A 44,013-nucleotide genomic window follows, 5' to 3' on the forward strand; every position below is an offset into this window, starting at 1 on the left:
CTTCTCGTCCATCTCACTCGTCTCTTTCCATGGCATCGGCAGATCCCTCTCGCCGACCCACAAAAACTGTCAGGCATCTATCCGGTCTACTCTGTCCGATATCTAACCGGTTCGGACCCGCTGGAAACCCCCACCCCGACCCTCCCCCGCCTACCGGCGGGGGGGGGGAATACACTCGCTAGGAGGCCTGCCCCTATGCCGACCTATCACGCGCCGCTGAAGGATTACCGCTTCGTGCTGAACGAGCTGATCCAGCTCGACAACTACACCAACCTGCCGGGCTTCCAGGACGCCACGCGCGAGACGGTCGACGCGATCCTGGAGGAGGGTGCGAAGTTCGTCGAAGGGGTGATCGCCCCGATCAACCAGATCGGCGACAAGGAAGGCTGCAAGCTGAAGGACGGCGTGGTGACCACGCCGACCGGCTTCAAGGAAGCCTACAAGCAATACGTCGAGGGCGGCTGGGCCGGCCTGACGGCGGAGCCGGATTTCGGCGGCCAGGGCCTGCCGCATATTGTCGGCTTCGTCATGTCGGAGATGATGACGGCGGCCAACATGGCCTTCTCGATGTATCCGGGCCTCAGCCACGGCGCCTATGAGGCGATCCTGAAGCACGGCACCGACGAGCAGCGGAAGACCTATCTGCCGAAGCTGATCGAGGGCAGCTGGACCGGCACCATGAACCTGACCGAGCCGCATTGCGGCACCGATCTCGGCCTGATGCGCACCAAGGCCGAGCCGCAAAAGGACGGTAGCTTCAAGATCACCGGCACCAAGATCTTCATCTCCGCCGGCGAGCACGACATGGCGGAGAACATCATCCACCTGGTACTGGCCAAGATCCCCGGCGGGCCGTCGGGCATCAAGGGCGTCTCGCTTTTCATCGTGCCGAAATTCCTGGTCAACGCCGACGGCAGCCTCGGCGAGCGCAACGGCGTCACCTGCGGCTCGATCGAGCACAAGATGGGCATCCACGGCAACTCGACCTGCGTGTTGAACTATGACGGCGCCAAGGGCTGGCTGATCGGCGAAGCGCACAAGGGCATGCGGGCGATGTTCACCATGATGAACGCGGCCCGGCTCGGCGTCGGCATCCAGGGTCTCGGCGTCGGCGATGTCGCGTTCCAGAACGGCCTCGCCTATGCCAAGGACCGGCTGCAGATGCGCTCGATCTCCGGCGTCAAGGCGCCGGACAAGCCGGCCGATCCGATCATCGTGCATCCTGATGTCCGGCGCATGCTGATGACGATGAAGGCCTTCACCGAGGGTGCGCGCGCCTTTGCCCTCGAGACCGGGCTGAAGATCGACTTCGCGCAGAAGCACCCCGACGAGGCGGCGCGGCGCGAGGCGGAGGACTACGTCGCCCTCGTCACGCCGGTGATCAAGGCCTACCTCACCGATATGGGCTACGAGACCGCCACCATGGCGCAGCAATGCCTGGGCGGGCACGGCTATATCTGGGAGCACGGCATGGAGCAGTTCGTGCGCGATGCCCGGATCGCCATGATCTACGAGGGCGCCAACGGCGTGCAGGCGCTCGACCTGGTCGGCCGCAAGCTGCCGGAGGGGATGGGGCGGCTGCTGCGCACCTTCTTCCACCCCATCGACCGCTTCATCCAAGAGAACATGACTGACGCGAAGATCGCCAAGGACTATGTCATGCCGCTCGCCAAGGCCTTCGCCCGGCTGCAGCAGGCGACCGCCTGGATAGCCGAACAGGGCATGAAGAGCCCGGACGAGGCCGGGGGCGCCTCGTCGGATTACCTGAAGATGTTCGCTCTGGTGGCGCTCGGCCATGTCTGGGCGCGCACCGCCAAGATCGCGCACGAGAAGCTGGCCAATGGTGCCGACGACAAGCCGTTCTACGAGACCAAGCTGGTCACCGCGAAGTTCTTCATGGATCGCATGCTGCCGGATACGTCGGGCCTGCTCGCCAAGATCCAGGCCGGCGCCGACAGCATGATGAAGCTGGACGCCGAGGCGTTCTGATTCCGCTGTGCTTTCGGGCGCCACGTTGCAGCGTGGCGCCCGCTGTGCCATGACCAGAAAAATAAAGTTCGGGATGGAGCCCAAGATATGACCTGGTTGCCGCGAACCGTCTTCACGGCGGAACACGACCTGTTCCGGGCCGAGGTGCGCAAGTTCTATGAGCGCGAGATCGTTCCCCATCACGCCCAGTGGGAGAAGGACGGCGTCGTGCCGCGCTCCGCCTGGAAGAAGGCGGGCGATGCCGGCTTCCTCTGCGCCACCATGCCGGAGGAATATGGCGGCGCCGGCGTCGACCGGCTGTACAGCGCCATCTTGATGGAGGAGCAGGCGCGGGCGAATACATCCGGCCCCGGCTGGTCGCTGCATTCCGACATCGTCGCGCCCTATATCCTCAACTACGGCACGGAAGAGCAGAAGAAGAAGTACCTGCCGGCCATGGCCAAGGGCGACGTCATCGGCGCCATCGCCATGACCGAACCCGGCACCGGCTCCGACCTGCAGGGCGTGCGGACGACCGCCATCCGCGACGGCGATCACTACGTCATCAACGGCCAGAAGACCTTCATTACCAACGGCCAGAACGCCGACCTCGTCATCCTGGTCACCAAGACCGATCCGAAGCAGGGCGCCAAGGGCATCTCGCTGATCCTGGTCGAGGCCGGCATGCCGGGCTTCACCAAGGGCCGCAATCTCGAGAAGCTCGGCATGCATGCGCAGGACACCTCGGAGCTGTTCTTCTCCGACGTCCGCGTGCCGGTCTCGAACCTGCTCGGTGACAAGGAAGGCCAGGGCTTCTATCAGCTGATGAAGGAGCTGGCCTGGGAACGGCTGCAGGTCGCGATCTCCGCCATCGCCAATGCCGAGGCGGCCCTGCAATGGACGGTCGACTACACCAAGGAGCGCAAGGCCTTCGGCCAGCCGATCGCCGATTTCCAGAACACCCGCTTCAAGCTCGCCGATCTCAAGACGCAGATCCAGGCGGCGCGCGCCTTTGTCGACCGTTGCCTGGAGCTGGTGGTGAAGGGCGAGCTCGACGCCGCCTCCGGCGCGATGGCGAAATACTGGTGCTCGGACCTGCAGAACAGCGTGCTGAACGAGTGCCTGCAGCTGCATGGCGGCTACGGCTTCATGTGGGAATACCCGATCACCCGCGCCTATGCCGATGCCCGCGTGCAGAAGATCTACGCCGGCACCAACGAGATCATGAAGGAATTGATCAGCCGCACGCTCTGAACGCCGGCTGACGCAAGGGAACGAGACCATGAACGGCACCATTCCGCGTACCATCTTCAAGGCGGAGCACGACGAGTTCCGCAGCCATGTTCGCCGCTTCTACGAACGCGAGATCACCCCGCATCGGGAGGAGTGGGAGGCGGCCGGCCAGATCAGCCGCGAGGCCTGGGCGAAGGCGGGCGAGGCGGGCTTCCTCTGCGCCACCATGCCGGAGGAATATGGCGGGGCCGGCGTCGACCGGCTGTACAGCGCGGTGCTGATCGAGGAGCAGGCCCGCACCTTCAACTCGGGCCCGGGCTTCTCGCTGCATTCCGACATCGTCGCGCCCTACATCCTCAATTACGGCACCGAGGCGCAGAAGCAGAAGTACCTGCCGCGCATGGCCAAGGGCGAGATCATCGGCTGCATCGCCATGACCGAGCCCGGCGCCGGTTCCGACCTGCAGGGCGTGAAGACGACCGCGATCAAGCAGGGCGACCACTTCCTGATCAACGGCCAGAAGACCTTCATCACCAACGGCTACATGTCCGACTTCGTCGTGCTGGTGGCGAAGACCGATCCGACCGCCGGCGCCAAGGGCATCTCGCTGATCCTGGTGGATACCGGCACCGAGGGCTACCAGAAGGGCAAGAAGCTGAAGAAGATCGGCATGCACGCGCAGGACACCGCCGAGCTCTTCTTCGACAACGTCCGCGTGCCGCGCGAGAACCTGCTGGGTGAGGAGGGCAAGGGCTTCATCCAGCTGATGAAGGAGCTCGCCTGGGAGCGCATGCAGATCGCCATCCGCAATGTCGAGATGGCGGATTCGGTGCTGAGCCACACCGTCGACTACGTGAAGGAACGCAAGGCCTTCAAGCAGTCGATCATGGACTTCCAGAACACCAAGTTCCGCCTGGCCGAGGTGAAGACCGAGATCCAGGTGGCGCGGGTCTTCGTCGACCGCTGCATCGAGGCGGTGGTCAAGCGCGAGCTCGACCCGGCGACCGGGGCGATGGCGAAGCTCTATGCCTCCGAGATGTCGAACCGCGTGGTCGATACCTGCCTGCAATTCTTTGGCGGCTGGGGCTATATGTGGGAATTCCCGATCGCCCGCGCTTACGCCGATGCCCGCGTGCAGCGCATCTTCGGCGGCACCAGCGAGGTGATGAAGGAAATCGTCGCCCGGACGCTCTAGGTCCGGCGATGCGCTAAGGTGGCCGCATGCGGCCCCCGGCACCTCGACCAGATCCACTCGCCGAGCCGGCCCGGCTCTATGCGGCCGGGCGGATCGCCGAAGCGGATCGGCGGCTCGACGCGCTGCAGAAGGCGCGCCCTGGCGATGCCGAGTTCCAGTTCAACCTGGCGGCGCTGGCCGACCAGGCCGGGCGCACCGAACGGGCGCGGGCAGGCTATGAACGCGTCCTGCGCCTGGCGCCGAATGCGCTCGCGGCCTGGATGAATCTCGGCTCGCTGCAGCTCAGGCTCGACAACGCGGCCGAGGCCGAGCGCTGTTTCCGGCGCGCGGCCGAGCTGGCGCCGGGCCTTGCGGATGCGGCGCTAGGGCTTGGCTTCGCGCTGACCCGTGCGGAGAATGCCGAGGCCGCCGCCGCCGCTTTTTCCCGCGCGGTCGAGCTCGACCCGCGACGGCCGGAGGCGCTGGCCAATCTCGGTGCCGCGCGGCTCAAGCTCGGAGACGCGACGGGGGCGGGGGATGCATTGCGCCGCGCCCTTGCGCTGGCGCCTGCCAATTCCGACATCGCCTGCAGCCTTGGCATCGCCGAGCTGCAATCCGGCGATGCGGCCGCCGCCGCGGCGGCGCTCGATCGCCTTCTGGCGCGGACGCCGAGCCATGCGCGGGCGCTCGGCGCCCGGGCCGCGGCAGCCATCCGCCTCGGCGACCGGGCCAGGGCCGCCCTTCTGCTCGACGCCGATCGCCTGGTGCGCCGGCACCCGATCGCATTGCCGCCGGCCTATCCGACGTTGACCGCCTTCCATGTCGCACTGGCGCAGGCGGCGGAGCAGCACCCGACGCTGGTCCGTGGCCGTGCCGGCAAGACGACCCGCAATGGCGGTCAGACCGGCAATCTGGGGGACGATCCGGATCCGGCGATCGCCGCGCTCGTGGGCGAGGTTCGCCGGGCGCTGAACGCCTTTCTCGCGGCAGATGGTCAGGCGCCGAAAGCCTGGCGCCTCAACATCTGGGCGACCGTGCTCGATATCGATGGCCACCAGGCGACGCACAACCATCCCGGCGGCGCGGCGAGCGGCGTCTATTACGTGCGCGTGCCGTCGCCGATCGGGTCAGTAGCGGCGGGCGAGGCGGGCTTCATCGAGTTTGGCCGGCCGCCGCCGGAATTCGGCGCCGGCGATGAAGGGCTGATCCGCACCATCCGACCGGAAGAGGGGGCGATGCTGCTGTTCCCCTCGCATCTCTGGCATCGCACCATTCCGTTCCGCGCCGACCGCGCCCGCATCAGCATCGCCTTCGACGCCGTGCCCACGGCGTGACGGCTTCCGGTTGCCTCCCAAGTAAAGTCAACAGGAAAGCATGTCATAGCTAAGTTGGGCACTGCCGCGTTTTCTGCAGAGCTTGCGGGGATTCGCGCTCGCTATACTTGGCGTCACAAAACAGAAATCGTTTAGGGTTCCTCGCAAATGCGGCGCGTTGCGTGCGCGGTCGACCGGCCGGGTGCGGTTACGATGGCGCAAAGTCCGGCGCGGCCGAAGCCGTTTCCGGGCTCTTCCGACGGCATTTTCCAGGCGCGCGGTGACATTGCGGCGCGGGGTCGGCGATGAGCGCCGGCAAGATCGAAGCGCTGCGCCTCCAGGCACGTCGCGCGGTCGCGGCGGGCAGGCTGCGCGAGGCAGGTGATCTGCTGCGCCGCGCCCTGTCGCAGGCGCCGCGGGATGCGGCAATGATGGCGGAACTCGGTGTGGTGGAGGCGCAGTCGGGCCGGCCGGCGGAGGGCGTCGCCCTGCTTCGGCGCGCCGCCGCCCTGCGCCCGCACGACCTTGCCATTCGCTTCAATCTCGGCTGTCTGCGCCGGATGCTGGGGCAGCCCGAAGCCCTCGCCGATTTCGAGGCGGTCACGGCGGCCGATCCCCGGCATCTCGGCGCCTGGATGAACGGCGCCGACCTGCACCTCGCCGCCGGTCGCGCTCTGGCGGCCAAACTGGCCTATCGGCACGCCGCGACGCTCGCGCCGCTGCTGCCGGAACCTCTGTTCGGCATCGGTCGTGCGGCCTTCGCCGAGGGCAATTTCGCCGAGGCCGAATCCGCCTATCGCGAGGCCCTGGCGCTGGCCCAGGGCTTCGTCCAGGCCTGGATCGAGCTGGGCAGGGTTCGCTTCGCCCTCGGCCGCCAGCGCGATGCCGAGGCCGCTTATCGCGGCGCCATCCGCTTCGCCCCGGACAATCCCGAGGCATTGGCGGCGCTGGCCGCGATGGTCGCGGCGCCCGATACCGGGCGGGGCGCGCCGCAGTGACCACCTGGATCCTGGGCGTCGCCGCCAGCCACAATGGCGGCGCCGCGCTGATCCGGGACGGAAGGGTCGTGGTCGCCGTGCAATCCGAGCGGCTGACCCGGCAGAAGCGGCAGGGCACGGCCTTCGATCAGCCGAACGAGGCCTTGCGCTGCGCCATGCGCTATTGCCTCGACGCCGCGGGGATCGAGGCCGGCGCGCTGGCCGCGGTGGCAACCTCGACGCCGTGGGACGTCTGGCGTTTCGACCCGAAACTGCACCTTGGCGTGCCGGTACCGGTGGTCTCGGTGCCGCATCATCTGGCGCATGCGGAATATGCCGTGCATTGGGCCGAGACGACCGACGCCCTGGTCCTGGTGGTCGACGGCAGCGGCAGCTTCGAATACCACCGACCCGAGCTTGCGGTCGCCGAGGCCGAGGCGGCGGACGCGGTGCGGCTGATTCACGACGAGGGCAAGGAGACGATATCGGCCTATCGGTACGACGGGCGCCGGCTGGAGCTCGTCTACCGCAACGCGGTCGGCCGTGGCCGACCCGCCCCCGGCGGCACGCGGCGTTTCCGGCGCAGCCTCGGGCATCTTTGGGAGTGGTGCTCGGACTATTGCTTCGACGACATGCACGAGGCGGGCAAGGTGATGGGCCTCGCGCCGTTCGGCGATCCGGCCCGCTTTCGCGACTGCGCGCTCGCCGGGTTCGGTAAAAGCGGCGAGGCGGAGCTGCGCTTCGATCTCGCCTTTGAGCAGTTCCGCCGGCCGAATCGCTCGCGCATCGATGTGGTGAGCGACGCGCACTACGCCGACCTCGCGGCGCACGTGCAGGAATGCACCGACCGTTTCCTGCTCGACCTCGCGCGCTTCCTGCACCGCCGGCATCCGGCGCGCGATCTCTGCTATTCCGGTGGCGTCGCCCTGAACATCCTGGCGAACGAGAGGCTGATCCGCGAGGGGCCGTTCGCACACGTGCACCTCAACGGTGCCTGCGAGGACAACGGCACCGCGCTGGGCGCGGCGCTCGCCGCGCACCATCGGCTGACCGGACGGCGCGAGACGGAAAAGGTGCGCGACAGCTGGGGGCGCGCCTACGCCGATGCCGAGATCGCAGGCGCGGCGCGGGCAATAGGGGCGCCGTACGCGACGGTCGGCCTCGCCGCTGCCACCGAACGGGCTGCCGCGGCGATCATCGGCGGAAAGGTGGTGGGCTGGTTCCAGGGCGGCAGCGAGTTCGGCCCGCGCGCGCTCGGGCATCGCAGCATCATCGCCGATGCGCGCTCCGCGGCGACCAAGCCGGTGCTCGACACCAAGGTGAAGCGCCGCGAGCCCTATCGGCCCTATGCGCCCGCGGTGCTGCACGAACAGGCCGCTTCCTGGTTCGACCTCGAAGGCGTCTCGCCGGTGATGATGCGGGTGGCGCGCGTGCGCTCGCCGCAGAAGTTGCCGGCCATCACCCATGTCGACGGCACCGCACGGGTGCAGACGGTTCACCCCGACGACAATGGCGCCTTCCATGGCCTGATCCGGGCGGTCGGCGCGCGGACGGGCGTGCCGGTCGTGCTCAATACGTCGTTCAACATTGCGGGCGAGCCGATCGTGGAAACGCCGGCCGATGCGCTTCAGACCTTCCTTGCCTCGGGGATGGACCTGCTGGTGCTGGAGGGCACCGTCGTCGAGCGTCCTGCATAGAGCTCAGTCCGGGCGCTCAGTCCGGGCGCTCAGGCCGGGCGCTCAGGCCGGGAACACCACGCGCGTTATCGTGCCGCCGTCGCTCGACACGCTGACCTCGCCGCCGAGCTGCTGCGCCAGGCTGCGAATCAGGCGGAGGCCGAGCCCGCCCGCGACGGCCGGATCGAACCCGGCGGGCAGTCCGCTGCCATTGTCGCGCACGCTGAGCTCGACGTGACCGTCGCCGAGCCGGGCCACCTGCACCGCGATGCTGCCCGCGGTGCCGCGTTCGAAGGCATGCTTCAGCGAGTTGATCATCGTCTCGGTAACGATCAGCATCAAGCACAACGTCTTCTCGGCCGACAGCCGCGGCGGCATGCCCTGCACCGTGCACTTCACGCCGACCGTGTCGGTTGCCGTGAGCAGATCCTGGCAGATCGCGCGCATCATCTCCTCGAAGCCCCGGTCGAGCCCGGCCGGGTCATAGAGGTTGCGGTGGATGCGGCTCATGATCTCCAGCCGATGGATGGTGGTGTCGAGTGCGGCCCGGGCGGTGTCGGGGTCGTCGCCGATCTGGCGACGCTGCAGCCGGAGCAGGCTGGCGGCGAACTGCACCGTGTTGGCGATGCGATGCCGCAGATCCTGGAACAGCGTCTGCCGCAGGGCCAAGGCCGCCTGCGCGGCCTGGTTCTCGTTGCGCAGCAACTCGATGGTGCGATGCATCGAGCCCATCGCCGCCGCAATGGCGGCTGCTGCCGCGGCGAACGCCGCAACCACCGGCCAAGGCGCGGGTTCCGGCGATGCGGCGGCGACCAGATAGGCGGCCGCCACGGCGAGCGCGGCAACCAGAGCGGCGGGCCACGCCCCGCCGACAAAGCCCGCAATCACGATGGCGGGGAGGAGCAGCACGGTGATCGCCGGTCCGCCATCCGCCCGCGCCGCGGTCAGGGTGATGATTGCCAGAAGCAGCCAGCCGACGCCGCCGGCTGCGCCGGCCCATGGCCAATGGGCAAGGGGCGGCCGGGAACCGAAAGGCTGGGTCATGCGTTGGCTATAGCCCGCGCGGAAGAGCGCGTTCATGTCAAATGACACGATCCGCAACGGTTATAGGAGCCCCGCATTGACCCGAGGCCGATCGATTCCGCGGCCATCCTGTCGGCAATGCCCGCTCCGGCGCAGCGAAGCCTTCAAGGCGATCTCGGGCCGCGCCCTGGGCTTCCTGAGCCGACTGAAGGTCGATCACATCGCGACGCCGCAGGGGCATGAGCTGATCCGCGCCGGCGACGTGAATCCGCGCCTCTACACGCTCTATCGCGGCTGGGCCTTCCGCTACAAGACGCTGTCCGACGGGCGGCGGCAGATCCTGAATTTTCTGCTGCCGGGCGATCTGATCGGCGTGCAGGCCAACATGTTCGACGCTTCCCCGCATGCCGTCGAGGCGCTCACGGATGCCGAGTTCTGCGTCTTCTCGCGCCGCCGTCTATGGGATCTCTATGCCAACTTTCCCGAGCTCGCCTTCGACATCACCTGGCTGACAGCGCACGAGGAAGGCATGGTCGACGACAATCTGCTGAGCGTCGGCCGGCGCAGTGCGGCCGAGCGGGTGGCCGCGTTGCTGATGCAACTCTACAAGCGCGCTCAAGGCCTGGGATTGGTGGAAAAGGATGGGCTTTTGCTGCCGATCACCCAGCAGCACATTGCCGACGCGCTGGGCATCTCGCTGGTTCACACCAACAAGACGATGCGCCGCCTGGTGCGTATCGGTCTGTTCCAATACCGCCGTTCGCGCCTGCAGCTGACCGATCCGCATGCCCTGGAGCGGCTGGCCGACTATTTCGAGGCGCCGCTGCCGCCGCGACCGCTTATCTAGCTCGCTTCAGCTAGCCAGGCTGCGCGCGTAGCGGACGATGCGCGTCGCCGCTTCCGCAAGGCGGGCATCGCCGGCTGTCAGGGAGATGCGGAGCTGACCCGCTGCGCTCGGCCCGAAGCCGTCGCAGGGCAGGACGGCGACGCTCTCCGCCTTCAAGAGGCCGCGGGCGAATGCGTCGGAGCCGAGCCCCGTCCCGCGCACATCGAGCATCACGAACATGCCGCCCTCCGGCGGCGTCACCTTGCAGTTCGGCGCCTCGGCCAGCAGCTGCGCCATCAGCCCGGCACGGCGCCGGTAGTCCGCGCGCATCGCCGCCACTTCCGGCAGATTGCCCCGAAAGGCGGCGAGGGCCCCGTCCTGCAGGAAGGGCGGTGCCCCGTAGAGCATGCAGAGCAGCAGGTTGAACAGGTGCCGCGCAAGCTCCGGCGGACCGACGATCCAGCCCATGCGGTAGCCCGGCATGGCATGGCTCTTGGAAAGGCTGGACACGACCACGGTGCGCTCGGCCATGCCCTCCAGGCCCCAGGCATGCACATGCGGCCGGGCGAAAGCGAGGTCCTCGTACACTTCGTCGGAGACCAGCCAGAGATCGTGGCGCCGGCAGAGCCGCGCCACTTCCTCGACCTCCTCCCGCGTCATCACGGCGCCGGTCGGGTTGTGCGGGCTGGTGATCCAGATGACGCGCGTGCGCGGGGTGACGGCGGCGGCCAGTGCCGCCATGTCGAGATGAAACCCCGTCTCCGGCCGGAGCGGCACGTTGACCATGGTGGCGCCGGAGGCGCCGACGACGGCCTCGTAGGTGGCGTACATCGGCTCCGGCACGATCACCTCGTCGCCCGGCCCGGCCAGGCATTGCAGGGCGGTGTAGAGGCCGCCCTGGGTGCCGGGCACGATCACGACATTCTCCGCCGTGCAGGGCTTGCCGCTGCGGCTCTGCACACGGGCGGCGATGGCGGCGCGCAGCTCCGGCAGGCCGGCGATCGGCGCATATCCGGTATGGCCGGCCTTCAAGCCCTGGATCGTGGCTTCGATCACCTTCTCGGGCGGCGGCTGGTCGGGATCGCCGACCGTCAGCAGGATCGGATCCTGCCCGGCGGCGCGGAGCTGCAGCGCCTCCATATGCACGGCCCAGGCGCCGGCGCCGCGGCCAGCCACGCGATCGACGAAGGGTGAATAACGCACGGGCGAAAGCTCCTGACGAATCCCGATCCCAATGGTTGCGATCCTAGCTGGTTTGCCGGCCTCTGGCGCCAAGTGCGTCGGCGTTGTAATTCGAACGCCGCGTATCGGTTGGAGGAAGCATGCAAGAAGGGTTGGGCGCCTGGCTCGATGGCCACGCCCGGTCGCGGGGCGACGCGCCGGCCGTGATCGCCGGCGGCGACACGATGAACTTCGCGCGGCTGGCGGCGGAGAGCCGCCGGGTCGCGGGCGGGCTGGCGCGGCTCGGCATCGGCCGCGGCGACCGGGTCGCGTTCTGGCTGCCCAATGTGCCGGCCTATCTGACGCTGTTCTTCGCCTGCGCCCGGCTCGGCGCCATCGCGGCGGCGGTCAATACGCGCTTCAAGGCGCACGAGGTCGGCGACATTGTCGGCCGTTCCGGCGCTAAGGCGCTGGTGCTCTGGCCGGCCTTCCTCGACATTCCCTTCCTCGACATCCTGGCCGAGGTGCCAAGGGGCGCCCTCGACCGCCTGGAGACGCTGATCCTCTACAGCGAACCCGGCGACAAGCCGAAGGTCCTGCCGCCGATCGGTCGCGCGCGGACGGTCGCCTATGCCGATCTGCTGCGGGGTGCCGAACTGGCCGGCGACGGCCGGCGCGGCGACGGCGTCGCCATGTTCACTACCTCCGGCACCACCAAGGCGCCGAAATTCGTGCTGCACGCGCAATCGAGCGTGATCGACCATGCGGCCGACGTGGCGCCGGGCTTCACCCTCGACCGGCCGGGCGCGCAGGTGCTGCAGATGCTGCCGCTCTGCGGTGTGTTCGGCTTCACCGGCACCATGGCGGCGCTGCAGGCCGGCGCGCCGATCCATACCCTGCCGGTGTTCGACGTCGAGCGCGCGGGCCGCATTTTGAAGGAGTTCCGCATCGGCCAGGCCAATGCGACCGACGACATGATCCGCCGCCTGCTCGACTGGTCGAACGAGACGGTGCCGTTCCCCGATCTCCGCTTCATGGGCTTTGCCGCCTTCAACCACACGCCGGCGGAGATGATCGCCATGGCCGACAAGCGGGGGCTGGCACTGGTCGGCCTCTACGGCATGAGCGAGGTGCAGGCACTGTTCTCGCGCCAGTCCGAGACGGCGCCGCCGGCGGAGCGCGCCAAGGGCGGCGGCACCCCGGTCTCGCCCAAGGCCGGCGTGCGGGTGCGCGATCCGGAGAGCGGCAGGCTGCTCCCTGCCGGCGAGGCGGGCGAGCTCGAATTCAAGGCGCCGAGCCTGCTCAAGGAATATTTCGGCAATCCGGAAGCGACCCGCGAGGCCTTCACCGATGACGGCTGGTTTCGCTCCGGCGATCTCGGCCAGCTCGAAGGCGATGGCCGCTTCCAGTATTTGACCCGCATGGGCGACGTCATGCGGCTCGGCGGCTTCCTGGTCGCGCCGGCCGAGGTCGAGGACTTTCTGCAGCGCCATCCCGCGGTGGAGGTGGCGCAGGTGGTCGCGGTCCCGACCGCGGACGGCAATCGCGCCGTCGGGTTCGTCACGCTGAAACCGGGCTGCGCCATCGACGAAGCGACGCTGCTCGCCCATGCCAAGAGCGGCATCGCCGGCTACAAGGTGCCGAAGCGGATCGTCGCGCTTGCCGAAATGCCGACCACCTCGGGCCCGAATGGCGTCAAGATCCAGCGCGCGCGGCTGCGGCAGATGGCGGTGGAGCTCGTCGGATGAGGCTTGCGGCGCTGCTCGCGGCCCTGCTCGTGCTGCCGGTCGGGGCCAGGGCGGCGCAGCCCGATTTCCTGGCGGCGCTGCCGCCGGTCGCGGTGGCGCAGGCCTTTGCCGACAGCTATGGCCGGGCGGTGTTGCGTGAGTTCGGCGCAATCCTTCAGGAGAGCGCGGATCCGGCTTGCCTCCGCGCCAAGGGCCTGGAACCCGCGGCGCTGGCGGCCTTCGGCGAGGAGCTGCTGGTTCGCCGCGGCCAGGCCTGGATCGACATGATGTTCGAATTCATCGACGCGGCGAAGGCCGAGAGAGAGTTCCGACGCCTCGGCGGCGACAACGCCCTGGAGGACCTGCGACAGGCGGCTGCCGACCCGATCGTGCGGGAACTCCGCGAGATCGGCCGACCCGCGCAGCTCGACAATCTGGTCGATCGGGTGATCGAGGAATTCGACCGATTCGTCCTGCTGAACCGGATCGGACTCGCGCGCCCGCTCAGTCCCTATGCCACCGGCTCCGACCTCATGGCCGAGAGCCGGGCCGAGCCGAGCGAGGATGCGGTCGAAGCCTTCGCGGAGGCGAACCAGACGCCGGCGCTGCTGCGGTTCCGCGAGCTTGTCGAGACCATGGGGAAGGCGATGGCAGCTGCCACCGACCAGGAGCGGCTGCTGCGCCACGGGCCCGGCCGATCCTTTCCCGGCGCCGATGCCGAGCTGAAGGCGCATTGCATCGAATAGACCGGCAGCAGCGCCTATTCGGCGGCCTCGGTCTGAACGGTCGCGCGGCCGGCGGATTTGGCGACGCGGGCGCGGCTCGCATCCTCGCCCTGTTTCTTCGCCACCGCGGCGGTGCCGCCCTGGGTCTCGTTGAACATGGCGAGGCTCGCCATCTCGTCGGCGGAAGGCGGCGCGATGGCAAGATCGCTGTAGGCCTTGTGCTTGGGATCGCGGCGGATGCGCTTGTACATCCGATTGCCGTCGAACATCCAGCGGGCGTAGTGGAACCATTTGTAGGCGGTGCCCGCGATGTACTTCGCGTGGAAGGCGATGGGATTCTCGATCGGCAGGCCGGGCCGGCGGTCGCGGCGGTACTTGCGCCGGATGATGCCGCCCTCCAGCGGATGCACGCCTTCGTAGCGGTACATCAGGTAGAACCAGACGAGCAGGCGCATCTTGACCCGCGGCCGGCCATGGCGCACGGCGGCCGCCCGGCGCATCACGGTCTCGATGTGCCCGGGCGTATAGTAGGCGTGCCAGGCGGCGCGATAGGCGTCTTCCCATTCCGCGTCCGACATCTTCGGATGATGGCTGACGCGATGGTTCAGGTCGTACTTGTTGAGATCCGCGTCCATCCACGCGCCCTTGGTCAGCAGGACCTTGTGGTCCTCCGAGCCCGGCAGCGGCGTCAGGAAGAAGAACTCCAGTAGGTCGATCGGCAGCTCGCGCTTGATGATCTCCACATCCCGCAGGATCGACTCCTTGGTGTCGCCGGGGAAGCCGAGGATGTAGCCGGCATAGGTGGTCACCCCGTGCGCCCGCCACGCCTGCAGCATCAGGCGGTACTCGGTGATCTTGTTCTGCCGCTTCTTGGCGGCCATCAGGTTGTCGGGGTTGATGTTCTCCAGCCCGATGAACACCCGGTGCACGCCGGCACGCACGCATTTGTCGACGAAGTTCGGAATCCGGTGGCACAGCGTGTCGACCTGGATCACCAGCTTGATCTTGAAGCCTTCGTTCTCCCGGAGGTGGATCAGCCGCTCGAGCAGCACTTCCCAGTCGCGGTTGCGCGCGAAGTTGTCGTCGGTGATGAAGAACTTCTCGATGCCGAGCGCCGCGTTCTCGCGGATGATCCGCTCCAGGTCGTCCGGCGTGCGGAACCGGCTCTTGCGCCCCTGCACGTTGATGATGGTGCAGAACGAGCATTGGAACGGGCAGCCGCGGCCAAGATCGAAGCTCGCCCGCATGCCCTCGGTACGCTCCACGGCATCGCGCCAGAGTAAGGGCGTCGGCTGGCCTTCCAGCGCCGGCAGGTTCTTCATGTGATTGTAGAGCGGCTTCAAGGTGCCGGCATAGGCATCGCGGAGCACCTCGTCCAGCGTCTGGTCCTCCGCCTCGCCGGCGAAGACGGTGACGCCCTGAGCCTGGATCGCCTTGATCTCGGCCGGCAGCTCCGGAAGCATCGACAGGCAGCCCGACACGTGGAAACCGCCGATCGCGACCTGGAAGCCGCCCGCGATGAAAGGCTGCGCCAGATCGACCGCGCGCGGAAACTGGTTCGACTGTACGCCGACGAAGCCGATCAGCGCCCGCCCGCCGGCGCGGCGGATCTCGCGCATGATCCGCTTCGGCCGGATCCGCGTGTTGGTTTCGTCATAGGTGTAGAACCGCATCTCGACATCGGGGCCGAGCACCTGGCGACGCTGGCAGTCCAGCGCGATGCCGTTCAGCACGGCCAGCGTGTTGGCCGGAATGGCAGAGCGGAACCATTGGATCGGATAGCCGTCGTCGTCGTAATGCGACGGCTTGATCATCACGAAGTGGAACAGCTGTCGGCCGGCTTCCTCCACGTGCTCCCCCGCATCCGTCGTCCCCGCCACGGCGGGCACGTTACCCGACAATGTTAAGATCGCGAACCCAGAAATGGCGATTCACGTCAACATCGATTCGGCTAGGGTTGCGGCACTGCGGGCGTGGCGGAACCGGTAGACGCATCGGACTTAAAATCCGTTGGGCGCAAGCCCGTGGGGGTTCGACTCCCCCCGCCCGCACCAGTTGCTTTGCGAGGGGCACTCCGAGGATGACGGCAAGCCTGGATGAAGAGAGCGCAGCGCCGGCCCTCGCAACGGATGGCCCGGTTCTCGTCTTCGGTGGCTGCTACAGCAATCTCGAAGCGACGCAAGAAGTGCTCCAACGTGCGACCGGGCTCGGCATTCCGCCGGCGCGGACCATATGCACGGGCGATGTCGTCGCCTACGGGGCCGACGCCGCCGCGGCGGTGGATCTGATCCGCCGATCCGGCGTCCATGTCGTGATGGGCAATTGCGAAGAAGCCCTGGGCTTCGACGCCGAGGATTGCGGTTGTGGCTTCGCCGCGGGATCGGCTTGCGACGTGCTCTCGGTGGCCTGGTACGCCCACGCTCGGAGGCAGATCAGCGCGGCCGACAAGGCATGGATGCGGGAGTTGCCGCGCCGTATCGATATCGTAGTGGACGGCCGCCGCCTCGCGGTCGTGCACGGTGGCGTGCAGTCGATCAACGCATTCCTGTTTGCCTCGACCGATGCCACGACGCTCGGTCGGGAGATCTCGCTGAGCGGCTGCGATGGCGTCATCGCGGGGCATTGCGGTTTGCCGTTCAGCCGCATCGTCGCCGGCCGCTTGTGGCACAATTCCGGCGCCATCGGCATGCCGGCAAACGACGGCACGCCGCATGTCTGGTACAGCCTGCTGACGCCGGGGCCGGACGGTCTCGCCATCGAGCACCAAGCGATTTCCTATGACCACGCCACAGCAGCATCCAAGATGCGGCGAGCGGGTCTGCCCGAAGGCTACGCGGGCGCCCTCGAGACCGGTCTGTGGCCGAGTTGCGACATCCTGCCCGCCCGCGAGCTCGCACAGCGCGGACGGCCGATCGCTCCGCATCGGCTGTTGTGGGCGCAAGCCGGAAACTGATGAGCGGGCGTCAGCTGCTCCCCTCGACCAGTTTCGACAGCACGAAGACAATGGCGAAGCCGATCGCCAGCATCACGGCGGCCAATTGCTGATATTGCCGCTCCTCCGCTTCCGGAAGCAGGTTCGTGACCGTCAGATAGAGCATGCCGCCGGCGCCGGTGCCGAACAGGAAGCCGAGGGCCGGCTTCGGCAGCTCACGCAGGAAGAACCATCCGGCCAGTGCGGCGGTGAAGATCGCGAGACCGATCCCGCCCGTCCACAGGAGGATGCGCCGCCGGTGCGACGAGCCGTTCTCCGCCTCGGTCCCGCGGATCACCTCGCCGATCGCCAGGCCTTCGCTGAAATTGTCGATGGCGATGGCCAGCGCCACCAGCAGTCCGAGGTTGGGATTGATCGCGCTGCCGACGCCGATGCTGAGCCCTTCGATCAGCTCCTCGACGCCGGTGCCGCCGGCCAGCACGGTGACCATGCTGCCGCGCGGCGGATGCGCGCGGTGAAAGCGCTTTACGCGGCGGCGCTGCTCGGCCTTTTCCCCTGCCACGGCGCCGCGATGGATGAACAGGTCGAAGGCGTAGATGACGGCGAAGCCGACGGCAAAGCCGCCGACGGTCATCGGCAGCGAGCCGAGCTTGACGGCTTCGGGCAGCATGCTGAAGCAGGTGGTGGCCAACAGGACGCCGCTGGCGAAGCCCAACGCGATCGACATGAAAAGCGTGGTGGGCTTGCGCCACAGCGCCACCAACCCCCCGCCGACGGAGGCAATGGCGGCGGCGGCGCCGATCGCCGCCACGACGAATACTTCGCTCGACATGGCGAAACTCGCGAGAAGCCCGGACTTTCCCCGGCACCGGCAGCACAGGCGCAAACGCTTATCGCGCTCCTGGCAGCGAGAGTTCCGGCCGCCGCATATCCGCCGTAAAGGCGCCCCGGTCAGTCCGCCGCGGCGTCGTGCACGGCGGCGTCCTTCGCAGGCGTCGCCGGCTTGGCGTATTTGGCGCGGCTCTCGTCGTCGCGGTGCTTTTTGGCGACCGCCGCGGTGCCGCCGGCCGTCTCGTTGTACATCGCGAGGTTCTCGAGCTCGTCTTCGCGCGGCGGCGTGATCGCCAGGTCGGTATAGCTGCGGCGGTTCGGGTCCTTCAGCACCTTGCGGACGATGGCCGTGCCCCTGTGCAGGCCGCGCAGGTACTTGAAGATCTTCGTTCCCACTTCGAGTGTCAGCCGGGGGTAGAACACGAACGGGCTCTCAATCGGCATCGTCGGCCGCCGGTCGCGCCGGTATTTGCGGCGGATGATGCCGCCTTCCAGCGGGTGCACCTGCTCGATGCAATACATCAGGTAGAACCACAGCATCAGCCGCATCTTGGTGCGCGGCCGGCCGTTCTTGATCGCGGCGGAGCGGCGGATCACCGTCTCGAAATGCTCCGGCGAGTAATAGGAGTGCCAGGCCTGCTCGATCGCCTCGCGCCACTCGTCGTCCGACATTTTCGGGTGATGCGTGACGCGGTGGTTCAGGTCGTATTTGTTGAGATCCGGATCCATCCAGACGCCCTTGGCGAGCAGGACCTTATGGTCCTCCGAGCCCGGCAGCGGCGTCAGATAGAAGAACTCGAGCATGTCGATCGGCAGCTCGCGCTTGATGATCTCCACGTCGTGCAGGATGCGTTCCTTGGTGTCGGTCGGGAAGCCGGTGATGTAGCCGGCATAGGTCATGACCCCGTGCTCGCGCCACTGCTGCAGCATGTGGCGGTATTCGGTGATCTTGTTCTGCCGCTTCTTGGCGGCCATCAGGTTGTCGGGGTTGATGTTCTCCAGCCCGATGAACACCCGGTTCACGCCGGCCCGCGCCGCCTTGTCGATGAAGCCCGGGATCTTGTGGCACAGCGTGTCGACCTGGATCACCAGCTTGATCTTGATCTTCTCGATCTCTTTCAGGTGGATCAGGCGGTCGAACAGCACTTCCCATTCGCGGTTGCGTGCGAAGTTGTCGTCGGTGATGAAGAACTTGTGGACGCCGAGTGCTGCGTTCTCGCGGATGATGCGCTCGAGATCGTCCGGCGTGCGGAACCGGCTCTTGCGGCCCTGCACGTTGATGATGGTGCAGAACGAGCACTGGAACGGGCAGCCGCGGCCGAGATCGAAGCTGGCGCGATTGCCTTCGGTGCGCTCCACCGCATTGCGCCACAGAAGCGGCGTCGGCTGGCCTTCCAGCGCCGGCAGGCTCTTCATGTGATTGTAGAGCGGCTTCAAGGTGCCGGCATAGGCGTCGCGCAGCACCTCGTCGAGCATCTGGTCTTCCGCCTCGCCGGCGAACAGCGCGATGCCCATCGCCTGCGCGTCCTTGATCTCCTGCGGCAGCTCGGGGAGCATCGACAGGCAGCCGGACACATGAAAGCCGCCGAGCGCCACCTGCAGGCCCTCGGCGAGGAACTGCTTGGCGAGGTCGATGGCGCGCGGAAACTGGTTCGACTGCACGCCGACGAAGCCGATCAGCGACCGGCCGCCCAGGCGGCGGATCTCCGCCGCGATCTTCCTCGGCTGGATGCGGGTATTGGTCTCGTCCTGGGTGACGAAGCGGAACTTGACCCCCAGACCCAGCACCTGGCGCCGCTCGCAATCGAGCGCGAGCCCGTTCAGCACGGCCAAAGTATTGGCCGGGATGGCGGATTTGACCCACTGAATGGGATAGCCGTCATCGTCGTAATGCGACGGCTTGATCATGACGAAGTGGAAGAGCTCGGTCTCCGCTGACGCCATGTGATGGGTCCCCTTGCTCGTCGAGGTCGGTAGAGAATCAGCGCCCTTTGTATAGACGATAACCCGCAAAGGCCAACCACGCCATGTCGGGTCGTGGCCATAAATCGATTGTGGATATTCAGCGGCACTGTCGCCCGGCAACGGCCGCCGCGCCTGCGCGTTTCCGGCAGGACAGAAGCGAACAATGGGAGATTACACCATGCCGTTCTGGTCCATTCGCCCCATTGCCGAGCCGGACGATCCGCGCTGGCTCGACCATCCGCTCTGGGCCGAGGTCATCGTCCGCGCGGAAAGCGCGGCCCAGGCACGGCTGTCGGCGGCCGACGAGATCGAAGCGGAAGCGGAAGGGCGCAGCGGCTTCGACGACGAGAAGCTCTACTGGGTCCGCCGCCTGGGCGATGCCGAAGCCGCGCCCTTCGCCGGCTTCGCCGGGCCGGTGGTGCTGCAACGTCCCGCCGCCTAGGGCGTTGCTCCCCTGACCAACCCATCTATCGGCGGAGGCCAAGATGAACGCGATGAGCCATGCGGAGCAGGCGAAGCTGTGGGAGATCGTGCGCGACATCCCGGTGGCGCTGCTCACCACCGACGACCGCGGCACCCTACGCAGCCGCCCGATGGTGGCGCAGCAGCCGACTTTCGACGGCACGCTCTGGTTCTTCACGCGCCGCAGCAGCCATAAGTCGATCGAGCTCGGCGACAACTACCACGTCAATCTCAGTTACGCCTCGCCCGAGCAGAACGCCTATGTCTCGGTCTCCGGCCTGGCGCAGGTGGTGCAGGATCCGGCGAAGCAGCGCGAGCTGTGGAACGACGAGGTGGCGCGCTGGATCCCGTCCGATCCCGCCGACGACGACCTCGCCTTGCTCAAGGTCGAAGTGCAGCAGGCGGAATACTGGAGCGGGCCGGCGACGGGCGGGGCCCAGAAGCGCCCGGCGCGACGTGCGAGCCAGCAGGGCAAGGTGAGCTTCGACTGAGCCGCTTCAGACCGCCATCGAGCGGTCGGCGCGCAGGCGATCCACCGCGAAATCGACGAAGGCGCGCACGCGGCCCGAGACGCTGCGCCCTTCGCGGTGGACCACATGGATCGGAATGGGCGGCGGCTCGAACTGTGCGAGCACCAGGGTGAGGCGGCCGCTCCGCAGTTCCCGTGCGGCCTGATAGGACAGCACGCGGGTCAGGCCGTGGCCGGCAACGGCCGCGGCAATCGCCATCTCCGCCGTGTTGGCCACCAGATGCGCGAGCGGGCTCACCGTCTCGTTCCGGGATCCGTCGCGGAAAGTCCAGCCGGCGGGCGCGATGCCGGGCGCGAAGGTCACGATCCGATGCCGTGACAGATCGGCGGGGCGGGCAGGCGCGCCATGCGCCGCCAGATAGGACGGCGCCGCGCAGACCACGCGGCGCACTGCGCCCACGCGGGTGGCGTTCAACGTGGAATCGGGCAGATGCGCGATGCGGACGGCGACGTCCAGGCCCTCGTCGATCAGATCGACGACCCGGTCGACCAGCAGCGTGCGCAGGCTGACCGCGGGATGCCGGGTCAGGAAGTCGATCGCGATGGGGGCGACATGCCGGCGGCCGAACATCGCCGGCGCGGTGATGGCCAGCGTGCCGCGCGGCTCGGCATGCAGGCCGCCGGCCGCCGCTTCCGCCTCCTCGACTTCATGCAGGATGCGCCGGCAATCGGCGAGGAAATGCGTGCCGGCCTCGCTCAGCCGCATGGCGCGGGTCGTGCGGTGCAGCAGGCGCACGCCGATCCGCTCTTCCAGGGCCGCCACGGCGCGCGTCGCCACCGGTGCCGAGACCCCGAGCCGCCGCGCCGCGGCGCCGAAACTGCCGGCTTCCGCGACCGCCGCGAACAGCCGCATCGCTTCCAGTCGGTCCATCGGATAATTTCTAAATCAGGAATAATAAATTGCCAATTGGAGATATTCACTCCAGTAGGGGAATAGTCCATTTAACGAAGCAGCGACGGATCTCGCCGTTGGAGCGCTCTTCGATGCCGGACCATAATGTCGATCCCGATGCCGCCTCCCCCTTTCATGCCGGCGAGCAGGCCGTGCAGCGACGGGCCGGGGTCCGCGAGCGTGCCGAGATGATGGGCCGCCGGATGGTGCGGGATTTCATGCCGGACCAGCACCGCGAATTCTTCGCCGAGCTGCCCTTCATCGTGGCCGGCAGCGTCGACCCGGAGGGCCGGCCCTGGGCCTCCATGCTGGTCGGCCATCCCGGCTTCGTCGCCGCGCCGGATCCCTGGACGCTTCGCATCGAAGCCCGGCACGGCTTCGGCGACCCGGCGGCAACGAACCTGCGTGTCGGCGGCCCGATCGGCCTGCTCGGCATCCAGCCGGAGACGCGGCGGCGCAACCGGATGAACGGCATCGTCACCGCCGTCGATGGCGGCGGGTTGACCGTCCGGGTCCGGCAGAGCTTCGGCAACTGCCCGCAATACATCCAGGCGCGCGCGCCGATCTTCGTTGCCGATCCGGATCCCGTCGCGCCACGCGTCGTGCGGCAAGAAGCGGCGGCGCTCACGTCGGCCGCCATCGCCTTGATCGCGGCGGCGGACACGCTCTTCATCGCCACCAGCGCGTCGTTGCCGCCGGGTGATCCGGCCGGCGGTGTCGATGTGTCGCATCGCGGCGGCCGGCCGGGCTTCGTGCGCGTGACCGAAGAGCACGGCCGCACGGTGCTGACCATCCCGGATTTCCGGGGCAACAACGCCTTCAACACGTTCGGCAACATCGCGCTGGATCCGCGCTGCGGCCTGTTGTTCGTCGACTTCGCCACCGGGGGCTTGCTCACCCTGACCGGCACCGCCGAGATCGTCTGGGACGGCGCCGAGCTCTCCGCCTTTGCCGGCGCGCAACGCCTGCTGAGGTATCGCGTCGATCACGGCGCCGCCATCGCCGACGCATTGCCGTTCCGCTGGACCGCAGCCTTGCCGGCGCCGCAGCTCGCTGCCACCGGCAGCTGGACCGACATCTCTTCGCCGGCTTGACGATCAGGGCTCGTCGTCGGCCGGCACCTCGATGGCGACAATCTCCGCTTCGCCTGTTCCCGCCGGCACGGTGTCGCCGATCCGCTTGCCGGTCAGCGCCCGCGCCAGCGGCGCTGCATAGGACAGCGAGCCCTTGGCCGGATCCGCTTCGTCCAGGCCGACGATGCGGAAGCGCTGACGACGGCCGTCATTGCGCTCGATGGTGACGGCAAGGCCGAACCGTACCTCGTCGGCATGGTCGGGCGGCGGCACCAGCTCGGCGCTGGCCTGCCGCGCCGCCCAGTAGCGCAGGTCGCGGGCGGTCTGGGCAATGCGGGTACGGTCGGCGCTTGCCTGGGCTGCGGCGAACTCGGCGCGAAGGCGGGCGACTTCGGCCTCTATCCGGGCAAGGCCGCGGGCCGTCACCAGATTGCGCTCGGGTCCGATCAGCCGGTCGGGCAGCTCCCCGACGCTGTCGTCGCCGTCCGTTTCCTTCACGAATGCCCGGCTCATGCCGCCATTCTACGCGCTCGGGCCGGCGCCGGCGAAGGCCGGCCCCCTTCGGCCGTTCCACACCACATCTTGTGGGGCCGCAGAATGTCACAACCTATGCATCGTGTTGTTCTTCGAAATTCCTATGCCAAAGGGCGAGGCCGTGCGACACTCCAGCTTCGGGGGACATGCTTTCGAGGGAGCGCGGCGGGGATGCCGAGCCATATCGAGTTGCGTCTGCCCCAGTGGACAGGTCGGCCCGCCATCCAGGTGGAGATGCGGCGCGAGGTCGTGCAGGACCTTGCCATGGCGACGGGCGAGGATTGGCTGGCAGGGCTGATCGGCGCGGTCAGGGCCGAGCAGCCGGCGGGGACGCGCCGCTTCCTTGCGGCGCTCGAGCAGGCCCAGGAGCAGGCGATGGTCGTGTTCCATCTGGCCGCGGACGAGCATTGCGCGGCGGCCGAAGTGGTTCGCTATCTGTCCGAATCCCAGAAGCGCCGCGCCTGAGCGCATCGGGACGACGCGGCGAGACAAGACGGGGCGAGACAAACAGGAGCGTGGACGCATGTCGAGTTATGTCGAGCTGCAGCGGTCACGCGATGTGGAAGGCGGCGTGCGGATTGCGCTGCCCGACGATGTGACACGCGCGATTGCATTCCGTCTGGACGGCGAATGGGTGACGGCTTTGCACAGCGCACTGACTTCGCATCGCCCGCGTGGCGGCGAGCGCTTCGTCGAAGCGCTGGGCGCGGGCGGGCAGGCGGCGGCCGTGCTGTTCGAGATGCCGGCCCGTTCGGAAGGCGACCCGCCGATACACGTGGTGCGCTGGACCGATGAAATGGCGCCGCTGACGGATGTCGCGCCGTCCGCCCTGCGCCAGGCGCGCCTGCGGAAGCCATCGGTCATCTGATCGCCAAACCGTCGGAGATCTGCGCTCGCCATGTGTAATTTGGGCATGCGCGGGCGCGCTTGACTTCCGCATCCACCGGCAACAAATCGCAGGTCATCGGAACCGGGCGGGGTCGGGCAAGGCATGAGCGGATCGAAGCAGTTGCGGCTGGGCGCCTTCATGCGCCCCGTGAGCATCCATACCAGCGCCTGGCGCTATCCCGGCTCCTTCCCCGACGCCAATTTCAACTTCGCCCATCTGAAGCGCTTCGCGCAGAAGCTGGAGCACGGCAAGTTCGACGCTTTCTTCATGGCCGATCACCTGGCGGTGATGAACATGCCGATGGCGGCGCTGAAGCGCAGCGCCACGGTGACGTCCTTCGATCCGCTGACCCTGCTGCCGGCGCTGGCCGCGGTGACCGACCATATCGGCCTGATCGCGACGGCCTCGACCACCTATAACGAGCCCTATCACGTGGCGCGGAAATTCGCCTCGCTCGACCATATCTCGGGCGGGCGCGCCGGCTGGAACCTCGTGACCTCGGCCAACCCGCAGGAAGCGCCGAATTTCGGCTTCGACGAGCATCTCGCGCATGGCGAGCGCTATCACCGCGCGCGCGAATTCTTCGATGTGGTGACCGGCCTGTGGGACAGCTGGGCGGACGACGCCTTCATCCGCGATGTCGCGAGCGGCGTCTATTTCGAGCCGTCGAAGATGCGCGCGCTCAACCATGTCGGCGAGCATTTGAAGGTGCGCGGGCCGCTCAACGTCGCGCGGCCGGTCCAGGGCTGGCCGGTGATCGTGCAGGCCGGCGCCTCCGATGCCGGCCGCCAGATCGCCGCCGAGACGGCGGAGGTGGTGTTCTCCGGCGTCAACAACATCGAGGCCGGGCGCGAGCTCTACGGCGATCTGAAGCGGCGCATGGTCGCCTATGGCCGCAACCCGGATCATCTGAAAGTGCTGCCCGGCGCCTTCATCGTGGTCGGCGACACGGTCGATGAGGCGCGGGCGAAGAAGAAGCATCTCGACAGCCTGGTGCATCCCGACAGCGGCATCGCCACGCTTTCCGTGCGGCTCGGGCACGACGCATCGAAATTCGATCTCGACGGGCCGCTGCCGGAGATTCCGGAGAGCAATGCCTCCAAGAGCGGCCAGCAGAAGCTGGTCGAGATGGCGAGGCGCGAAAACATGACGGTGCGCGAGCTCGCGCAGTATGTCGGCGGCGCCTTCGGCACGCTGGAGATGATCGGCACGCCGAAGACCATCGCCGATCAGATGGAGGAATGGCTGACGACCGAAGCCTCCGACGGCTTCAACGTCATGTTCCCCTATCTGCCGCAAGGCCTCGACGACGTGGTCGACCGCGTGGTGCCGGAGCTGCAGCGCCGCGGCCTGTTCCGCCGCGACTACGAGGGCGCCACCTTGCGCGAGAATCTCGGCCTGCCCCGGCCGGCCAACCGCTTCTTCGCCGACAGCAAGGCGGCGGCGGAGTAGCCGTCGCCTGGGCCGCCGGGCCGGCTCAGTCCTTGCGGCAGACGAACCAGACGTTCATCGGATCGTGCGGAAGGACGTGGCGCTCGACATTTGTGAAGCCCGCCTTGCGCAGCATCGTCTCGGCCGTTTCCCAGCCCCACATCGTCCCCAGACCCTCGCCGCCCTGGCCGATGGAAACCGGCGTGCAGTGCGTGCAGGAGATGGCATACAGGAGCGCAGCCATCGGGAAGTCCAGATTGTTCTCCAGCCGGGCAGAGCCGCCGATATCCTGCATCAGGTAGATGCCGCCGGATCGCAGCGCGCCGAACAGGCCGTGCAGCAGGGCTTCCGGATCCTTCTGGTCGTGGACGGCGTCGAAGCTGGTGATGAAGTCGAAGCGCCGTCTCTCGTCGTAGCCGGTCAGGTCGCGCCTCTCGAAGCGAAGGTTCCCGAGACCCTGCTGGCGCGCCGCCTCGGCGGCGAAGTCGATGGCATCCGCGCAGAGGTCATAGCCGACGAAGCGGCTCCGCGGATAGCGGGCCGCCATGGCGAGCAGCGCCGAACCGCGGGCGCAGCCGGCATCCAGCACGTCGATCCCGCTTTCGAGACGCCTCATCACCTCCGGAAGCAATGGCAGGATCGTCTCGAACAGCTGGGCCGTTACCGTCTGACCGCTATCCTCCGCCATGATCTGGTGGAAGCAGGGATACTCGTCATAGCGCGTGCCGCCGCCGGTCTCGAAACATTCGAGCACGCGGTCCTGCACCGCGCCCATCACCGCGACATGCTGCCCGAACACCGCGAGATTGCCGAGCGCGCCCTTCCGCGTCAGGCAGGCAGCATGCTCGGGCGGCAATGCGTAGGTGCGCCGGCCCGTGTCGTAGATGACGATGCCGCCGGTCACCATCGCCGCCAGCCATTCGCGCACATAGCGCTCCGCAAGTGCCGCGCGAGCGGCAATCTGCTCGCTGGTCGCCGGGGGCAATTCGGCCATCACATCGAACAGGCCGGTGCGGTGGCCGACCGCCATCATGTTCGCGACCGCGCCGCTGTCCAGCACCTGCATGATGCGGCCGGCAAAGGCTTCCGCGGCAGTGCGGTCGAAGCCGGAATTGATTTCTGCTGCCTGGTTCATGTCGCATTCCTCCGTGCTGCTTATGCGCCCGGAATAGCGCCGGCCGCGGCGACGCGGCAGAGGCCGATTGGACAGAACCGGGGCATTTGCGCCAGTCTCGCCCGATGCTGGCGCAGAACCGCGACAGGCCTGTCTCCGTAGGCTTGCTGGCCTTGCCGGAATCGACTCCGACGGCGCTTTACGGCCTCTACGAGGTCTTCAACTCCGTCGGCGCCGCGTGGTCGGAACTGACCGGCGAGCCACCCGCCGGTCCGGCGATGGACGCCCGCATCGTCGCCGAAAGGCGCGAGCCCTTCGCCTGCGCCCTGGGCCTGCCGATCACGCCACACGCCGCGCTCGGCGACGAACTGCGTCCTGACGTTGTCGTCGCGACGGATCTGAGCCTCAACCCGCAGCAAGATCCACGCGGCCGCTGGCCCGCGGCCAGCGCCTGGCTGCGTCGGCAATACGACCGGGGCGCGATCGTGGCTTCTGTCTGCACCGGCTCCGTGCTGCTCGCGGATGCGGGCCTGCTCGAGCATCGGGAAGCGACGACGCATTGGAGCGCCGCCGCCCTGTTCGCCACCTACTTCCCCAATGTGACGCTACGTCCGGAGCGCATCCTGTCGCTGGACGGGCCGGAGCAGCGCATCGTGACCAGTGGCGGCGCGGCCTCCTGGGAAGATCTGGCGCTCTATCTGGTCGCGCGGCTCTGCGGCGGCACGGAGGCGGCGCGCGTCGCCAAGCTGTTCGTGCTGGGCGACCGCAGCGAGGGCCAACTGCCCTTTGCCATGCCGGACCGGCCGCGGCGGCATGACGACGCGGTCGTCGCCCGATGCCAGGAATGGCTCGCTGACCACTACGCTGCCGCCGATGCGGTCGCCGGCATGCTGGCGCGATCGGGGCTCACCGCGCGCACGTTCAGCCGGCGCTTTCGCGCCGCGACCGGGCACGCACCGCTCGACTACGTGCAGGCATTGCGGATCGAGGAAGCCAAGCAGCTGCTGGAATCGACCGGCGAGCCGGCCGACGCCATCGGACGCCTGGTCGGCTACGAGGATCCCGCCTTCTTCCGTCGTCTGTTCAAGCGTCGGACGGGGACCACGCCGGCGCGCTACCGGCAGCGATTTCAATCCGTGGGAAAGCCGCCTCGGGGCGGCAAGGCAGAGCATCCGTGAGTGCTTGCCCTATTGCCGTGAATTGAACGCGCAATCCTCCCGGCCGTCCTTCAGGCACTCGCGAAACCGCCCGGCCTGTTCGATCCGCTCACCGGCCCGCTCGCGCGCCGCGTCCAGGCAGCCGCGATAGGCCTCCAGGTCCTGGATGTATTTCTCGATGTCGCTCTCGCAGCGCAGCGCGCCGGAAGTCTTGTCGGGGCCCATCACGCCGGTTGAGCAGAACGGCTGCACCGGCAGCGTGCAGGCGGATTGCGCCATAGCTGCCAAGGGCAACGTGGCGAAGGCGAGCGCCATGCCCGCACATCGGATGGTTGTGATAGCCATTGCGCCCCATCTTCGCTGGTCCCGGGCCTTCAGAAAGATGCGGCGGCGGCCCTGGGTTCCCCGGCGAGCTTCCGCCGGGCGGAGAGCGGCGGCCCCGAGCGAAAAGCACTGGCGCTGTATTTGCTTTTGGTGTAATATTTGATTCCGGCTCGGACCAGCGAGGCGCTTGCTCTTTTACATTGTGAACCGGCGCCGAGCCGCTTTCGCCCGGCCTTCGCGAGCGGCGGAGAAGAGAAACGACGTATTTTCAAGAGGATGTTCCGGGACTGCGCCTCGATCGGCGGGCTTCGGGCGCTCCGATCCGCGCTCTGAAGCGCTTGACGGGCTTGGCATCCCATGCGAGTCCCCTTTAGGGCGGAACAGAAGCGCCGCGGAACAGAAGCGCCGCGGAACAGAAGCGCCGCGGAACAGAAGCGCCGCGGAACAGAAGCGTCGCCACCGCCGTCGTGGCCGGGCCCAGCTCTAGGTCCCAGAACTGGCCGGCCACCCACGCGGCCGCCGCAACTCGGCGGAGAGCCGTGGATGCCCGGATCTTCGTCTGGGCATGACGAAGGGGAGGAACAGATGCGCCGGCTTCGGCGAACGCCGGTCCGCCCCCGCATGGGTACCCGGGTCAAGTCCGGGTACGACGGCAGAGGGGAACCGGCGCGGCGGAGAACGGTCTCCTGCGGCGCGGAAGAGGGAACAGATGCGCCGCCTTCGGCGAACGCGTGTCTGCCCCCGCGTGGAGACCCGGGTCAGGCCCGGATGCGACGACGGAAGGGAACAGATGCGCCGCGACTACAGGCGGCTCTCGAACCCCGTGAGAAAGCTCCGGATATTGTCGCCGAGTTCGGGCGCCAGATAGCCGCCTTCCTGCACCAGCACGGTCGGCAGCTTGAGCCCGGCGATCGCCTGCGCGATGCGGGCGAAGCCCGGCGTGGTGATGGCGAGGCCTTTCAGCGGATCGCCCTCATAGGCGTCGAGGCCGAGCGCCACCACCAGCGTGTCGGCAGCGAAGGCGCGGATGCGGGCGAGCGCGATGTCGAGCGCCTGGAGATAGCCGTCATCGGCGGTGCCGAGCGCGAGCGGCAGGTTGAGGTTGTAGCCGAGCCCGTCGCCTTCGCCGCGTTCGGCCGCATAGCCGACGAAGTAGGGATAGAACTCGGCCGGATCGGCGTGCAGCGAGACGGTCAGCACGTCGGGCCGGCGATAGAAGATGCCCTGCGTGCCGTTGCCGTGATGCACGTCGACATCGAGCACGGCGACGCGCCGGCGCCGCCGGGTCAGCCATTCGGCGGCGATGGCGGTGTTGGACAGGAAGCAGAAGCCGCCCGCCTTGTCGGCATAGGCATGATGGCCGGGCGGCCGGCACAGCGCATAGGCCACGCGCTCGCCTTCGGCGACCAGCGCGGCCGCATGCACCGCGCTGTGCGCCGCCCACACCGCCGCATTCCAGGTGCCCTGGCCGACCGGGGTGCCGGAATCGGCCATGTGGTAGCCGGCGCGGCCGACGATGCCGGTCGGATAGCTGGCATAGCCCGTCATCGGCCGGACATTGGCGATCACCTCGTCCGAGGCGTCGGGCAGCGCCTGCCAGCGCGCCCAGGCGGTCTCCAGGAACTCGAGGTATTCCGGCGTATGCACGGCGGCGCGTGGGCCGGGGCCGAAATCTTCCGGCGCCACCAGCGTGTGGCCGCCGGCGTGGATGCCGGCCAGCAGGCGGTCGGCACGCTCCGGCTGCTCGGCGCTGCGGGTCATGCGCCCGCGCACCAGGAAGGTCTGCGGGTCATGGCTCTGATGCTTCTCGCTGTAGACGACTTTCATGGCTTCCGGCCCGCTCTGCGTGACCGGAACATGCTAGCGGAATCTGCCGTCCCGCGGCAGTCGCGCGGGACGGCAGTGCCCGGCTCAGGCGCGGCGGCGGCGCAGCCGGCCGACCAGCAGGCCGCCGGCGGCAAGGATTGGCAGCGCATCCGGCTCCGGCACTTCGGCGTCGCGGCCGAGCACACGGAGCGCGGTCTCGGGATCGTCGGTGATGATGCCGGCGAACTGCCCGACGATCAGCTTCCCGTCCACCATCCGCTCGAAGCGCAGCGACATCAGGTCCGCCATGTCGACCGGGTCGTTCACCGTGTAGGCGAACAGGTCGAGATCCTTGAGCGCGGCGAGGATCAGGAGATCCTCTTGGATCGCCGCGTTGGCGCCGACCATGGCGTAGAAGTCGAGCACCAGCCCATCGACGCCCAGCGCGACTAGCGTGTCGAGATAGCCGTCGCGCGCCGCGGTGTCGGCAAGGCCGGCGAAGGTGCCCCAGAAGCCGATATGGAAGATCGAGCTGGCATCGGGCAGGTTCCCGGCCAGGTCGGCGACCGAGACGTCGTTCCAGCCGAAGGCGATGGCGCGACCGGGATCGAATCCGGTCGCGTCCATCGCCTGCCGGATCGCAGCACCCGCATTGTTGACCTTGACGTCGAGCACGATGCCGCTCTGCTCCGCCTTGGCGAGCAGGAAGGTCTCCGCGAGGGTGGGGATCTTCTCGCCCGTGTACTTGCCGCCGAACTTGGTGGCGTAGTTGGCTTCCAGCGCCTGCAGCTCGGCCAGGGTCTTGCCGGAGACCGTGCCGCTCGTGCCCGTCGTGCGGGCGAGCGAATCGTCATGGCTCAGCACGGCCTGCCCGTCCTTGGTCAGCCGCACATCGACCTCGAAGTAGTCGGCGCCGATGCGCGCCGCCTGGCGGTTCGATTCGCTGGTGTTCTCCGGCGCGAACATCGAATTGCCGCGGTGGCCGACCACCTTGAAGTCGGCCCTGGGGTCGATCGCCTGGGGAAACTCGACCGCCTTGCCGCTGCCGGTCTCGTAGTGGCCGACGATCTCCTGCTCGGTCAGGGCGCGATTGTAGATGGCGACGTCGTCGATACCGCCGGTGAAGAAGCGGTTCGGATTGCCGTTGTTGAAGTCGGCGCCGATGGCGGCGAGCTGGCCGGCCGGGATGATCGAATCGAGCGCCGCCAGCGTGTGCCGGTCGCGCAGCACGCCGTTGACGTAGATCTTGGCGCTGGTCCCCGCCGCGTCGTTGGGATCCAGCACGCCGACCACGTGGATCCATTCGTTGAGATGCTGGTCGAGCCAGCGGCCGGAGACGCCGGGCCGCTCGGCGGCGCCGTTGGCCGTCGCCGCCTTGAAGCGCAGCTCCTTGTTGCCGCGGTCGAGATACATCACGTAGTTGTCCTGCGTGCTGTCGAAGATGCCCTGAAAGGTCTCGCTCTGGTTGGCGAAGGCGTCCTTGACCCGGATCCAGGTCTCGACCGTGACGGCCTTGCTTCCGGTCATCGCGCCGAGCTGCGGCACGGCGACGTACTTGCCGCTGCCGCCCTGATAGGCGGCGTTGGCATCGCCGGTCAGAGCGCCGCCCGTCGTGCCGGGATTGCCGGTCGCCGTGCCGTCATAGCCATTGCCGGAAAGGTCGGTGGCATCGACGCCGCCACCCGACTTGGTGCCCAGCCGCCAATAGGCGACCGGATCGGCCGCTGTGATCAGGTCGCTATAAGGTGTCGCTGCCGCATCTCGCGCGGCGCCGCCGACGGCGAGAAGGCAGATAGCCGCTATCGCCGGCCGACCGGGCCGGAGCAATGAACCAATGAACGCCATTACTGATCCCCTCTTCGACTCGCGTGGCGGCCGACGGGCCGCGCGCGGGCGGAACGCTAGGCGGCGGTGCCCTGCGGCGGATCAACGTTGCTTGAAAGTTGCGTGAAGATTTGGCGATGCGGCGGTCAACGACGCAGCTTGGGCCGAACGGCGTAGACGCCCGGCGTGCCGGTTTCGTCGGTGGTTCGAGCCCGTCCGGTCGCGCGGGCACGCCGGGCAGCCGGCCGAGGCGAGGCGGCCCCTGCGGGACCTGCCTCGGACGCGCTCTCGGCCGAGATCAGGCCGACATATTCGTCGTCACGGTTGACGACAAGCAGCCACGGCAGATCATGCCGCTCCAGCAATTGCCGGGCCGTGCCGATATCGTCCTGCTCGTAGCAATAGGGAATGTCGGCCGACATGTGGTCGCGGACCCGGCTTGCCCGCGCATCCTCGGCGGCGGCCGGCACGGGCGGCTGGTCCTTGCGCTGCGCCAGATGCGCGAGCGTGTAGATGCCGACGATCTCATCGCCGTCCACCACCGGCAGCATGCTGAGATGCGCCGCGCGCATGCGCCCCGCGGCTTCCGAAACCGGATGGTCCGGATGCAGATATTCGTCGGTCGGCAGCATGACGCCGGCGACCCGAGACGTCTTCTTGCTGCCAGGGCGGTCCGGCATGCGCGCTCCGCAGATGGTCACAACCGAACGAAACGCGGCGCCGGGCCGCCCGGTTCCGCGGGAGGTGCCGCATCGGCGCCACGATTGAGTGGCGAGATGGCGCTTCGAAAAAAATGCCGGTTGGGAGGTCGAGCGTGCCGGATCTGACCCTGTTCCATATCGCGCCCTCACGCTCCTCCATCGTCCATTGGATGCTGGAGGAGGTGGGGCAGCCCTACGAATTGCGGGTGCTGAACCACAAGCAGGGCGAGAACCGCAGCGCCGAGTATCTGGCGATCAACCCGATGGGCAAGGTGCCGGCGCTCCGCCATGCCGACGCGATCATCACCGAGGCGGCGGCGATCTGCTGCTATCTCGCCGATGCCTATCCGGAAGCGGGCCTCGGCGTGCCGCTGCTCGACCGCCGTCGCGGGCCCTATCTGAAATGGCTGTTCTTCGGGCCGAGCTGTCTCGAGCCCGCGGTGGTCGACCGCATGTTCAAGCGTGAGGAAGCGCCCCGCGGCGCAGTCGGCTGGGGCGATTTCAACAGCGTGATGGACGTGCTCGCCGACGCGCTCCGCCCCGGTCCCTACCTGCTCGGCGAGCAGTTCACCGCCGCCGACGTGGTGATCGGCTCAGGCTTGCGCTGGGGCATGGCGGTGAAGGCGATACCGGAGCGTTCCGAGTTCATCGTCTATGTCGGCCGCCTGGAGCAGCGCCCGGCGCTGCAGCGCGCGGTCGAGCGGGATCTGGCGCTGGCGGCCGATGCGAGCGCCTGACGCCTCAACCGCGCAGCGCGAGCCGGCGGTAGCTCAGGGCCTCGGCGATGTCGGCGCGGCGCACGGACTGCGCGCCGGCGAGATCGGCGATGGTGCGCGCGGTGCGCAGGACGCGGTGATAGCCGCGCGCGGTGAGCTTGAGCGCCCCAGCCGCCTCGGTGAGCAGGGCGCGTCCGGTCGCGTCCGGCGCGGCGATGCGCTCCAGCAGCTCGCCATCGGCTTCGGCATTGGTGCGTAGCCCCGTGCCGGCATAGCGCGCGGTCTGGAGCGCACGCGCCGCGGCGACGCGCGCCGCGACTTCGGTGCTGCCCTCGGCTGGCGGCGGCAGGCTCAGATCGGAGGCCGCGACGGCGGGCACGTCGACCTGCAGATCGATGCGGTCGTAGAGCGGGCCGGAGATGCGCGCCTGGTAGTCGGCGGCGCAGCGCGGCGCGCGCGAGCAGGCCTGCGCTGCGTCGGCGAGGTGGCCGCAGCGGCACGGGTTCATCGCCGCGACCAGCTGGATACGCGAGGGATAGGCGACATGCGCATTGGCACGCGCCACCACCACCTTGCCGGTTTCCAGGGGTTGCCGCAGCGAATCCAGAACCGGCCTTTGGAACTCGGGCAGCTCGTCCAGAAACAGCACGCCGAGATGGGCGAGGCTCGCCTCGCCCGGCTTGGCGCGCTGGCCGCCGCCGACCAGCGCCGCCATCGAGGCGGAATGGTGCGGCGCGCGGAACGGCCGCTGCCGGATCAGCCGGCCGCCTTCCAGTTCGCCGGCGAGCGAGGCGATCATGCTGACCTCCAGCGCCTCGGCCGGATCGAGCGGCGGCAGCAGCCCTGGCAGTCGCTGCGCCAGCATCGACTTGCCGGCGCCAGGCGGGCCGATGAAGAGCAGGTTGTGATTGCCGGCGGCGGCGATCTCGAGCGCGCGCTTCGCCGTCTCCTGGCCCTTGATGTCGCGCAGATCGGCATGGGCGGCGTGCGCCTCCGTCATGCGCGGCTCCGGCCGGGACAGCACCTGGGTGCCCTTGAAATGGTTGACCAGGCTGAGCAGGTCGGGCGCGGCGACGATGTCGGCGCCGTTCGCCCAGGCCGCTTCGCCGCCACAGGCGGCCGGGCAGATCACGCCGCGGCCGGCCTCGGCGGCGGCGAGCGCCGCGCAGAGCACGCCGGCGACCGGGGCGATGCCGCCGTCGAGGCCGAGCTCGCCGAGCGCGGTGTAGCCCGCGATCTCGTCGGCCGGCAGCGCGCCGAGCGCGACCAGCAGGCCGAGTGCGATCGGCAGGTCGTAATGGCTGCCTTCCTTGGGCAGGTCGGCGGGCGCGAGGTTGACGGTGATGCGCTTCGGCGGCAGCGCGAGGCCGATGGCGGCGAAGGCGCCGCGCACCCGCTCGCGGCTTTCGGCCACGGCCTTGTCGCCGAGGCCGACCACGGTGAAATGCGGCAGGCCGCCCGAGAGCTGGACTTGAACGTCGACGGCGCGCGCTTCCAGACCCTGAAAAGCCACCGTCCAGACCCGCGCCACCATGCCGAACCAGCCCCCTCGCCTCGCCACCTATGCGAGTGTAGCGCGGGAGAAGCTAGCCGTCTTGCATCAGGCCGCGAGGCTGTCGGCCGAGGTCTCGATACGGTCCCGGATGGCGCGGGCGACCTCCTGCGGATGGGTGGCGATCATGAAATGCGCCGCCCCCGGGATGGCGAGCCCGCGGCCGCGCTTCAGGTGCAGGCCGAGCAGCTCGTTGGCTCGCCTGGCGGCGGGGTGGCTGTCGCCGCCCCACAGCGCCAGCGCCGGCAGGTCGAGCGCGGCCAGTGCCGCGACCGGCAGGCGGCAGCCATAGGCGCTGGCCCAGTCGAGCAGGTTCGACGGCGTGGTGCGCACCGCATAGGCGCGCACCCGCTCGGGCCAGCCGGCATAGGTGCCCTGGCCGCCGTAGAAGTCGATCATCGCGGCGATCGCCTCGGCATTGCCGGCCTGGAAGTCGGCGGCATAGGCATCGCTCATCCGCCGGAAGGTGCCGTAATGCTCCGCCTCGCCCAGTTCGCGCAGGATGCCGGGCGCCGGCGCCTCGGCGATGGTGAGGCTGGCCAGCGGCACCCGGCCGCGCAGCGCGACGGCAAGGCCGACCAGGCCGCCGAAGGAATGTCCGACCAGATGCACAGGCCCGCCTGCACGCCGGACCACCGTCTCGACGATGGCGGCCTCGTGGCAGATCGAGGCATCGAGGCTGGAACGCCGCTCGGCGGTACCGCCGTAGCCGAGCAGGCTGGTGGTCACGCAGCGGCAATGGCCGCCCAAGGCGGCGATCACCGGGCGCCAGGCGGCGCCGGTGCTGCAGGAGCCGGGGACCATGACGACGGTCGGCGCATCGCTGCCGCCGCCGCCATGTTCCTCGTACTCGATGGGTCCTGCCGGCTCGTCGATCATCGTCGCGGCTCCGTCATGGGAGAAGCGTCCGGCCCGCCCCGGGGGAGGGGGAAAGCGGGGCGGGCCGGGGCGGCGGTCAGCCCCAGCGGGGCTGTTCGCCGAGATCGATGCCGAGCGCCGTCTTGCCGACGATCTCGCGGGCGAGCAGCGGGTTCGACGGATGGAAGCGGCCGCACCGCGCGTCGCGGAACAGGCGCTCCAGCTCGTTGCCCTTGAACATGCCGCCGCCGCCGGACAGCTCCATGGCGAGGTCGGCGATCTTCCAGCAGGCCTCGACCGCGCGGTGCTTGGCCGAGACGATGCGGGCCGGCCAGGCGGCGCCGTGATCCACGCCGCTCGACCACTCCTCGCCCACCTGCTCGAGATGCGGCTCGATGCCCTCCAGCGCCATCACCATGTCGGCGACGGTCGACTGCACGCCGGGGTGATAGGCCATCGAGCGGGTGAGCCCGAGCGAACTCTTGCCCTTCACCGCGGCGATGCCGAGATCGAGCGCCCGCTTGGCAACGCCGCAATAGATGTTGCCGAAGCCGAGCAGCGCCCAGGCGAACATGGCGACGATGAAGTTGTCGGCGCCGCCGGCCGGCAGCACGCGGGCGACGTACATGTCGGGCACGAAGGCACCTTCGAGCACGACGTCGTCGCTGCGCGTGGCGCGCATGCCGAGCACGTCCCAGTTGTCCATCACCTTGAAGCCGCCGGCATCGCGCGGCAGGAAGGCATGCACCACTTTCGGCCCGCCCTCGGCGTCTTCCCAGGTGGCGTGCAGACCATAGCGCGTCCAGACCGGCCCGAGGCTGCCGAACATCTTGCGGCCGGTGATGCGGAAGCCGCCCGGCACCTTCTCCGCCTTCGCGGTGGAGAGCAGCACCGGCAGGTCGTTGCCGCGCTCGGCATGGCCGGCGGCGAAGATCTCGCCCGCCATCGCCTCGCGCAGGATCCATTCCAGCGACTTGTCCCCGGCCCGCCAGAGATCGGCGGCAACGCCGACCCAGTAGAGATGCATGTTGATGCCGAGCGCGGTCGCCGGGGCGTGATAGGCGAGGCGGCGCTGCTCGCGCTCCACCTCGGCGAGGCTCAGCCCCTTGCCGCCGAGCTCGCGCGGGATGTTGCAGGTCAGATAGCCCGCCTTCTTGAGGTCCTCGAAATCCTCGGTGAAGAAACGGTTCTCGCGGTCATAGATGCCGACACGCTTGGCGCAGCGCTGCAGCAGCTCGTCGGTCAGAATGTGGGTCCGCTCCGTGACGATCGACATCGTCGTCTCCTTCATCCCTTGTGCGCATCGGCTGGCCTCGGGCCGGCGCCGACGGTGCGCAAGGAATGCGGGGAAATCGGCCTCCGGTCTGTGAACCGCGCCACACCGCTGAGACGCAGGTCACTTCAGGAAGCGGTCGTAGAGTCCGAGCACGATCTCCAGCGCGATCAGGGCGATGATGTACCATTCGAGCCGGTGGCTCGTGCGCGTGGAAAGCAGGTCGGCCATGGTGTCGGCCGTATCGCGGATCACTTCGAGCTTCTGGCCGATGGCCCGCGCGCGTGGTGCGAGGTCGTATTCGTCGGCGAGCCGGATCCACAGCCGCTCGAGATGGGAATGGTCCCACAGCACTTCCGGGCGGTCGGCCATCTCCACCCGGCCGGCAAGGCGCTGCTGGATCAGCAGGGCCTCCCCGATCTGCGCCATCAGGTCGGACGGCCTGCCGGCAAGCAGCCGGCGGTGCTGCAGGCTGGAGGCGATGCGTTCCACCCGGTCGAAAGCCTTGGCGATGCGGCGTTCGTCATAGGCGAGGTCCACGCTGATCGCGAGCGCTTCGGCGACCAGCAGCAGCCGCTCCGGCGCACGGTTCTTCAGCTCGATCGTGCCGTTCGGCGTCGGCTGCTCGCCCTCGGTCTCGCGGAACAGCAAGGTGGCGGTCTCGCTCTCGCGTTCCGGCAGCGGCTCGACGATGCGCTCGCCGAGGCCGCGGATGACGTCCTCCTCCTCGACCGGGTTCAAGCCGATGAACACCGCGGCGCCGAAGCGGAACAACACCACGGTCCCGCCGCCGGCGGTGGGAAACGCGAGCGGATGCAGGGAGAACTGATCGGGCCGCTCCAGTCCCTTCAGATCGATCCGCTCGCCGAGCTGAATCGCGCGCGCGATCAGAAGCTGGTTGTTCGGCGCGGGATCGGGCATCTGCATGCCCGAACACATACCCGGCCGCACCCGAATTGTCTTGGGCGCGCCTCAATCCCGGTTGGTGAAGCGGGCGTTGCCGAGGCCGGTGCCGATGGTGAGCACGCCCCAGCGCTCGCGCTCTGCCATCTCCGGAAGCTCGCTCAGGCCCTGCACCACTGCATCGTTGTGCAGGACCACCACGGTGTCGTGCTTGCCGATCTGCGGGACCGCCTCGCGGATGGCATGCGGCAGGTTGAAGCTCTTCGCTTCCCAGTTGCCGGGCAGGTTCTGGCCGCCCCGTTCGATGCCGCCCTCCGGCCCGATCATGCCGGGGCAACCGATGCCGATGAACGGCGCCAGGCGGCGCTTTTCCTTCTGCGCGCGGCGGATCATGGCGCCCAGCATCTTGGCGAGCTTCTCCACGGCCTCGTCGCGGCTCGGCTTGTCATCGCGGTGCCGCCACAGCTCCGAATGCTCGACGGCGGCCTTGCGCGGATCGCCGTCGCGCTTCGAGCCCAGGGTCACCAGGCCGGCGCGCATGTTGGTGCCGCCGATATCGGCGGCGAGAATGCAGTCGTGCCCGCTGAAGATCCAGGATGGCGCCAGATGCACGGCGCCGATCAGGCCCGCTTCGTCGGGATGGTTTCCGATCGGCTTCAGGTCGATGTCGTGGCCGGAAGCCTTGAGCAGCACGGAGGTGCGGCCGATGGCGAGCTCGCCGATGCGGCTGCGGCGAAAACCGCCGCCGACGACGATGGCTTCCGTGTCCTTCCAGCCCTTGAGCTTGAGGAAGCGGCGGATGACGGCAGCGAGCTCGCCCGCGAAATCCTCGATCGCGCCATGGATCACCCCGGCGGCTTCGGCATCGCCGGACGCGAGGATCTTGTCGAGCGCCTTCTTGCTGAGCTCGCCGCCCGCCTCGTCGCCGAACGGATCGTCGCCGAACTGGGCGAGACGGTCGCGCCAATCGTCGAGCAGCGCATAGAAGGCGCGGTTGCTGGCGCGGTCGCCGATGAAGCCGCCGCCGTCGCGCAGCTCCGCATTGTAGGTATCGACGGTGACGGCCGGCAGCTCGGCTGCACCATGCGCAGCGACCACGGTCGCAAGTTCGGCTTTGTCAGGAGAGGGCATCGTCCAGCAGGGAAACGCGGCGATCGGCTCGCAGCTGTGAACGCCCGAATCGATCGAAGGTTCCCGCCGGAGCCTGTCTCTAGATTTCCTCGATCGCGTCCACCCGGTTCGGATAGAAGGCGAGGTGCCCGGCGATCTCGCGCATTGCCGGATACGGCGCCTCGTAGCTCCAGACGGCGTTCTCCACCGTCCTGCCGCCGATCTGCAGGCTGTAATAGCTGGCATCGCCCTTGTAGGGGCAGTGGGTCTTATGCGCCGTGCGCGCGAGCAAGGTCATGTCGGCATCCTCGCGCGGGATGTACTGCACGGCGGGATATGACGCTTCCTTGAGCGTCAGGGCCCGCGTCGTGTCGGCGACGATCCGGCCATTGCTGGTGACGCGGACGCGACGCGGGTTGGCGCCGATGGTAATCGGATGGTCGGGACCGGGAAGCTTCACGGTCTGCCTCCTCCCTGTCTCCTCGGTAGGTTGGGGCCCGGCTCAGGCGGCCGGGCGGAGCGATTCCTTCTTCACCCAGGTCTCGGTCTCGTCCAGCGCCTTCTCCAGGCGGTTGAACAGGTCGTCCACCTCCGCCTCGGTGATGATCAGCGGCGGGCAGAGGCCGATGCTGTCGTTCATCATGGCGCGGATCAGCAGCCCGTGCTCCTGCGCCCGCGTCGATGCGTACATGCCGACCGCCTGCTTGGGATCGAAGTTAGTGCGCGATTTCTTGTCGGCAACCAGCTCGACCGCGCCGATCAGGCCGACGCCGCGCGTCTCGCCGACCAGCGGGTGATCGGCCAGACGCTTCAGCCGCGCCTGGAAGCGCACGCCGACGGTCTTGGCGTGCTCGAAGGTCTGGCGCTCCTCGTAGATCTGCAAGGTGCGCAGCGCCACCGCGGCGGAGACCGGATGGCCGGAATAGGTGAAGCCGTGGCCGAAGGTGCCGATCTTCTTGCTCCCCTCCACCATGGCCTGGAACTGCTCTTCGCCGATCATGACGGCGGCGATCGGCAGATAGGCCGAGGAAAGCTGCTTGGCGCAAGAGAGCGCCTGCGGCGTGATGCCGTAGGTCTGGCAGCCCCAGGGGTTGCCGGTGCGGCCGAAGCCGCAGATCACCTCGTCGGCGATGAACATGATGTCGTACTTGGCGAGCACCGCCTGGATCTTCTCGAAATAGGTGCGCGGCGGCACGATGACGCCGCCGGCGCCCATCACCGGCTCGGCGACGAAGCCCGCCACCGTGTCGGGGCCCTCGCGGATGATCATGTCCTCGAGGTTCTTGGCGAGGCGCGTCGCGAACTCCTCCTCGGTCTCGCCCGGCTCCGCGAAATGGTAATAGTGCGGGCAGTCGGTATGCAGGAAGCCCGGCAGCGGCACGTCGAAATCGCGGTGGTTGGCCGGCAGGCCGGTCAGGCTGGACGCGGCGATGGTGATGCCGTGATAGGCGCGGATGCGGCTGATGAACTTCTTCTTCTTCGTCTTGCCGCGGGCGTTGTTGTAGTACCAGGCGAGCTTGATCTGGGTGTCGTTCGCCTCCGAGCCCGAATTGACGAACAGCACCTTGGAAAAGTTCGCCGGCGCCATCGCCTTCAGCTTCTCGGCAAGGTCGATGGAAGGCAGCGTCGATTTGGAGCCGAAGCCGTGATAGTAGGGCAGCTCCCGCATCTGCTTGACCGCGGCGTCGATCAGCTCGCTCTCGTTGAAGCCGAGCGAGGCGCACCACAATCCCGCCAGGCCCTCGATGTACTGCTTGCCCGTATCGTCGAACACATGGATGCCCTGGCCGCGGGTCAGGATCAGCGGGCCGGTTTCCTGGTGCTTGGCGAGGTGGGTATAGGGATGCAGCACATGCGCGATATCGCGGGCCTGCGGCGAATTCGGGCGGACCGACATGAAACTCCCTCCGGGACGCGTGTCGGCGCCATTAACGCGCGGCGGCCGGCCGGTGTCAAAGGTTCGGGCGTGCCGGCGGCACAAGGCTGCCTTGCGGGGGCGCCGTGAGCCCCCTCATCATTCCCTATCCGGAGATCGACCCGGTTCTGTTCGCCTTCGGGCCGATCGTGATCCGTTGGTATGCGCTTGCCTACATTGCCGGCATCGTGCTCGGCTGGCGCTACTCGCTCCGGCTCGCGGCGGCGCCCGGGTCACGCGTCACCCCGCAGGCGATGGACGATTTCCTGATCTGGGTGACGCTCGGCGTCGTGCTCGGCGGGCGGCTCGGCTATGTGCTGTTCTACAAGCCCGGCCACTACCTGTTCCATCCGCTGGAGATCTTCGCGGTGTGGCAGGGCGGCATGTCGTTCCATGGCGGGATGGTCGGCGTCGCGCTGGCGATCCTGCTGTTCAGCTGGAAGCGCGGGCTCGATTGGCGCGACGTCGCCGACATCGCCGCGCGGTGCACGCCCTTCGGCCTGTTCTTCGGGCGGATCGCCAATTTCATCAACGGCGAGCTGTGGGGCCGCACGGCGGATGCGAGCGTGCCCTGGGCCATGGTGTTCCCGACCGGCGGGCCGGCGCCGCGGCATCCGAGCCAGCTCTACGAGGCGCTGCTCGAAGGCGTGGTGCTGTTCATCGTGCTGTGGCTCGTCGCCAACAAGGTGCCGGCGGCGAAGCGGCCGGGCTTTCTCACCGGCACCTTCCTGGTGGGCTACGGCCTCGCCCGCATCGTCGCGGAGTTCTTCCGCGAGCCCGATGCCTTCCTCGGCTATCTGGTTGCCGGCGCCACCATGGGCCAGCTCCTGTCGATCCCGATGGTGCTGGTGGGCCTCGCCTTCATGTGGCTGGCCAAGCCGCGATCATGACCGGGTTCCTGGCGTGAGCGACGGCTTTCATGCCCGTTTTGCCCGCCTGCTGCGTCTCGAAGGTCCGCAGCCCGTCGCGCGGCTGATGGCCGAGGCGGGCGCGCATTACTACGCGACCCGCGATCCGTTCGGCACGCAGGGCGATTTCATCACCGCGCCCGAGATCAGCCAGATGTTCGGCGAGCTGATCGGGCTGTGGTGCGCCGATCTGTGGGACCGCATGGGCCGGCCGCGCCCGTTCCGCCTGATCGAGCTCGGTCCCGGCCGCGGCACCTTGATGCGCGACGCGCTGCGCGCCATCGGCCGGGCGCTGCCCGTTTGCCGCGCCGCGGCGACCGTGCATCTGGTCGAGACCAGCCCGGTCTTGCGGCAGCGCCAGCACGAGGCGCTGGCAGGGACAGACGTCGAATGGCACGACGATCTGTCTGCGCTGCCGCCGGGAGCGGCTGTCGTGATCGCCAACGAGTTCCTGGATGCCTTGCCGATCCGGCAGTTCGAGCGGTCGGCCGCCGGCTGGCACGAGCGGCTGGTCGCGGCTGGCGACGACGAACGCCTGCACTTCGCGCTATCGCCGCCGCTCGCGGATCCAGCGGCGTTGCTCCGTCGGCACCGTGCCGCGCCGGCCGGGACGGTCGTCGAATGGTCGCCGGCGCGCGAGGCCGTGGTCGAGCAGCTCGCGCGGCATCTCGTCGCCGAAGGCGGTGCGGCGCTGCTGGTCGACTATGGCAGCCCGCATGGCGGCGCCGGCGACACGCTGCAGGCAATGCGGGGCCATCGCTTCGCATCCGTCCTGCAGGACCTGGGCGAGGCCGACCTGACCAGCCATGTCGATTTCGAGCCCCTGGCCGCTGTGGCGCGTCGCGCCGGCGCGCGGATCGCGGGGCCCGTGGGGCAGGGGGCGTTCCTGGAGACGATCGGCATCGCCGCGCGGGCCGATATGTTGAGCCGCGCCGCGCCGGATCGTGCGGCGGCGTTTGCCGCTCAGCGCGCGCGGCTCACCGGAGCGGACGCCATGGGCCGCCTGTTCCTCGTGCTCGGCCTCGCCAGTCCGGCGCCGCCGCCGCTGGCCGGCTTCTAACCGTTCTCGGTTCGCTTGGTCGCGGCGGCGTCCGAGAGGCGGCGCAGCGCCACCGTCAGCTCCTGCAGGCCGGCGACCGGCAGGGCGACTCGCAGCACCGGCACGCGCACTTCCGCGCGGCCATCGCTGGTCATGCCGGCGACGCGGTAGAACTCGACCTTGGCGAGGCCGCGGCGCACCGAGACCGAGGTCACGCCATCGGCCACAAGCTCGGTCGGGGTCGCGCCGGCGGACACGATTCCATCCCCTGGTTCGTCGTTCGCCATCACCCGCCTCGCGTCAACGCCGCCGCCATGATCGGCCGGGACGGTGCCGACGTCCAGCCTGGCGCCAGAAACGGCGACGGCCGGAGCGCCTGGCGCCCCGGCCGTTCGTTAACGAATCGATCGAATATCGTGCGGCTCAGATCTTGCCCTGGATCCACTCCACCATCTGCGTCTTCGGCATGGCGCCGACCTTGGTGGCCACCAGTTTGCCTTCCTTGAACAGCATCAGGGTGGGGATGCCGCGCACGCCGTACTGGCTGGCGATGCGCTGGTTCTCGTCGATGTTCATCTTGGCGACGGTGATCTGGCCCTTCATCTCCTCGGCGATCTGCTCCAGCGCCGGGGCGATCTGCTTGCAGGGGCCGCACCACTCCGCCCAGAAGTCGACCAGGACCGGCGCACCTGATTTCAGGACATCGGTCTCGAACGACTGGTCGGTGATCTTGGTCGTGCTCATTCGGGTGGCCCCTCCAGGCGCAGCGGGTTCGCTTGCCTGAATGTAGGTAGCGCCCCCGAACAACGTCAAGGCATGGGTCAGGGCACCGGGTTGTCCAGCATATGCGCTGGCAAATTCATTAACCTGGGGCCGTCGGTCCAGAGAATCGCCGCACGCACCGCACGGTTCGGAAAAATTTGGCGAAGAACCGCGGCATATAGCGACATCTGCCGGCGATACATGGCCGGCATGTCCTCCACGCGGGCGGGCGGCGGGCGGTTGGTCTTGTAGTCGACCAGATGCACCGCATCGTCGGTGATGGCGATGCGGTCGACCTGGCCGGACACGACGGCATCGCCGACCCGGCCGGTGATCGGCACCTCGGCGCGCGAGGCGGGACCGAACAGCGGGGCGGCCTCCGGCAGATCGAACAGCGCCAGACTTTCCCTGGCGAGATCGGCGCGCGCCGCTTCGTCGAGCTCCGGTGCGGCGTGCGCCAGATAGGCGGCGGCGGCGGCCGGCCGCGCCTCGGCGGCGAGATCGGGCAGCGTCTGCAGCAGGCGATGGATCAGAAGGCCGCGGCGGAAACGCTCTCTCGTCGCGGCGAACGGGGGCAGCATCGACGCCTCGTCGCCGTCGGGGCGGGAGGGTGCGAGGGGCCGCGGCGGCACCGGCTCCGGCGGCGCGGCGGACAGCGCCCAACCCGGCAGCGCGCGCGTTGCCAGCGCGGCGGGCCGGTCCGTTGCGGC

At 68.4% G+C, this 44,013-nt stretch carries 42 protein-coding genes and 1 tRNA gene; 21 read left to right on the forward strand and 22 right to left on the reverse strand.

Going from position 1 to position 44,013, the window contains the following annotated elements:
• Positions 1-195 precede the first annotated feature (195 nt).
• The 6 genes from DT074_RS21210 to DT074_RS21235 all read left to right on the forward strand — a co-directional run bounded on the left by DT074_RS21210 (position 196) and on the right by DT074_RS21235 (position 8,362).
• Positions 196-1,989, forward strand: a complete 1,794-nt coding sequence (locus tag DT074_RS21210; RefSeq protein WP_119421867.1) for an acyl-CoA dehydrogenase C-terminal domain-containing protein — start codon at positions 196-198, stop codon at positions 1,987-1,989.
• 87 nt (positions 1,990-2,076) lie between these two features.
• Positions 2,077-3,222: an acyl-CoA dehydrogenase family protein gene (locus DT074_RS21215; RefSeq protein WP_119421868.1), complete on the forward strand. Its 1,146-nt coding sequence runs from the start codon at positions 2,077-2,079 to the stop codon at positions 3,220-3,222.
• Between the two features lie 28 nt (positions 3,223-3,250).
• Entirely contained in the window at positions 3,251-4,396 is a 1,146-nt protein-coding gene (locus tag DT074_RS21220; protein ID WP_119421869.1) for an acyl-CoA dehydrogenase family protein, read from the forward strand.
• A gap of 26 nt (positions 4,397-4,422) precedes the next feature.
• Positions 4,423-5,709 (forward strand): putative 2OG-Fe(II) oxygenase, encoded by a 1,287-nt coding sequence (locus tag DT074_RS21225; protein ID WP_119421870.1) that lies wholly within the window; start codon positions 4,423-4,425, stop codon positions 5,707-5,709.
• A 284-nt stretch (positions 5,710-5,993) separates the two neighbouring features.
• Entirely contained in the window at positions 5,994-6,686 is a 693-nt protein-coding gene (locus tag DT074_RS21230) for a tetratricopeptide repeat protein (RefSeq protein WP_119421871.1), read from the forward strand.
• Entirely contained in the window at positions 6,683-8,362 is a 1,680-nt protein-coding gene (locus tag DT074_RS21235; RefSeq protein WP_119421872.1) for a carbamoyltransferase C-terminal domain-containing protein, read from the forward strand. Before DT074_RS21230 ends, DT074_RS21235 begins: the two co-directional genes overlap by 4 nt.
• A 42-nt stretch (positions 8,363-8,404) precedes the next feature.
• Here the strand turns inward: DT074_RS21235 and DT074_RS21240 are convergent, their stop codons facing one another.
• Positions 8,405-9,421, reverse strand: coding sequence for a sensor histidine kinase (locus DT074_RS21240; protein WP_119421873.1), 1,017 nt, complete (start codon positions 9,419-9,421; stop codon positions 8,405-8,407).
• A gap of 40 nt (positions 9,422-9,461) precedes the next feature.
• Here DT074_RS21240 and DT074_RS21245 point away from each other — a divergent pair, with 40 nt between their 5' ends.
• Positions 9,462-10,211: a Crp/Fnr family transcriptional regulator gene (locus DT074_RS21245; RefSeq protein WP_368744825.1), complete on the forward strand. Its 750-nt coding sequence runs from the start codon at positions 9,462-9,464 to the stop codon at positions 10,209-10,211.
• Between the two features lie 6 nt (positions 10,212-10,217).
• Here the strand turns inward: DT074_RS21245 and DT074_RS21250 are convergent, their stop codons facing one another.
• Positions 10,218-11,393 carry a pyridoxal phosphate-dependent aminotransferase gene (locus tag DT074_RS21250; RefSeq protein ID WP_119421875.1) on the reverse strand — a complete coding sequence of 392 codons (1,176 nt, stop codon included), beginning with the start codon at positions 11,391-11,393 and terminating at the stop codon, positions 10,218-10,220.
• Between the two features lie 119 nt (positions 11,394-11,512).
• Here DT074_RS21250 and DT074_RS21255 point away from each other — a divergent pair, with 119 nt between their 5' ends.
• On the forward strand, positions 11,513-13,099 hold the full coding sequence (locus DT074_RS21255; protein WP_119421876.1) for an AMP-binding protein: 1,587 nt from the start codon (positions 11,513-11,515) through the stop codon (positions 13,097-13,099).
• The gene (locus DT074_RS21265; protein ID WP_162915075.1) at positions 13,096-13,824 is read left to right on the forward strand and encodes a hypothetical protein; all 729 of its coding nucleotides are present in this window, start codon (positions 13,096-13,098) and stop codon (positions 13,822-13,824) included. Before DT074_RS21255 ends, DT074_RS21265 begins: the two co-directional genes overlap by 4 nt.
• A 14-nt stretch (positions 13,825-13,838) precedes the next feature.
• Here the strand turns inward: DT074_RS21265 and DT074_RS21270 are convergent, their stop codons facing one another.
• Complete coding sequence (locus tag DT074_RS21270; RefSeq protein WP_119421906.1) at positions 13,839-15,617, reverse strand: B12-binding domain-containing radical SAM protein; 1,779 nt, start codon at positions 15,615-15,617, stop codon at positions 13,839-13,841.
• 153 nt (positions 15,618-15,770) lie between these two features.
• Between DT074_RS21270 and DT074_RS21275 the strand changes: the two genes are divergently transcribed.
• Together DT074_RS21275 and DT074_RS21280 are read left to right on the forward strand one after the other, a co-directional pair.
• Positions 15,771-15,857: transfer RNA gene (locus tag DT074_RS21275), tRNA-Leu, on the forward strand.
• 26 nt (positions 15,858-15,883) lie between these two features.
• Positions 15,884-16,756, forward strand: a complete 873-nt coding sequence (locus tag DT074_RS21280; protein ID WP_119421879.1) for a metallophosphoesterase family protein — start codon at positions 15,884-15,886, stop codon at positions 16,754-16,756.
• A 10-nt stretch (positions 16,757-16,766) separates the two neighbouring features.
• Here the strand turns inward: DT074_RS21280 and DT074_RS21285 are convergent, their stop codons facing one another.
• Both DT074_RS21285 and DT074_RS21290 read right to left on the reverse strand, forming a co-directional pair.
• Positions 16,767-17,567, reverse strand: coding sequence for a ZIP family metal transporter (locus DT074_RS21285; protein WP_119421880.1), 801 nt, complete (start codon positions 17,565-17,567; stop codon positions 16,767-16,769).
• 119 nt (positions 17,568-17,686) lie between these two features.
• Positions 17,687-19,510, reverse strand: coding sequence for a B12-binding domain-containing radical SAM protein (locus tag DT074_RS21290; RefSeq protein WP_119421881.1), 1,824 nt, complete (start codon positions 19,508-19,510; stop codon positions 17,687-17,689).
• A gap of 199 nt (positions 19,511-19,709) precedes the next feature.
• Between DT074_RS21290 and DT074_RS21295 the strand changes: the two genes are divergently transcribed.
• Complete coding sequence (locus DT074_RS21295; protein WP_119421882.1) at positions 19,710-19,973, forward strand: hypothetical protein; 264 nt, start codon at positions 19,710-19,712, stop codon at positions 19,971-19,973.
• Positions 19,974-20,016: 43 nt separating this feature from the next.
• Positions 20,017-20,484: a pyridoxamine 5'-phosphate oxidase family protein gene (locus DT074_RS21300; RefSeq protein WP_119421883.1), complete on the forward strand. Its 468-nt coding sequence runs from the start codon at positions 20,017-20,019 to the stop codon at positions 20,482-20,484.
• 6 nt (positions 20,485-20,490) lie between these two features.
• Here DT074_RS21300 and DT074_RS21305 read toward each other — a convergent pair whose 3' ends face one another.
• Positions 20,491-21,393: a LysR family transcriptional regulator gene (locus tag DT074_RS21305; protein WP_119421884.1), complete on the reverse strand. Its 903-nt coding sequence runs from the start codon at positions 21,391-21,393 to the stop codon at positions 20,491-20,493.
• A 113-nt stretch (positions 21,394-21,506) separates the two neighbouring features.
• On the opposite strand from DT074_RS21305, the gene DT074_RS21310 reads away from it, so the two are divergent.
• Complete coding sequence (locus DT074_RS21310) at positions 21,507-22,508, forward strand: pyridoxamine 5'-phosphate oxidase family protein (RefSeq protein WP_119421885.1); 1,002 nt, start codon at positions 21,507-21,509, stop codon at positions 22,506-22,508.
• A 3-nt stretch (positions 22,509-22,511) separates the two neighbouring features.
• On the opposite strand, the gene greA is transcribed toward DT074_RS21310, so the two are convergent.
• The gene (greA, locus tag DT074_RS21315; RefSeq protein ID WP_119421886.1) at positions 22,512-23,000 is read right to left on the reverse strand and encodes a transcription elongation factor GreA; all 489 of its coding nucleotides are present in this window, start codon (positions 22,998-23,000) and stop codon (positions 22,512-22,514) included.
• Positions 23,001-23,192: 192 nt separating this feature from the next.
• Between greA and DT074_RS21320 the strand changes: the two genes are divergently transcribed.
• From DT074_RS21320 to DT074_RS21330, 3 genes are all read left to right on the forward strand, one after another.
• Complete coding sequence (locus DT074_RS21320; RefSeq protein ID WP_119421887.1) at positions 23,193-23,486, forward strand: hypothetical protein; 294 nt, start codon at positions 23,193-23,195, stop codon at positions 23,484-23,486.
• A 58-nt stretch (positions 23,487-23,544) separates the two neighbouring features.
• Positions 23,545-23,889 (forward strand): hypothetical protein, encoded by a 345-nt coding sequence (locus DT074_RS21325; protein ID WP_119421888.1) that lies wholly within the window; start codon positions 23,545-23,547, stop codon positions 23,887-23,889.
• A 123-nt stretch (positions 23,890-24,012) separates the two neighbouring features.
• The gene (locus DT074_RS21330; protein ID WP_119421889.1) at positions 24,013-25,362 is read left to right on the forward strand and encodes an LLM class flavin-dependent oxidoreductase; all 1,350 of its coding nucleotides are present in this window, start codon (positions 24,013-24,015) and stop codon (positions 25,360-25,362) included.
• 25 nt (positions 25,363-25,387) lie between these two features.
• On the opposite strand, the gene DT074_RS21335 is transcribed toward DT074_RS21330, so the two are convergent.
• On the reverse strand, positions 25,388-26,476 hold the full coding sequence (locus tag DT074_RS21335; RefSeq protein WP_119421890.1) for a class I SAM-dependent methyltransferase: 1,089 nt from the start codon (positions 26,474-26,476) through the stop codon (positions 25,388-25,390).
• Positions 26,477-26,580: 104 nt separating this feature from the next.
• On the opposite strand from DT074_RS21335, the gene DT074_RS21340 reads away from it, so the two are divergent.
• Positions 26,581-27,633 carry a GlxA family transcriptional regulator gene (locus DT074_RS21340; RefSeq protein WP_119421891.1) on the forward strand — a complete coding sequence of 351 codons (1,053 nt, stop codon included), beginning with the start codon at positions 26,581-26,583 and terminating at the stop codon, positions 27,631-27,633.
• A gap of 9 nt (positions 27,634-27,642) precedes the next feature.
• On the opposite strand, the gene DT074_RS21345 is transcribed toward DT074_RS21340, so the two are convergent.
• The 4 genes from DT074_RS21345 to DT074_RS21360 form a co-directional block, all read right to left on the reverse strand.
• Entirely contained in the window at positions 27,643-27,927 is a 285-nt protein-coding gene (locus tag DT074_RS21345) for a hypothetical protein (protein ID WP_162915076.1), read from the reverse strand.
• Between the two features lie 810 nt (positions 27,928-28,737).
• Positions 28,738-29,763 carry a histone deacetylase family protein gene (locus tag DT074_RS21350; protein ID WP_119421893.1) on the reverse strand — a complete coding sequence of 342 codons (1,026 nt, stop codon included), beginning with the start codon at positions 29,761-29,763 and terminating at the stop codon, positions 28,738-28,740.
• Between the two features lie 84 nt (positions 29,764-29,847).
• Positions 29,848-31,587, reverse strand: a complete 1,740-nt coding sequence (locus DT074_RS21355) for a glycerophosphodiester phosphodiesterase family protein (protein ID WP_119421894.1) — start codon at positions 31,585-31,587, stop codon at positions 29,848-29,850.
• Positions 31,588-31,712: 125 nt separating this feature from the next.
• A complete protein-coding gene (locus tag DT074_RS21360) occupies positions 31,713-32,246 on the reverse strand; it encodes a CBS domain-containing protein (protein WP_119421895.1) in 534 nt (177 codons plus the stop codon).
• 134 nt (positions 32,247-32,380) lie between these two features.
• Between DT074_RS21360 and DT074_RS21365 the strand changes: the two genes are divergently transcribed.
• Positions 32,381-33,004, forward strand: a complete 624-nt coding sequence (locus DT074_RS21365; RefSeq protein WP_368744827.1) for a glutathione S-transferase family protein — start codon at positions 32,381-32,383, stop codon at positions 33,002-33,004.
• A gap of 4 nt (positions 33,005-33,008) precedes the next feature.
• Here the strand turns inward: DT074_RS21365 and DT074_RS21370 are convergent, their stop codons facing one another.
• The 7 genes from DT074_RS21370 to DT074_RS21400 form a co-directional block, all read right to left on the reverse strand.
• Positions 33,009-34,517 carry a YifB family Mg chelatase-like AAA ATPase gene (locus DT074_RS21370; protein ID WP_119421897.1) on the reverse strand — a complete coding sequence of 503 codons (1,509 nt, stop codon included), beginning with the start codon at positions 34,515-34,517 and terminating at the stop codon, positions 33,009-33,011.
• Positions 34,518-34,583: 66 nt separating this feature from the next.
• Positions 34,584-35,414, reverse strand: a complete 831-nt coding sequence (locus DT074_RS21375) for an alpha/beta fold hydrolase (protein WP_119421898.1) — start codon at positions 35,412-35,414, stop codon at positions 34,584-34,586.
• A gap of 76 nt (positions 35,415-35,490) precedes the next feature.
• Positions 35,491-36,669 carry an acyl-CoA dehydrogenase family protein gene (locus DT074_RS21380; protein ID WP_119421907.1) on the reverse strand — a complete coding sequence of 393 codons (1,179 nt, stop codon included), beginning with the start codon at positions 36,667-36,669 and terminating at the stop codon, positions 35,491-35,493.
• 120 nt (positions 36,670-36,789) lie between these two features.
• Entirely contained in the window at positions 36,790-37,593 is an 804-nt protein-coding gene (locus DT074_RS21385) for an RMD1 family protein (protein WP_162915077.1), read from the reverse strand.
• A 45-nt stretch (positions 37,594-37,638) separates the two neighbouring features.
• Complete coding sequence (locus DT074_RS21390) at positions 37,639-38,667, reverse strand: hypothetical protein (RefSeq protein ID WP_368744828.1); 1,029 nt, start codon at positions 38,665-38,667, stop codon at positions 37,639-37,641.
• Between the two features lie 112 nt (positions 38,668-38,779).
• Positions 38,780-39,139 carry a DUF427 domain-containing protein gene (locus tag DT074_RS21395; protein WP_119421901.1) on the reverse strand — a complete coding sequence of 120 codons (360 nt, stop codon included), beginning with the start codon at positions 39,137-39,139 and terminating at the stop codon, positions 38,780-38,782.
• Between the two features lie 42 nt (positions 39,140-39,181).
• Positions 39,182-40,576 carry an aspartate aminotransferase family protein gene (locus DT074_RS21400; protein ID WP_119421902.1) on the reverse strand — a complete coding sequence of 465 codons (1,395 nt, stop codon included), beginning with the start codon at positions 40,574-40,576 and terminating at the stop codon, positions 39,182-39,184.
• A gap of 104 nt (positions 40,577-40,680) precedes the next feature.
• Between DT074_RS21400 and lgt the strand changes: the two genes are divergently transcribed.
• Positions 40,681-41,484: a prolipoprotein diacylglyceryl transferase gene (gene lgt / locus DT074_RS21405; protein WP_119421903.1), complete on the forward strand. Its 804-nt coding sequence runs from the start codon at positions 40,681-40,683 to the stop codon at positions 41,482-41,484.
• 13 nt (positions 41,485-41,497) lie between these two features.
• Positions 41,498-42,562 carry a class I SAM-dependent methyltransferase gene (locus DT074_RS21410; RefSeq protein WP_368744829.1) on the forward strand — a complete coding sequence of 355 codons (1,065 nt, stop codon included), beginning with the start codon at positions 41,498-41,500 and terminating at the stop codon, positions 42,560-42,562.
• Here the strand turns inward: DT074_RS21410 and DT074_RS21415 are convergent.
• The 3 genes from DT074_RS21415 to DT074_RS21425 form a co-directional block, all read right to left on the reverse strand.
• Entirely contained in the window at positions 42,559-42,798 is a 240-nt protein-coding gene (locus DT074_RS21415) for a hypothetical protein (protein WP_162915078.1), read from the reverse strand. The genes DT074_RS21410 and DT074_RS21415 overlap by 4 nt on opposite strands.
• 166 nt (positions 42,799-42,964) lie before the next feature.
• Complete coding sequence (trxA, locus tag DT074_RS21420; protein ID WP_119421905.1) at positions 42,965-43,285, reverse strand: thioredoxin TrxA; 321 nt, start codon at positions 43,283-43,285, stop codon at positions 42,965-42,967.
• A gap of 77 nt (positions 43,286-43,362) precedes the next feature.
• Positions 43,363-44,013, reverse strand: a 651-nt coding sequence (locus tag DT074_RS21425) for a PD-(D/E)XK nuclease family protein (protein WP_368744830.1), incomplete at its 5' end; no start/stop codon positions are given.

Origin of the sequence: Desertibaculum subflavum (assembly GCA_003576705.1) — a bacterium.
Classification (GTDB): Bacteria; Pseudomonadota; Alphaproteobacteria; order Ferrovibrionales; family Ferrovibrionaceae; genus Desertibaculum; species Desertibaculum subflavum.

Excerpts from the sequence above, each read along its gene's own strand:
- DT074_RS21290 (WP_119421881.1), bottom strand. The coding sequence starts at position 19,510 with ATGGCGTCAGCGGAGACCGAGCTCTTCCACTTCGTCATGATCAAGCCG.
- DT074_RS21280 (WP_119421879.1), top strand. The coding sequence starts at position 15,884 with ATGACGGCAAGCCTGGATGAAGAGAGCGCAGCGCCGGCCCTCGCAACG.
- DT074_RS21330 (WP_119421889.1), top strand. The coding sequence starts at position 24,013 with ATGAGCGGATCGAAGCAGTTGCGGCTGGGCGCCTTCATGCGCCCCGTG.
- DT074_RS21300 (WP_119421883.1), top strand. The coding sequence starts at position 20,017 with ATGAACGCGATGAGCCATGCGGAGCAGGCGAAGCTGTGGGAGATCGTG.
- DT074_RS21305 (WP_119421884.1), bottom strand. The coding sequence starts at position 21,393 with ATGGACCGACTGGAAGCGATGCGGCTGTTCGCGGCGGTCGCGGAAGCC.
- DT074_RS21335 (WP_119421890.1), bottom strand. The coding sequence starts at position 26,476 with ATGAACCAGGCAGCAGAAATCAATTCCGGCTTCGACCGCACTGCCGCG.
- DT074_RS21220 (WP_119421869.1), top strand. The coding sequence starts at position 3,251 with ATGAACGGCACCATTCCGCGTACCATCTTCAAGGCGGAGCACGACGAG.
- DT074_RS21370 (WP_119421897.1), bottom strand. The coding sequence starts at position 34,517 with ATGGTGGCGCGGGTCTGGACGGTGGCTTTTCAGGGTCTGGAAGCGCGC.
- DT074_RS21310 (WP_119421885.1), top strand. The coding sequence starts at position 21,507 with ATGCCGGACCATAATGTCGATCCCGATGCCGCCTCCCCCTTTCATGCC.
- DT074_RS21320 (WP_119421887.1), top strand. The coding sequence starts at position 23,193 with ATGCCGAGCCATATCGAGTTGCGTCTGCCCCAGTGGACAGGTCGGCCC.
- trxA (WP_119421905.1), bottom strand. The coding sequence starts at position 43,285 with ATGAGCACGACCAAGATCACCGACCAGTCGTTCGAGACCGATGTCCTG.
- DT074_RS21210 (WP_119421867.1), top strand. The coding sequence starts at position 196 with ATGCCGACCTATCACGCGCCGCTGAAGGATTACCGCTTCGTGCTGAAC.
- DT074_RS21355 (WP_119421894.1), bottom strand. The coding sequence starts at position 31,587 with ATGGCGTTCATTGGTTCATTGCTCCGGCCCGGTCGGCCGGCGATAGCG.
- DT074_RS21265 (WP_162915075.1), top strand. The coding sequence starts at position 13,096 with ATGAGGCTTGCGGCGCTGCTCGCGGCCCTGCTCGTGCTGCCGGTCGGG.
- DT074_RS21360 (WP_119421895.1), bottom strand. The coding sequence starts at position 32,246 with ATGCCGGACCGCCCTGGCAGCAAGAAGACGTCTCGGGTCGCCGGCGTC.
- DT074_RS21345 (WP_162915076.1), bottom strand. The coding sequence starts at position 27,927 with ATGGCGCTCGCCTTCGCCACGTTGCCCTTGGCAGCTATGGCGCAATCC.
- DT074_RS21215 (WP_119421868.1), top strand. The coding sequence starts at position 2,077 with ATGACCTGGTTGCCGCGAACCGTCTTCACGGCGGAACACGACCTGTTC.
- DT074_RS21340 (WP_119421891.1), top strand. The coding sequence starts at position 26,581 with ATGCTGGCGCAGAACCGCGACAGGCCTGTCTCCGTAGGCTTGCTGGCC.
- DT074_RS21255 (WP_119421876.1), top strand. The coding sequence starts at position 11,513 with ATGCAAGAAGGGTTGGGCGCCTGGCTCGATGGCCACGCCCGGTCGCGG.
- DT074_RS21230 (WP_119421871.1), top strand. The coding sequence starts at position 5,994 with ATGAGCGCCGGCAAGATCGAAGCGCTGCGCCTCCAGGCACGTCGCGCG.
- DT074_RS21225 (WP_119421870.1), top strand. The coding sequence starts at position 4,423 with ATGCGGCCCCCGGCACCTCGACCAGATCCACTCGCCGAGCCGGCCCGG.
- DT074_RS21380 (WP_119421907.1), bottom strand. The coding sequence starts at position 36,669 with ATGTCGATCGTCACGGAGCGGACCCACATTCTGACCGACGAGCTGCTG.
- DT074_RS21285 (WP_119421880.1), bottom strand. The coding sequence starts at position 17,567 with ATGTCGAGCGAAGTATTCGTCGTGGCGGCGATCGGCGCCGCCGCCGCC.
- DT074_RS21295 (WP_119421882.1), top strand. The coding sequence starts at position 19,710 with ATGCCGTTCTGGTCCATTCGCCCCATTGCCGAGCCGGACGATCCGCGC.
- DT074_RS21400 (WP_119421902.1), bottom strand. The coding sequence starts at position 40,576 with ATGTCGGTCCGCCCGAATTCGCCGCAGGCCCGCGATATCGCGCATGTG.
- DT074_RS21385 (WP_162915077.1), bottom strand. The coding sequence starts at position 37,593 with ATGCAGATGCCCGATCCCGCGCCGAACAACCAGCTTCTGATCGCGCGC.
- DT074_RS21270 (WP_119421906.1), bottom strand. The coding sequence starts at position 15,617 with ATGATCAAGCCGTCGCATTACGACGACGACGGCTATCCGATCCAATGG.
- greA (WP_119421886.1), bottom strand. The coding sequence starts at position 23,000 with ATGAGCCGGGCATTCGTGAAGGAAACGGACGGCGACGACAGCGTCGGG.
- DT074_RS21375 (WP_119421898.1), bottom strand. The coding sequence starts at position 35,414 with ATGATCGACGAGCCGGCAGGACCCATCGAGTACGAGGAACATGGCGGC.
- DT074_RS21240 (WP_119421873.1), bottom strand. The coding sequence starts at position 9,421 with ATGAACGCGCTCTTCCGCGCGGGCTATAGCCAACGCATGACCCAGCCT.
- DT074_RS21325 (WP_119421888.1), top strand. The coding sequence starts at position 23,545 with ATGTCGAGTTATGTCGAGCTGCAGCGGTCACGCGATGTGGAAGGCGGC.
- DT074_RS21350 (WP_119421893.1), bottom strand. The coding sequence starts at position 29,763 with ATGAAAGTCGTCTACAGCGAGAAGCATCAGAGCCATGACCCGCAGACC.